We start from the raw sequence: 57,671 nt of genomic DNA on the forward strand, positions 1-57,671 counted from the left end.
CCATGCGCATCGCCGTCTTGGATATGCGCCTACCCGACCCGTCGTACATCATCACGAGGCGGGTTGCATGGCTGGAACCTCCGGAAGGTTCCTGCTGTAGGAATTCTACGGGCATACCTCTTTAATTATAGGAAAATATTGAATTTGTCGTAGATAAAGGGCGTGAAATTTCCTATGATTGGATTGAGTATATAAGAGGCTTGCCATGAAGGTTTATATAGCGCAGATGAACGTGGTTCCGGGAAAGCCGGAAGAAAATTTCAAGACGATGAAGGCCGCTGTCGCGCGCGCCAAGAAGGCGGGTGCGGAAATGGTCGTGTTCCCGGATTGTGCCGTTTCCGGGAATTACGAGGGGCTCGGCTCGAGGAATACGGAATGGTCGTTCCAGAAGGCTTGCTGCGATGCGGAAAATGCCTTGCAGAAACTCTCGAAGGGTATCGAAATTCTGGTGGGTTGCAGCGAGGAGTTCGACGTGTGCATGTACAACCACTACGTGAACGGCAATATGGACGGCTGGGAGCATGATTTCGAGGTGTATTCCGGCCTGCAGCAGTTTACGCTGGAAAAGGAAAGCGAGGTGGATGCCGTCTGCGGTGTGTTCGCGAAGGACAACAGGAAGCCCGTAATCTACGTGAACGCGGTGGGGACCGAAAATTCCGGAAAGAATATCTACGCACTCGACGGCGCAAGTCGCGTCTACGATGTGAGCGGGAAGGAAGTTTTCCGCATGGAGCAGTTCAAGGCGGGCGAGGCGCTCGTCGAAATCAGGAACGGCAAGGTGAAGGCTTTGCCGCTGAACGGCAAGCCCGCACCGAAGTCCGCGAAGGTGGCGGAACCGATTGCCCAGATTCACGATGCGCTCGTGTACATGATTCGCGAGAACCTTGCGCGGTTCCATATCGCACGCATGGTCATCGGTGCAAGTGGCGGTATCGACAGCGCGGTGTCTGCGGTGCTGTATGCGGAGGCGATTGGGCCCGAGAACGTGTACCTCGTGAACATGCCGACCCGCTTCAATTCCGACACGACGAAGAATGCGGCCCGCGACCTCGCAAAGAACCTGAAGACGCCCTACATGGTGGCCCCGATTTCGGACATGCTGAATGCGGTCTGCGATAGCCTTGGCAAGTGCGAGTTTGTCCGTAGCGATAGGAAAATCAAGGTGGAAGGCCTCAACTACGAGAACCTGCAGGCGCGTACGCGTTCGGCTTCGGTGCTTCTGACCGTTGCCTCCGTGCTTGGCGCCGGTGTCACCTGCAACGGCAACAAGAGCGAGGCCACTGCCGGCTACTGCACGCTTTACGGCGACAGCTGCGGCGTGATGTGCGCGCTCGGTGACCTGTGGAAGACGCAGGTGTACGAACTGGCCCGCTACATCAACCGCAAGAAAGAAATTATCCCGAAGGCCTCCATCGATATCCCGGCGAGTGCGGAACTCAGCGAGGCGATGAACGTGGACGAGGGCAAGGGCGACCCGATCAAGTATCCGTATCACGACAGGCTGTTCGCCTACTGGGTGGACCAGAACCATGGTCTCGAGGATACGGAGAAACTGCTCGAGAAGGGAACTCTCTGCAGGGAAATCGGGGCGGACCCGAAGTACTTCAAGAAACTTTTCAAGACGAAGGCCGATGCGCTCGAAGACATGCGTGCTTGGCACAGGCGATTCCGCGGCATTGCCGTGGCAAAACGCATCCAGTTCCCGCCCATCCTTTCGCTGAGCGGTATGGCGTTCGGTGGCGAGTACCGCGAGAGCCAGGGCGTGTAGGCCCGGATTTTTTGGAAAGTTCACGTTAGATAGGCAGGTAAGTTATGGTGAAGCGCTTGTTGGATGCTCTCGATTCAGTGCTGCTTGGCAAGCACGAAAGTGTTGAAATGCTCGTGATGGCGCTCCTTGCCGACGGTCACGTGCTTATCGAGGATGTTCCCGGTACGGGCAAGACGACGCTTGCGAAGGCGCTCGCCGTGGCCATAGGGGCGGACTTTGCCCGCATCCAGTTCACGCCCGACCTGCTGCCGGCCGACGTTACGGGGGGCGCCGTGTACAGGGCGAATACCGGAGATTTTGAAATCCGCAAGGGTCCCGTGTTCACGCAGGTGCTGTTGGCCGACGAGATTAACCGCGCATCCCCCCGCACGCAGAGTGCGCTCTTGGAAGCGATGGAAGAACGCCAGGTGAGTTTGGAGGGTGAGACCCACAGGCTGCCCGAACTCTTCTTTGTGCTTGCGACGGAAAACCCGGTGGAGTTCCACGGGGTTTTCCCGCTGCCCGAGGCGCAGATGGACCGCTTTATGGTGCGGCTCTCCATCGGGTACCCGACTCTCGAAACCGAAATGCAGATACTGCACGAACACCGCGAAGGCACGCCGCTTTCGCGCTTGGAACCGGTTACGAACGTGCAGGAGATTCTTGTGGCTCGCGAGAATGTGCGCAAGGTGCATATCGACGAGGCGCTCGAACGCTATGCGGTACAGCTCGTGCAGGCGACCCGCAGTGACGCGGGCGTGCGCCTTGCCGCAAGCCCCCGCGCCGGCCTCAACCTGGTGAAGATGGCGCGGGCTTCGGCCTATGTCGCGGGGCGCGACTTCGTGAATCCGGATGATATCCAGAAGGTATTCTACCCGGTCATGGAACACCGCGTGTTCCCGAAGGATGCGGGCGAGGGAGCGAGTCGCCGGATTCTTGAATCCATCGTACGCGAAGTGAAAATCCCGAAATAGAACCGCGGGGAACTATGCGCCGATTCTTGAGCTGGTTCCTGGGTGCAATACCCCGTGCGCCCAAGCGTGCGGGCCTCCTGATGCGCCTCTACTACGTGTGGGGGGAGTATTTCACGTACCCGGGCCGCGCCTGCGCCGCCCTGTTCCTCTTCTCGATTTTCGCGGGTGCATTCGCCGGCTTCTGGGCCGCCTGGGTGTTCTCGGGTTTCGTTTTCCTCTTCTTCCTCTCGCTGGTCCCGTCGCTCTTCCTCACGGCGAAAAAGACAAAGGTCTCGGGTACAATTTCCCGCATCGAGCACGCCACCGAGGGCGAAAACGCCTACGTCTCCGTGCACCTCCAGGCCGGAACCGCAATAGATTGCGTGTGGGCTTCGTGCTCCCGCATGGACCCGTCGCTCGCTGGCGAGAACTCTCCGGAAATCCGCGGGCTACCCGCGGGCGAGACGGGCGAACTGCGGGCCTGCATCCGCACCAGGTTCCGGGGGGCCTACCGCATCCCGAAGGTTTCGCTCACCGTTCCCGAAATCAAGGGCATGCTCTGCTTTCCGTTCAGGGTGGGCGAGGCGGAACTGCTTGTTTACCCGCGCCCGAAAAAGCTTGTCGCCTTCCCGTTTTTGACGGCGGGCCAGAGCGGGCTTGCATTCGTGCCGCTCCTGATGAGCAACTTTATGCGCGGGCTCGATTTTGCGGGCGTGCGCGAATACCGCGAGGGCGATTCCCTGCGCGACCTGTACTACAGGGCGTTCGCCCGTTACGGGAGGCCGTTCACCAAGGAGTTTGAGGGCGAACGCGGCGCGGGCGTGGTGCTCGTAATCGATACGCGGGCGCGGAACCTGCGCGAAAAGTCCCTGCTGGAACCGATGATCAGGCTTGCGGCGGGAATAGGGCTGTGGCTTGTTGACCGGGGGATTCTCGGGCGTCTCTTTGTGTGCGACGATGAAATTTCGATTGCGGGCACGCACGCGGAAAGCGCGCTGCTCGAAACGCTTGCGCGCATCCCCCGCGCGGAAATCTATTCGCGTGGAGATGCTCGCGATAAACGGTCGCGCGACCCGAAACAAACATCTCGGAGCCCGAGACAAACGAGTCGCGGAACGAAAAAATCTGCCCGCGAGCCGGAACTCTGGTCGCCCGCGGCGCGCCCGATGGGGCCCGTGCTCCGCGTGGGGCTCTTTGCGGCAGCCGACCCGCTTGTGAACAAGCAGGTCGTTGTTTGCGACAAGCCGGCTGAATCGCGCGACGACACCTTGTTGGTGCCCGCAGAAAACCTGGATGCGGGGGAGGTCTCGCTATGAGAAAGTTCTCCCTCCGCGAAAAGGCGAAGACTATCCTCCTCTGCGCAGCCTCGCTGAACCTGGGGCTCTCTTCGGAATTGCCCTGGCTCGGAATTGTCTTTGTCGCAGCCTTCATAATTCTCCTTTTTCGCTACGATGCGTCGCGCGTGCCGCCCTATCGCAAGTCTGTCGCCTACGGGCTAATCGTTCCCTTCGCCATCTGGTGGGTGCTTAGCCCCGAGATGGAATACGGGATGTCGCCGTGGCTCGTGTTCATCCCCGCGTATTACCTGCTTTCGCTAGCGTATTTGCAGAAGCGCAGTCTCGGGAACGGCGGCTACGATGTTTTCGTGCTGTTCAACGGTGTTGCCGTCTTGCTGCTCAGTTGTTTTCAGGCATCGCGCTATGGAGTCTTGCTTAATGTCTTTGCGTTGTTGCTCCTGCTGCATGCCTATGCACGTCCTGGAGTCAAGTGGTGGAAGCACGCGCTGTTCCTGTTGTTGTTCCTGGGGCTCTCGGCAGTTTCGTTCGGTGGGCTAAAATACTGGCAGTTGCACGGGCATAACCGCGCCGAAAGGATGGCGGACTACTACGCCAAGCGCCACCTGATGGGTTTTGACCCTGTGGTAAAGCTCGGGTCGTTCGAATCCAACTTTGCGGGCAAGTATAACCGCGAAGTCGTATTGCGCGTCTGGGACAGCCTTCCGCCTACCTACATGCGCGCTGCCGTGTACGAAAAATACGTGGGTGGCATCTGGAAACTTCCGGCACACCACGACCGCATGCTCTACGCTTCGCGCTACAAGGTGGATTACGCCGTTTTTGAAAAGGGAGATTCCGCAGCGTCTGCCGATAGTTCGCGCCCGGTGTGGGTGCAGTCCGCGCTCGACAATTTCGGGTTTGTTTTCGCCCCTTACGAAGCCGTTGCCGTTGCCGTGAAGAATGCGGATTCTGTGGAGTATTTCAAGTCGAATGTGTTCAAGCAGGGCGAAACCCGGCGGGGAGACTGGTTCTACTATATGCCGACGGATTCCGCCGACCCTAATTCCACACATAGCGGTTATGGAGATGTGCCCGATAGCGCCTACCTGCAGGTCTTTGCGCCCCTCGCAGGCTTCCTTGATACGGTTGCGATGGAAATGGGGCTCGATACGCTTGCCGAGTATCCGGGTCTTTTGAAGCCGGTAGCCTATTCCGACGCAATCCGTTCCTATTTCCTGAACCACTTTGCGTATTCCTTGAGGGTCGACGAATCCAGGGCCGTCGCCGAAGGCAAAATTGCCCCGCATTCCGACCCGCTGCGTATCTTCTGGGCGACCCGCTCGGGCTATTGCGAGTATTATGCAACGTTGTCTGTGCTCCTGTTGCGCCGTGCTGGAATCAAGGCTCGTTATGTGACGGGTTTTGCCCGCCCGGAAGTTGAGCCGGGGCGCCCGTATGCCATATTCCGCCGCAATTCGTCGCATGCATGGGTAGAAATGCGTAACATGGGAACCTGGGCAACGTTTGACCCGACGCCTCCTCTGTTCGTGGTGAAGATGGATCGCCCCTCCTGGTTTGACATGAGGTTTGAATCCATCCGTGCACGGAGTGCCCGCATATTCCATGTGCTGCGTGACGGGGAATGGAGGCTTGCGCTGAGTTCTTGGCAAGATACTGTTCAGAATATTCTTTCGAGTACGCTGTTTTACATTATCCTCGCGTGCATTGCCCTTGCCATCATCGCATTCCAGACGGTACGTACGCTTCGCCGTCGCAGGCCGAAAGCGGGTTACGCGCAGTCCGTACAGCACTGGGTTAAAGGGCTCGAGGCTGCGGAAAAGTCGCTTGCAAGAATCGGGCTTGTTCGCCATCCCGGCGAGACTGTCGGGGCGTTCCTTGCCCGCTGCGAAAGCGAAATGCCTGCGGGCGTAAGGGATTCGCGCGTATCCCGAAAGATGCAGGCACGTATACAGTCTGCGATTCAGTTCCTTCGGGAGTACGAGGAGCAGCGCTGGAGTGTATGAGACTAGGGAGGGGCTCGCACGGCGGCCCCTTCGGTGCAAAAAAGAAAAGTCCCGCTTGCGGCGGGGCTTCTCGTGTAATATCCGGTACCAGACTACTGCATCACGCGGACGAAGTTCTCAGTAGAGTTCGCCTTCGTGAGCGCGTCCGTCATGTCGTTCTCGTGGAACACAACCTTGTTCAAGTTGAGGTTGGTTACGCTGAGGGTCGGTGTAAGCGTGTAGGATTGTCCCGTAATCAGGCAATCGGAACGCCCGATTTTGATCTTGAGGCTTGCGCCGAGGATTTCCCAACTGCCGTAGGTCTTGGTTCCGCCACATCCGCTTGATGCCATTTCAGAAACGTTGCTCGTGGTGAACGTGAATTCAAACTTGCCGTCGTCGGTAATGACGAGCGTGCTCGGTGCTGTCCCGTAATTGTGCCATACCTGGGAGCCGTCCATGGTTTCGATGCCGTTTAGGTTCCAGGTGCCTACGAGGCAGTCCTCGTTCAGGCCTGCGGCGCAGAGTTCTTCAAGGGTCGGTTCGCTTTCGTCATCGCTACAGGCAGAAAGGAAGCAGAGGCTCGCTGCGGCGATGGCGGTCAGGAAAATTTTCTTCATAGTATTCCTCCGGGAATGTTTTTTAGGAATATATATAAATTTTGGGGCAAAAAGGGGCTGGTGTTGCTCTTTTATACAACGGAATTTGCTGTTTTGGACGTCAAGTGACCCCGATTTGTATTTATTTTAACTCCTGTAGGCTTGGGTTATGGGCCTATGTTGTTTATGGAGTAAAAAATGAATCTTAAGACTTTGGCGCTCGCAGCGTGCGCCGCTACGGCTGTATACGCTGCTCCGGACCCGAACTTCCACATCTATCTCGCGTTTGGCCAGTCCAACATGGAAGGTCAGGGCGATGTCGGGCAGCAGGACAAGACTGTCGATGAACGTTTCCAGGTTCTCTGGGCCGCCAATAACGGTTCCTGCTCGGGCAAGACCAAGGGCAAATGGTCTACTGCCGTGCCTCCGCTGGCGCACTGTCAGGGAGCGAAACTCGGCCCCACGGACTACTTTGGTCGTACCATGGTCGAAAAAACGGATTCCCAGATCAAGGTGGGTGTCATCGTGGTGGCTGTTGCAGGATGCAGTATCGACCTGTTTGACAAGAACAACTACGCAAATTATGCGAGGTCGCAGCAGAGCTGGATGACCCAGCGCATTAACGAATACGGAGGCAATCCCTATGGCCGCCTGATCGAGATGGGCAAGATAGCGCAGGAAGTCGGCGTCATCAAGGGCATCATCTTCCACCAGGGCGAAACGGATGCCGGTAACGGCCAGTGGCCCTCCAAGGTCAAGAGCGTCTACGACAACATCGTCAAGGATCTGGGGCTCGGTAACGATATCCCGTTCCTCGCGGGTGAGGTCTTGCGCAGCGGTAGCAGTGCCGGAGCGAACAACAACATCGCAAAACTCCCGCAGCAGTCCAAGAACTTCTACGTGGTCTCTTCCGAAGGTTTCAACCAGGCTCTGGGCGATGGTCAGAACGTGCACTTTACCGCACAGGAATACCGCGACTTCGGCAAGCGCTATGCCGAAAAGATGATCGAGGTGCTGGGCGACAAGGTCAAGCCTGTCGGGACTGCAGCCGAATCAAGCAGTAGTGAAGCTGTCGTTGAGAGTTCCTCGAGCGAGGCTGTAGTGGAATCGTCCAGCTCTAGCCGCCATCACGGCTGGCCGTCGTACTCCTCTTCTTATATCGGTACGGTCGATCCTACGGCAATCGATGTGCCGCAGGCCCAGTCGCGCTTTATCGGCAAGGCTGTCGTGAATGCGGGCAAGGTAACAATCCCGGTCGCGATGGAAAAGAGTCCGATTGTCGCTAAGGTGTTCAGCATGCAGGGCAAGGCCGTCCTCGACTTCAGTGACAGTTTTGCAGGCGGTTCGCTCGGGTTCAATACCGCAAGGCTCCCGCAGGGCAGCTACATGCTCTCCGTGCAGGTCGGTTCCGAACGCTCCGTGCAGAAGGTTCAGATAAAGTAATTAGAATACTGGAACGCGAACTCTAATCGCAAACAAGGAAAAGCCGGTTAGGAGGCAACCTTGGGTTTGGCTTGGAATGGAGTGATAGGGTAGTGTTCGAGTAGGTCCCGGGGCGCAAGCCTCGGGGCTTTTTATTTGTCGATTCCGGTTACGGTAAGCACTTTGCCTGCTACCTTGAATTTCACGTTCATTCCGGCGAACGCAATCCCATAGATGCGTTCGGGGTCGTCGTGGTAGTGGGGCCGCGGGTCCTGTTCCAGAACCTGGATGAGCGCATCCCGCTTGTCTTCGGGAATGTGCCCGAGAATCTCCGGTGCGATTTCGACCTGCAGGTTGTCGTAGCGCCTGCTTTCAGCAAAGCCGCCCGCCGCATTCGGGACAGAGTCCGCGTAGGGCAGGTAGGGCTTGATGTCTACGATGGGGGTGCCGTCCATAAGGTCGGCGCCGCTCACGACGATTTCCGGCCCGTCGTTCCCCTCAAGGCGGATTTCCTCAATCTTCACGCAGCTCATCGCAATCGGGTTCGGCCTGAAGCTACTGCGGGTGGCGAACACCCCGAGTCGCGTATTCCCGCCGAGGCGGGGCGGGCGCACTGTCGGCTTCCAGGTTTCGCGCATGTTCTCCGAAAAAATCCAGAGGAGCCACAGGTGGCTAAATCCCTCCAGCCCGCGGAGTGCGTCCGCATTCCTGAATTCAGGCTCGAACCGTATAACAGAATGCAGGGCGGGTGCAAGCCCGCTCTGCCTGGGTATCCCGAATTTTTCGGGAAAGTCGCTCTTGATGCGTGCGATTATCTTGAGGTTCAGGCTGTCCATGCCCGGAATGGCCTACGACTGCACCGTACCTTCGTCAAGCCCCATGACCGGCACGTACTTGACGGAACCGTCGGCGTGGATAATCACGGCGACGCCCGCGAGGAAGTTGAGCCAGCTCTTGTCTTCGTGGTGCTTCATTTCGAGCATCCTGTTTGTCGCGTAGACGACGAGCGGGTAGAGCATCTGGTCGTGCGAGATCACAACGCTGATGCGGCTCTGCGGGGCAACCTGCGCAAGGATGATTTCGTTCATGAACTGCGCGCCACGGGTGTCGAGGTCGTAGAAGCCGTCGTTATAGTTTATTGTCGGGTCGGTGTATTCGTTGTAGGCCCAGCGGGAAACGACATCGTACGTGGTTGCAACGCTAGCGTTGTATTCCTCAATTTTTGCGGCATCCTTTTCGAACCATCCGCCGTTCAGGTCGGCTAGAGCGGTGTGCGAAATGGTGGTTTGGCCACGGCCCTGGGCGATAGCCATGCAGGTCTGCAGGGTACGTTCGATTTCGGAATGCCAGAACTTGATTTCTTCGGTGCTGGCAATCTTCTTGCCGACTTCGCTAGCCTGGATGTATCCGAGGCCAGTCAAGAGACCGCCTTCTTCAGACTTGGTACGGTGGGCGTGACGGAGGATGAAAACGGCCTTGTCGGTCGGCTGGATTGCCGCGAAAACCTTCTGGATGCCGACGAAGCTCGTGTAGGCGGCCGCGTTCGGGTCGAACGGGGAGGTGTCGCTGTCGTCGAGGATGTTACCCGCAAATTCACCGTTGCAGGTGACCTTTACGCCCGAACCGAAGGTTACGGGTTCGGTGACGCAGCCCATGTCCGGAAGCGCGACCGCTTCGGTCGTGAATTCTACCGTCGGCGTGGTGCTTCCGCTAGATGTCGTGCCCGGGTCGACCGGTGCGATGCTGGAAGAAGAAAGTTCGATGCCGTCGGAAGACGTGCCGGGGAGAGTTCCCTCTGGCCCTGCCGAAGATGTGGGGTCGGTACCGTCGGAAGAACCTGGCTGCTCGATGCCGGAACTCGGGGTCGTGTTGTCGGGACCGCTGGAACTGTCGTCACCGCAGGCGGTGAGGGCGAGTGCAGCAAACAGGGAAATGGGGAGAACTGCTAATTTTTTCATAATTCTATATCTAATTTATTCTACCCCGATTTACAAGTAAAAATTTGGCAAAAGGTGCCCTAAAACGCCCTTTTGTGGCAATTTTCACTTCTTTTCGCCCGAATACGATGCGTCGGCGCGCTCGTTGCGGCGCTTGAGTTCCTGGTTCAGCGGCCAGTAGATGCACGCGAACAGGGCGTACCCGCACAGGAGCACTATCCAGTGGTTCAGGTGGAGGTATATTTCGAGGTAGCGCATCTCGATAAACATGATGGGGCCCGCGATGAGGAACAGCGGGAGCTGCCTGCACTGGTCGCCCAAGGAGTAGCGGCTCTCGTAGCTCACGATGGAGTTCATCATCGGAAAACTCGTGCAGAACCCGCCCATGAGGTGCTTGATGACCATGAGGCCCGAGACGACACCCGCGATGGCCGGGGCCTTGATGTACACGGGGAGCGGGGTCTTGTAGCGTACGCCGGACTTGTACTTCTGCTTTTGAAAGAAGATTACTCCTACGATGAAATCAAATGCGCATACCCCGAGGAACATGGCCTCGGTATCGGGGACGATAGGCATGAGGAAGGTGCCGAGGGCGACAAAGAAGGCGAGTCCGAGCGCGATGGAGGGAATAATCGGGATTTTGACCTTGTAGTGGAGGATTCGCACGATATGCACGTAGAGAAAGCACATAAACCCCGAAATGGCGTTTGCGGCCCCCATCGGGAGCCCGACGGCTATGTAGGCGAACCCGCAGGGGATGGGGATGGTGGCGGCTACGGCCTTGAGTTGCGGGTCCTTGGTGTAGGCGCTGAAAACGCCCAATGCGGTCACCATGAACACGAGCAGCCAGTCGTAGAACGCGAAATGGAGGTTGAGGCTTTCCAACATGGAGGGAAAATTTAAAAAAAATAGTCCTTTTCGGCTCTTTTGGGTATAGATTTCTTTATAAGGTCGTCGGATGCCGGCCAGGTCTAGTAAAAAAGAGGTCTCTATGCTTACTATTCCATGCTATTGGTATTTGGTTCCGGTTGCAGCGTTGATTGCGCTCGCCATGGCGTTATTCTTCTACCGCTTCATGAAGCGGCAACCCGACGGCACCCGCAAGATGAAGGCGATTGCGCATTTCGTGCGCGTGGGTGCATTTGCCTACCTGCGGCGGCAATACAAGACGGTCTCCATCGTATTTGCCGTGCTTTTCGTGGTATTCGTGGTGCTTGCCGTCATGGGCATCCAGAACCCGTTCGTACCGGTGGCCTTCCTTACGGGTGGCTTCTTCAGCGGGCTTTGTGGCTTTTTGGGCATGAAAACCGCGACATACGCGAGTTCCCGTACGGCGAATGGCGCCATCAGCAGCCTGAACCGCGGGCTTGTCATCGCGTTCCGGAGCGGTGCTGTGATGGGGCTCGTGGTGGTGGGTTTCGGCCTGCTCGATATTTCGGCCTGGTTCTTTGCGCTCAACTACATCTACGACAACAACGTGTGGAATTTCGGCGCCGATGTGGCCACAAAGCTCTCGCTCGGGGCCTGGAGTGCTGATATGGTGAATAACGCAGAATGGGCGCACGCGAAGATGGTGGAAATCACTACGACCATGCTTACCTTCGGGATGGGTGCCTCCCTGCAGGCGCTGTTCGCCCGCGTGGGTGGAGGCATTTACACGAAGGCGGCCGATGTCGGCGCCGACCTTGTGGGCAAGGTCGAGGCGGGCATCCCCGAGGATGACCCGCGCAACCCGGCGACCATTGCGGATAACGTCGGTGACAATGTGGGGGATGTCGCCGGGATGGGCGCCGACCTCTACGAATCTTACTGCGGGTCCATACTCTCGACGGCTGCCCTCGGGGCGGCCCTCCCGATGGGCGGCATGAAGCTCGTAATCGCCCCGATGGTGGTGGCGGCAATCGGGATTGTCCTTTCCCTCGTGGGGATTTTTGCGGTGCGCACGAAGGAAACCGCCGACACGAAGTCGCTGTTGCGTTCGCTCCTTACGGGGACGCTTGGCTCCTCGGTGCTTATCCTCGTGGCGCTCCTCGTGCTCGTGAAACTCGACTTCATATCGATGGGCATATTCGGCTCCGTGCTTTCGGGCCTTGCCGCGGGAATCCTTATCGGGCAGTTTACCGAGTACTACACTTCCGATGCGTACAAGCCCACGCGCGGCATTGCGGGCCAGGCGAAGCTCGGGGCTGCGACCACGATTATCGACGGCATTTCCGTCGGCATGTTCTCCACGGGGCTCCCGGTGGTAACGATTGTGGTGGGTATCATCTTCTCGTTTGGCTGCTCCGGCGGATTTGACAACATGGCGATGGGCCTCTATGGCGTGGGCTTTGCCGCGGTGGGTATGCTCAGCACGCTCGGCATTACGCTTGCGACCGATGCCTTCGGGCCGATTGCCGACAACGCGGGCGGCAACGCCGAGATGGCGGGCCTCGACCCCGAAGTGCGCGCCCGTACCGACGAACTCGATATGCTCGGGAACACTACCGCCGCGACGGGCAAGGGATTCGCGATTGGCTCTGCCGCCCTTACCGCGATGGCGCTGCTCGCTTCTTACGTAGAAGAAGTGAAGATTTGGCTCGGGCACCTCGCGACCTCTGCGGAGGGCGTGTGGAAGGTGGGCTCCGTCGCGTTTGCGAACGGCGCGAGCGACCTTGCGAATGCGCTTTCGGGAGTCGCTGGCGTCAAGTTCCTGGATGGCGGCACGCGTGCGATTGCCGAGAACGGCGACCTGCTCGGTATGGTCGCGAACAAGGTAAATTACGCGGACTTCATGCAGATATACAACCTGAACCTGATGAACCCCATGCTGCTCGGCGGACTGTTTATCGGCGCGATGATGACGTTCGTGTTCTGTGCGCTCACCATCAAGGCGGTGGGGCGTGCTGCAAGTGCTATGGTGGAGGAGGTACGCCGCCAGTTTCGCGAGATTCCGGGAATCATGGAGGGCACCGCCGAGCCGAACTACGCGCGCTGCGTGGATATCTCGACGACGGGTGCCCAGCACGAGATGATTGTGCCGTCTATCCTTGCGGTGGTCGTGCCCGTGCTGGTGGGCCTATTCATGGGTGTAGCGGGCGTGTTCGGGCTGTTGGCCGGCGGGCTTGCGAGCGGGTTTGCGCTTGCCACCATGCTTAATAACTCGGGTGGCGCCTGGGATAACGCGAAGAAGTTTGTCGAGAAGGGCAACTATGGTGGCAAGGGCTCCGATACGCACAAGGCTGCCGTGGTGGGCGATACCGTGGGCGACCCGTTCAAGGATACCGCGGGCCCCTCGCTCAACATCCTCATCAAGCTCATGACCATGGTGAGCGTCGTGTTTGCCGGCGTCATCGTCCGCTTTGGAGATATGTTCTTCTGATTGCCCATGACTTTAAATTCCTCTTTATTATATTTTTGAAATATAATAGGAGGAAATATGACAAATTTATGGTGTCATCCTGGACTGTTGTCATCCTCGCGAAGGCGAGGATCCATACATTTTGCATTTGCACTTTTCTTGGCGTTTTTCTTTGTCGCCTGTGGCGATGACGGCAGCGATTTCGCAACGAAGCCTTCCGGCGATTCGTCTTCTTCTGTTATGTCCAGCAGTTTGGCGAAATCTTCGTCTAGTATTATATTGCAGTCGAGCGATGGCGAGACAAACGTGTCCAGTAGCAGTGCTGAATCTAGTAGCAATAGGGGAGATGGCGAATTTCATTCATCAAGTTCAGAGCAGGCTCTGTCCGTCATGACGAACAGCAGTTCTGCGAAGTCGTCTGATCCTGAAGATAAAAGGGATCAGTGTAATGTTGAAACAGACGAGAACTGCTTTAAGGACGAACGTGACGGCCAAACTTACAGGACTGTGAAAATTGGTGACCAAGTATGGATGGCGGAGAACCTGAACTACGAAACGTCGAATAGCCAATGCTACAACGATTACACCAGCAACTGCGCCAAGTACGGTCGCCTTTATTTATGGAGTGACGCCATGGATAGTGCTGGTATATGGAGTACGAACGGCAAGGGGTGCGGATATGACAAGAGGTGCTCGCCGACTTATCCCGTGCGTGGCGTTTGCCCCACAGGTTGGCATCTACCCAGCAAAATAGAGTGGAAAACTTTGTGCACTGCAGTCGGCGATTCTTCCACTGCTGGAACAAAACTCAAGTCAACGTCTGGGTGGTTTAGCAATGGCAATGGCACGGATGATTTTGGGTTCTCGGCGCTGCCTGCTGGCAGGGGTGGCTCTGGGTATTACAGTGAGCGCTACTACGCGTTTTTCTGGAGTTCTACTGCGTACGATAGCAGAAATGCGTACCAAATGAGTTTGTACTACGACAACGACTATGCAGAGCTGCCTCACGTCCTTGTGTACTGCGCTTATTCTGTCCGTTGCGTGAAGGACTAATTCTATATTTGCCCGCGATGAAAATCCTGTTCACAGACCTTGACGGCACGCTCCTGACCGACGACAAGCGCATTTCGGAAACCGATATGCGCTCTATCCGCGCGATGATCGATGCGGGACACAAGTTCGTGATGACTACAGGTCGGCCGCTCACGAGCGTCAAGCAGTTGGCGGAACAGTACGGGTTCCTGGAACCGGGATTTTTCCTCGTGAGTTTCAACGGCGGGCTCATCTACGATTGCGGCGCAAAGAAGCCGATTCTCACGCGGTACATTCCCGTCGACGAGGTCAAGGCCATCATGGATGCCGCGCATGCCCGCGGGATGCACGCGCACACCTACTCGGGCGACCTTGTTGTTTCGGAATACGAGACGGAACAGCTCAAGACGTATTGCCGCCTGATGAAGATGGGTTACGTTGTCGTGAAGGACATCCGCGAGTATTACGGCGAGTTCGTCAATGTAGTGGTGAAGCCGCCCATCAAGGTGAATATCATTACGCCTTTCGAACATTCTGGCCTCGTGGATTTCCGCACCGAGATGCGCAAGACTACCGAGGGCAAGCTCTTTGACGTGTTCAGCAAGCCCGAGATGCTCGAGTTCTCGCACATGCAGAGCAACAAGGGAACTGCGGTACGCTTTATGGCCGACTTCTACAAGGTGCCGCTATCCGATACGATTGCGGTGGGAGACGAAGAGAACGATTGCCCGATGATAGAGGCGGCAGGTACCGGTGTCGCGATGGCGAACGCCTCGCAGGTGGCTAAAGACATTGCCGACTACGTGACGGTTAACGACAACAACCATTCGGGAATCACCGAGGTTATCGAGAAGTTCGTGCTTGGCTAGGGATAGATTTTCTATATTCTCCCTAGAGGTTTTACTATGAAATTCTTTGTGACAGGTGTGGGTGGCCAGCTGGGCCACGACGTGATGAATGAACTTGCGAAGCGTGGCCATACGGGCGTGGGCTCGGATATGGCTCCGGCCTATAGCGGAGTTGCCGACGGTTCTGCCGTGACGACGATGCCTTACGTGCAGCTCGACATTACGGATGCTGCGGCTGTTGAGAAGGCAATTTCGGAAGTGAACCCGGATGCGGTGATTCACTGTGCGGCATGGACGGCTGTGGACATGGCCGAGGACGACGCGAATGTCGCGAAGGTGCGTGCGGTAAACGCGGGCGGTACGCAGAACATCGCGAATGCCTGCAAGAAACTCGGCTGCAAGATGACCTACATCAGCACGGACTACGTGTTTGATGGCCAGGGAACGGAACCCTGGAAGCCCGACTGCAAGGATTACAAGCCTCTCAATGTTTACGGCCAGACAAAGCTCGAAGGCGAACTCGCCGTGAGCGGGACTCTCGAAAAGTACTTTATTGTGCGTATCGCCTGGGTGTTCGGCCTCAACGGCAAGAACTTCATCAAGACGATGCTCAACGTGGGTAAGACCCACGATACCGTGCGCGTGGTGAACGACCAGATTGGAACGCCCACCTACACGCTCGACCTTTCTCGCTTGCTCATCGACATGAACGAGACCGAAAAGTACGGCTATTACCATGCTACGAACGAGGGCGGGTTCATCAGCTGGTACGACTTTACCTGCGAAATCTACAGGCAGGCTGGCATGGCGACGAAGGTTGTTCCGGTAACTACAGCCGAATACGGCCTCAGCAAGGCGGCGCGCCCGTTCAACAGCAGGCTTGACAAGAGCAAACTTGTGGAAGCCGGATTCAAACCGCTCCCCACGTGGCAAGATGCCCTCGCTCGTTACCTGAAGGAAATTGAAGCGTAGGTTTGTTGTGTCATTCTTAGCGAAACGCCGCAGGCGTGAAGTCGAAGAATCTAGTGAGGAATTGTAAAATGGATAAGGAAACTTACCGCGAAGTGATGCCCGGGGAACTCCCGTGCGAAGTGCCGGAATGCGACGGCGTGATGGTTGTCGATCCCGACAACAGCTACAAGCTTACCTGCGACAAGTGCGGACACATTAAGGAATGACACTAATGTGTCATCCTGAGCGGAGTGCGTAGCACGTAGTCGAAGGATCTGGATCCTTGATAATGAGTAATGATAGAGTAGTCCTTTTTTCGTCATTCTCGCGGAGGCGAGAATCTGCTTGAATGGATAACTCATAGCTAGAATGTCTTACGAGAACTTGAAAATTGCTTACCCCGACCTTCCCGTCGTTGAACATCGGGAAGAGTTTTTCGATTTGCTCGAAAAACACCAGGTAGTGATTGTCAAGGCAGATACCGGTTCCGGCAAGTCGACGCAGTTGCCGAAGTTCCTTTTAGAGTGGTATGCTGCAGTTCGTCATTCTCGCGAAGGCGAGAATCTTAATGATGCTGTTCGAGAAGGGGATCCCCGCGAAGGCAGGGATGACAAGAGAGGTTTCAAAATCGGTGTGACAGAACCCCGCCGGCTTGCGGCGATTTCCATTGCAGACCGCCTGCGCGAAGAACTCAAGGACGAAACGCTCGTCTCTACGAAAATCCGTTTTTGGGAACAGGGCCAGAGCGACGCCCCCATCAAGGTGATGACGGACGGCATCTTGCTACAGGAATTCCGCCGCGACAGGCTCTTTAGGCAGTATTCGGCCATCGTGATTGACGAGGCGCATGAACGCTCGTTGAACATCGACATTCTGCTCGGCATTTTCAAGACGGTTTTGCAGGCTCGTCCGGAATTCAAATTGATTGTGGCCTCTGCGACGCTCGATGCCAAACTTTTTGAGGAATTCTACGACAACAGCTGCGTGCTCGAAGCCGAGGGACGAACGTTCCCCGTCGATGTGGAGTACTATTTCGGCGACGGTTCGACAGGCTCACCGACCTTAAGTAAGGTCACTGAGCGTAGCCGAAGTGAGCTTGCCGAAGGGCCGAGAAACCGCGACACTTGCGGCAAGGGCGATTCGGGCTTGCTCGACGAGGCGCGCGATGCGATTCTTGACTTGGAAACGCGCCACCGCGACCACCTGCTCTGTTTTTTACCGACGGAACGCGATATCCAGGACTTGGCGGGCGAACTTGCTCACGAACTGGATTCTGCGACGTTTGATATTCTCCCGCTTTACGGGCGCATGAGCCCCGATGAACAGCGCCGCATTTTTAAGCATACGGAAAAGACCCGCGTTGTGCTCGCGACGAACATCGCGGAAACATCGCTCACGATTCCGGGAATCGCCTACGTGGTCGATACGGGAACAGCGCGTATTTCGCGGTACAACGCGCAGTCGCGTATCCAGGGATTGCCTGTCGAGGACATCTCGAAAGCGTCTGCGCGGCAACGTACCGGGCGTGCGGGGCGCGTAAAGCCCGGTGTGTGCATCCGCCTCTATTCTCCCGAGGATTTCGAGAAGCGAGACGAGTTTACGGAGCCGGAAATCCGGCGGAGTAATCTCGCGAACGTTGTCCTGCAGTTGCGCAGCCTCGGGCTGGAACTCGAAAATTTCCCGTTTTTGCAGTCGCCACCGCATTCGGCGTTCCGTGGCGCGTACAAGACGCTTTTTGAACTCGGTGCGCTTACCGCCGATAATTCCAGCGGGCATGTAACCAAGCTCGGCCGCGAGATGACGCGCCTCCCGATGGACGTGGCACTCTCGGCGGTGCTCCTGCGGGCGCGCGATGCGGGCGTATTGCAGCCCGCATTGATTGTCTGCTCGGCGCTCTCCATCCAGGACCCGCGCGTGGTGCCGAGCGAAGAACCCGAACGCACCCGCATCCGCCAGCTGCACCGCAAGTTCGCGGGCCACAAGAGCGATTTCCTCACGTTCATCTGCATGTGGAACGCCTTCTGTGCCGAATGGGATGGCAAGACCTGGAACAAGTTGCGCAAGTTCTGCGACAAGAACAGCCTTCATTTTTTGCGGTGCCGTGAATGGATTGATCTGTACGAACAGTTTGGGCGCATCCTCGATGTGAAATTCGAGAATCGCGTGTGCCCGCTCGACAGTTTCCATCGCGACAATTTGCACATCGCCTTGCTTTCGGGATTCTTGGGTGGTATTGCCCTGCGCGACTTGGAAAACGGCTGTTACCGCCTGGTGAGCGGGCGCGAGACGCACGTGTTCCCGGGCAGTGACCTTTACGGCAAGAGTGCGGAATGGCTCTTTAGCGCCGAGGTGCGCGAGACAAGCCGCATATTCCTCAACAAGGCCGCCGAAATCAAGCCCGAATGGATTATGCAGGTGGCGGAACCTTTCTGCACGCGCCGCTGGTATGCGCCCACATGGAACCAGGAACGCGGTTTCGTGGAAGCGGTGGAAGAGGTGAGCTTCCGCGGGCTCGTGATTAGCCGCGGCCACCGCGTGGATTTCGCCCGCGTGAATCCCGACGAATGTGCCGAGATTTTCTGGCGCGAGGCCGTTGTGCTTGGCCAGATGGCGCGCCCCTTCGCGTTCATGACGCACAACGAGCGTGTGGTCGAGGATTTGCATGCGCTGGAAGCCCGCAAGCGCCAATTCGGGCTTGCCCCGAGCGAAGATGCTTTGGTTGATTACTACACGCGCATCGCGCATGAAGTCAATTCCATCAAGACATTGAAGGACTACATCCGCGAGCATACGGACCAGTTCCTGAAATTCGATGCGAAATACTGGCTGGAGCAGAATGAGTTCGGAGGTCAGAATTCGGAATTCGGAATTGAATTGAAAAAAATCGGTGTGAAAATACCACTAACGAAAACTCCGAAATCTGAAATCAGAATTCCGAATTCTCTCGGCGGTTCGCTGGAACAGTTCCGCATTGAAGGGCTAGATGGCTCCAACCGCATGGTGGTGGGCGAGATGGTGTTTGATGCGATGCGCGACTGCGACGGCATTACGCTGGACTTGCCTTACGACATGCTCCCGCAGGTGACGCCCGCGACACTCGCACTTTCAATTCACCAGTGGCGCGAATGGATGGCAGAATCTATCATCCGCGAGATGCCCAAGGCCGCAAAAAAGCTACTGGAAGGCAAGCGAACCTTTATTGACGATGCCTTCTGCGACAAACTTAAGGCGAACCCGCACAAGGCTCCGCTATTCAGCCTCTACGAGGTATTCTCCGAAATCAAGCAACTCAATTGCGACATCCCGACGGTCACGCCCGAGAAGGAAAACCACCTGCGCTTGCACATGAGAATCTTCAAGCATGGCTTTGCCGAAAAATTTCCTGTGAGCCGAAGCCGCCAAGCGGAAGCTGGCGGTGTAGGCGAGAGTGAGCGCTTGCCGGAGACAAAAAACTTGAATTTAGCGCGAACGGTCGCTATAGAACTCAATCCCGAGTGGGGGAGTTTCCGACTCTTTGCCGCGGTCCGCCCCGTTCTCGTGACTTTCGGTATCGACTTTGCGCTTGGCGACATGCGCTTTGGATGGCGCTTGGGCGAATCGGCACTCATGACCCCGGCAGAATCAGCCTTCTGGCAATCGTTCCGCAAACGCGTAGTGGTTCGGCAGGCTCACCAACCTGGCAAGGTCACTGAGCCAGCCGAAGTGACCGATGCTTCCTCCTCGCTCATTGTCGATCGCCTGAACATGCTCGAAACGGGCGGCCTGTATTCCGACGGGTTCCAGACCGCGCTCAAGTCGTGGGTGCTGAAATCGCTCACTGCGGATAAACTAGATGCAAACCGTTGCGTGCGCTTTTCGGGCCTCGAGTATTCCCGCGGCAAAAAGATTCGCGACTTCAGGAACCTTGCCGCAACTACCCGTAGTGAAGATGAAGTTGTCCGCCTTGCACTCGTGCGAGCCACGTATGAATCCGCCCTTCTCGGGGCCGAATCCTTTGTCAAGTTCTGGGACGTTCTTCGGGAATTTTCGGTTGCGATGCGCCAGGGAGACGACCACGCACGCGATTCCATTGCCGCACTCATGGCAAGCAACAAGTCCATCACGAACATAGTCACTCTCTATTCCCCTGACCGGAATAATACTTTGTTTGAAAGGCTCAACGTGCTCGCCGGCGCACTTGATGCCTGCGATTCAAAAACACTTGATGCCCGCAATTCATCTTCAATCGGAGAAAAAATAGACCTCTCCGTCAAGGACCTCCGCGAAAAGTTCCGTCCCTTCCTCAAGGCCCGCTTCATGAAGGACCATGAACTCAAAAATGCACGTGAAATCCTTTCGAAGATGGAACGCATGCTGCAGGACGACCCGGAATATCCGGAGCTCTACCTGCAGGCTTGCGCGATGCTCGAGGACTTCGAAATCCTCAAGTTCAAGCGCAAGGGCGACGATAGCGAGGATACCATCGAGGAGGACTCCCTTGCACGCCTTAAGAGCCGCTTTGGACGGATAAAGTAAGCCCCGCGCGCGCCATACCTTCAATAAACATCTGCTAACCCATCAATAAGCGGCTTTATTCCCGTTAATAAACATCTAGAAACCCGCAAACTCTAGAAACCAATGACTATTGACTAGGGACTAAATTTCTACATGGCGTCCTTTCAGGACGCATGTAGGGCGGCTCGGCTATGCCAACGCAATACTTGCGTTGTCGCAGCTCTCGCCTTTTTCTACATTTTCCCCCGTATGTTTACGGGAATTATTCAATCTACCGGCGAAATCGTCTCGATAGAGTCTCGAGGCGATGCGCTTTCGATGCGCCTCAGGTCGCCGGGATTTTTCAAGAATTGCAAACTGGGCGATAGCGTCGCTAACGACGGTGTGTGCCTTTCCATTGAATCTTGTACCGATGATGAAGCCGTTTTTTGCCTGATGCACCAGACTGTCGAAAATACCGCCTTCAAGCAGGCCGCAGTCGGTAAACTGGTCAATCTGGAACTTCCGTGCCGTGCCGATAGCTTTATGGGCGGGCACTTCGTGATGGGCCATGTGGACTGCGTTACCGAGGTCATCCAGGTGGTTCCGCGCGAAACGGGCGTGGAAGTCGACCTGAAGATGCCTGCGGACCTCAAGCGCTACATTATCCGCCGCGGTTCCATCTCCCTGAACGGCATCAGCCTTACGGTCGCCGAGAAGTTCGAGGATTCCATCCGCGTGTGCATCATACCGGAAACCCTTGCCCGCACGAACCTGCGTAACTGGGTTGCCGGGACCATTGTGAACGTGGAAGTCGACATGCTCGGCAAGTACATTGAAAATTATCTGAAGGAACGTGACCTTGCTTAATACGATTGAAGAGGCCATTGAAGATTTTAAGAACGGCAAGTTCTTGATTGTGGTCGACGACGAAGACCGCGAGAACGAGGGCGATTTCGTCATCGCCGCCGAAAAGATTACGCCCGAGAAGGTGAACTTCATGCTCCACGAGGGCCGTGGCGTGCTTTGCTGCCCGCTGCCTATCCAGCGCTGCCATGAACTGAATTTGACCCGCCAGACTGCGGAAAATACCTCGATTCTGGGTACGCCGTTCACCATCATGGTGGACAAGATTGAAGGCTGCACAACGGGTGTTTCTGCCCACGACCGTGCGGCGACGATTCTTGCCCTTTCGGACCCTGCTTCCAAGCCGAGCGATTTTGGCCGTCCGGGGCATATTTCGCCCCTCTACGCGCAGGAAGAAGGCGTGCTTCGCCGTGCAGGCCATACCGAAGCAGCCGTTGACCTCGCAAAACTTGCCGGACTAAGGCCCGCCGCCGCCCTCATTGAAATCATGAACGAGGACGGCACCATGGCCCGCATGCCGCAACTTCAGGAAGTGGCGAAGAAGTTCGGCTTCAAGATTATCTCCATCCGCGACCTGATCGACTACCGCCTCAAGAACGAGAAGCTGGTGCAGCGCGTGGCCGCCCCGCATGTGAGTACCAAGTACGGCGACTTTACCGCATACGCCTACAAGAGCAAGACCGACGGCGTGGAACACGTGGCGTGGGTCGCGGGTAACCCCGACTTCAGCAAGCCGGTTTACGTGCGCGTGCACAGCGAATGCCTTACGGGCGACATTTTCGGTAGCCTCCGCTGCGATTGCGGCGAACAGCTCGCCGCCGCCATGAAGTTCATCGGCGAGCACGGCGGCGTGTTCCTGTACATGCGCGGGCAGGAGGGTAGGGGTATTGGCCTCTGCAACAAGTTGCGTGCCTACGAACTGCAGGAAAAGGGCTTGGACACGGTCGAGGCGAATCTGCACCTCGGGTTCAAGTCGGACCTCCGCCAGTACGGTACGGGCGCGCAGATCCTTGCCGACCTCGGCGTGAAGGAAATGCGCCTCTTGACCAACAACCCGAGCAAGATTTCGGGCATTACCGCCTACGGGCTCAAGATTGTGGAGCGCGTTCCCATAGAAATCAAGCCGAACAAGGAAAACCTGTTCTACCTGCTCACCAAGCAGAAGAAGATGGGCCACCAGCTGCATATCGACGGCGCGGTGCCCGAAGAGAATTTGAAAGAGGAAAAATAAGATGGCTAAAGAAATCAAGAATTCCCTCAATGGCTCTGGCCTCAAGATTGCAATCGCGGTCGCCCGCTTCAACGAGGTGGTGACCGACAAGCTCCTGGAAGGGGCGCTCCGCCAGCTTGAACTGCTGGGTGTTGCCGACAAGGACGTGACTGTCGTGCGTGTTCCGGGCGCATTCGAACTCCCGGGCGTTTGCCGCAGGCTAGCCGATTCCAAGAAGTACAGTGCAGTGATGGCCATCGGCGCCGTGATTCGCGGCGAGACGAGCCACTACGACGTGGTGGTGAACGCTTCTACCGGCGGTGTCGCAAGCATCGCTGCCGAAGGCAAGCTCCCCGTGATTCTCGGAATCCTCACGACCGATACCGTTGACCAGGCGATGAACCGCGCTGGCCTCAAGGCGGGTAACCTCGGTGCAAACTGGGCATCCACCGCCGTCGAAATGGCGAATTTGTATAAGGTCATTTAATCATGCCGAAAATATCTTACAGACCCGCGCGCGTTTTTGCCATGCAGCTCCTGTATGCCATGGAAATTACGGGCCAGACTCCGGGGGAGGCGCTTCCGGGTATTCTTGAATCCCAGCCTCTTGCCGACGAACAGAAAAAGTACGGAATGAACCTTGTCGACCTGGTGCAGGCACACAGGGATGAACTCGACGAGGATATCAAGTCGGCATCGGCCCACTGGGAAATTGACCGTATGGCGAAACTCGACCGCATTGTGTCGCGCATCGCGATGGTCGAACTCCTGTACGTTCCCGATATCCCCATCAAGGTGGCTATTTCCGAAGCGGTGCAAATCGCGACCAAGTACAGCACGGATGGCTCGGGTGCCTTTGTGAACGGACTCCTTACCGGGTTCATGCAGAAACACAATATTGTCGCAACCACGCCGACTCAAAAATCTAAAGCGAATAAGGGAGTATAGTTCATGCTCAAGGAAAAATGGATGAAACACATATTTGCAGGTATTTCCTGCCTCGTCGCTCTTGTCGTGTATGCGCTGACCATGGCGCCCACGGTGAGCTTCTGGGACTGTGGCGAGTTTGTTGCCTGCGCTAACACCCTCGGCATCCCGCACCCTCCTGGAACGCCTTTCTTCGTGTTCTTCGCCCGTGCGGTCATCGTGCTGCTCCCGTTTGTCGAAGAAATCGCGAAGCGCGTGAACTACATCTCGGTGTTCAGTTCTGCGGCAACGGTCTATGTGACGGCCCTCTTTGCCTGGGATCTCCTTGCTGCCGTTCTCGATTCCGTGAAGACGGATGCAGACAAGCTTGGTCAGCCTATCTTCAGTAAGCTGTCCGACAAGATTAGCGGCAATGTCCGCACGATCGTTCTCGGCACAGCCGCTCTCGTGGCCGGTTTCCTCCTCACGTTCTCCGACACCTTCTGGTTCAATGCGGTCGAAGCCGAAGTCTACGGCGTCGCTATGTTTATCTTGATGCTCATCTCGTACCTGGGACTTGTGTGGTACAAGAAGCGCGACGAAGAGGGCAGCGACAAGATTCTGATTTTCATCTGCTACATCGCCTTCCTCGGCGTGGGCGCGCACCTCTACACGATGCTCACGGTTCCTGCCGTGTTCGTGCTCCTGCTCGTTGCCCAGCCCAAGAAAATCCCGGAACGTCTGCCCATCTGGATTACGGGAACGCTCCTCTGCTCCGTGATATACATGGTCTCGGCATTCATCGAGATTTCTTTTGTCTGCCTTGTCTTGCTTGCCATACTTGCATTTGCAAAGCCGTTCTCTGCGAACGTGAACCACGCCGTGCGACTCTCCCTCGCGTTTGCGTTCTTTGCCCTGATTGGCTATAGCACGCACCTCTACATTCCTATCCGTTCGGAACTGAACCCGATTATCGACGAGAACAATCCCGAAATCAACATCCGTGACGAGCAGGGCAACCTGCAGCTCGGTAACCTGTTCAAGAGCCAGAACTGGGAAGCGTTCAACAACTTCGTGGAGCGCAAGCAGTACGGTTCCGAAAGCATGCTTACCCGCGCGTTCTACCGCCGTTCCCAGGTGGCGCACCAGGTGCTCTCTTTCCCGAACATGAGCTACGGTGGTTACCAGATGGCGCAGTACCTGCCCTACAAGGTGGGTGGTGTGAACTACGCGAACGGGGTCTACACCTTCGACAAGGGCGATAACGTGCCCCTGAAGCGCTTCGGCTATGATTTCCCGACGCAGATGACCATGATGGGTGACCAGATTCCCAAGCAACTTTTCGTATTCCTTATCTTTAACGGTCTTCTGGTTCTTGTCTGCGTGTTCATCTACAAGCGCAACAAGCATCTGGGCATATTTACGTCGGTGCTTTACGGGCTCTGCTCGCTGGGGCTCCTGTTCTACATCAACTTCGCCGACGGTACCCGTATGGAGGGCCGCGAGCACGATTACTGGGTGTCCGTCATGACGCGTAACGTGGGCGACCTGAATTCCATGGGCGCACAGATTGGCTCCGTGCCCGATCCGAACGACTTGATTGACCTCCGCCAGAATATCGAACGTGCTAAACTGCGCGTAGAAACTATGCGCCAGCGCGGTGCATCTGCGGGCGACATTGCAAAGGTCGAGAAGGAAATTGACGTTTACGAGCATTCTCCGGCGTGGGTGAACTGGAAGAAAATCGAGAGCGGCTTTGCCCAGCGCGGTCTCCGTGCCCCGTTCCCGGAACCAGTCCACATGGAAGTGCGCGAACGTGACTACTTCTACACGCCTGCCTTCATCTTCATGAGCCTGATTTTTGGCGTGGGTGCAGGCATTCTCGTGTTTACCTGCGCGACAAGTTCCGCGGCTGCGTTTACGATGCCTCTTGCCGCAATTCTCGTGCTTGTTTCCTTTGCAGTCCCGTGCGCCTCCAACTACAAGGAACATGACCGTTCCGGCCTGTGGGTGCCTTGGGATTACGCGTACAACCTGCTCAACAGCTGCCGCCCGAATGCGATTCTCTTCACGAACGGCGACAACGATACCTTCCCGCTGTGGTTTGCACAGGAAGTTGCGGGCATCCGCAAGGACGTGCGCGTGGTGAACCTCTCGCTGGGCAATACTGACTGGTATATCAAGCAGATGCTCGATAACGAGCCGGTCCTGAAGCTCAGCTATACGCACAAGACCATCGATAGCGACATGGTGCTCGACAACAGTTCGTACAACAACCCGAACCATGCGACTTCTACCTGGGTCAAGAATGCCCAGCGCCTGATGCCCAAGCTCAAGGAACGCATCGACCAGATGGAAGGCCAGCAGCTTTCTGCTGCCGATTCCGCGAAACTCCTGCAGTTCAAGGTGCATTACCAGGTGTGGGATGCCTTTACCGAATGGGCCGCACGCACCCGCAGCTCGACGATGCTCACGCAGCACAAGCTCGTGATTGACCTTGCTCTCCAGAACATGGACAAGCCCATCGAGATTTCGACGACGGTCGGTACCTCCAACTTCATGGGCCTCGAGAAGTACATGGTGCAGGAAGGCCTCGTCTATAACCTGGTGAAGGGCGACCTTGAACCGAAGCGCAACGCGTTTGACGCGAAGTATGCAGCAGATCTCATCGATACCGTGTTTAAGTTCCGCGGCCTCGGCGATGGCACTGCCTACATCAACGACGAAACGAACCGCCTGCTTTCGAGCTACGTTTCCCTGTACCTGCAGATTTCGTTCGACGCCCGCGAAAAGATTGCGGCGCTCCGTGCGAGCCGTCCGTTTACCGCCGAAAAGAAGGCGCAGGCGGACAGCCTTACCAATGCTGCAATCAAGTACCTGGAACTCGGCCAGAAGCAGTTTAGCGACGAATGGCGCTGCTACTGGGCCGCTGCGTTTGTCTACGATATCGTGGGCGAAAAGCAGAAGGCGATGGATGTCCTTGAACTCGGGCTCAAGAACGTTCCTGAATACGACGAAGGTGGCCGTGCCCGCCTGATGATGAGCAAGGAACAGATCAAGAATAGCCCCGAAAAGCCGATGGTGGTCGAGGAGCCTGCCGCAGATACGGCACAGCCCAATTCCGCCAGCGCAGATTCCAATCCGGTGGTAGCCGCCGCCAACTAGCGTAGAGGTCGTGATGGATTTAAGCATGGTCATTCCGGTCAAGGAAGAAAGCGAAAACCTTCCGGAACTCATGAAAGAGATTGTCGCCGCGATGGAACCCACGGGTTTTACCTACGAGGTCATCGCCATCGACGACGGCAGCCGCGACAACACGTGGGAAGTCCTCGAAGGGCTCTCGAAGGAATACCCCTTCCTGAAGGGGTTCCGCTTCCAGTTCAACTGCGGCAAGGCCGACGCACTCGCCTTCGGTTTCTCGAAGGCGACGGGTCGCTACGTGGCAACCCTCGATGGCGACCTGCAGGACGACCCGCTCGAGATTCCCAAGATGATAAAGATTCTCGAGGAAGGTTACGACCTGGTTTCGGGCTGGAAGGTTCGCAGGCTCGATCCTTGGCACAAGACGCTCCCCTCCAAGCTGTTCAACCTGACCGTATCGATTGTCTGTGGCAAGCGCCTGCACGATTTCAACTGCGGCATCAAGGCTTATCGCAGTTCCGTGGTGCGCTATATCGAACTCTATGGCGATTACCACAGGTTTATCCCCGTGATGGCCAAGTGGCAGGGCTTCCGCATTACCGAGATGCCCGTCGCGCACCGCGCCCGCATTCATGGCGTGTCCAAGTACGGCATTTCGCGCCTCGTTTCCGGGTTCCTCGACCTGGTTTCGCTCATGTTCATGCGCAGTTTCTCGAACAAGCCGTTGCATTTCTTTGGCCTGATTGGCCTTGTCTTTATGCTTCTCGGGCTTGGCGTTTGTGGCTATTTCGGTTACGAATGGCTCCAGACGGGTGCGATGCACGTGCGTCCGCTCCTGCTTGCGGGCGGTTTCTCGCTTGTGATGAGCGTGCAGTTCTTTTCGCTCGGGCTTCTGGGCGAGATGCTGAACGGCAACCGGCGCAGAACGTACCCTGTGGCGGAAAATTTTGGAGTCAAAGATTTGTAGATTGTCGTTAGGAGTTGTATAGATTATGGATTTCCCGAAGAGTCTGGTTATTGTTCCCACGTATAACGAGAAGGAAAACATCCTCCTCATCATTTCGGCGATTCTCGAGCAGAACGCATGCCTCGAGGTGCTTGTCGTAGATGACGGCAGCCCCGACGGTACCGGCGACATGGTCGACGAACTCACGAAGGCTAACCCGCGCGTGCATCTGATTCGCCGCAAGGGCAAGATGGGCCTCGGCTCTGCCTACGTGACCGGTTTCAAGTGGGCGCTTGAACGCGATTATGAACGCGTGTTCGAGATGGATGCAGACTTTAGCCATGCCCCGACAGACCTCGTGCGCTTCTTGGAAGCAGCTGAGGATGCCGACCTGGTTCTCGGGAGTCGTTACCAGAATCATCGCATCAGCGTGGTGAACTGGGATTTGCGCCGTCTGATTCTTAGTTACGGTGCGAACGTCTATACCCGCATGGTGACGCGCCTCCCGGTGAGCGATGCCACCGGCGGTTTCAAGTGCTTCCGTCGCGAGGCCCTGCAGGCGCTGAACCTCGACAAGATGAAGAGCGACGGATACTGCTTCCAGATAGAGACAACCTTCAAGATTTGGAAGAAGGGCATGCGCGTGAAGGAAATCCCCATCGTATTTACCGACCGCACACGTGGAACCTCCAAGATGAGCGGCGGAATCATCTCCGAAGCCTTCTTCCTGGTACTTAAACTGAGGTTAGGGCTCGCATGATAAAAAAATGTGTAATGTGGAATGTGTAATTTTTTCATTCCTCACTTCACATTCCACACCTCACATTTCACATTCCGCATTTGTCTATGTATTCCTGTTCCATTATCATTGTTGCCTATAATTCCTGCGATTTTATTCCCGCATGCCTGAAGTCCGTTCGTGACGCGTGCGAGGGAATCGATGCGCAGGTTATTGTGCTTGATAATGGCTCGGTCGAGCCGATTCTGCCCGAAATCAGGCAGTTCTTCCCCGAAGTGGAATGGATTGATTCCAAGGAAAACCTCGGCTTTGGAAAGGGCTGCAACCTCGCCGAAAAGCGTGCGACCAAGCCGTACCTGTTCTTTATCAATCCCGATACGGTCGTCTCGCGCGATTCCTTTACCAAGGTGCTCGACTTCATGGAAGAACACCCTGAATCGGGTACTGTCGGCTGCCGCATTCTGAACGAGGATGGCTCGCTCCAGTGGGCGTGCCGCCGTTCGTTCCCGACGATTGTCTCCGCTGTTTCCAAGACGATTGGCCTTGCCGCCCTCTTCCCGAAGAACAAGACACTTGCAAGCTACAACATGACGTACGCCGACCCGGACGAAGTGACCGAGGTCGATGCCATCAGTGGCTCGTTCTTCTGCATGCGTCGCGACTTGTACGAAAAGCTGGGCGGTTTCGACGAAGACTTTTTCATGTACGGTGAGGATTTGGACCTGTGTTTCAGGGCGAAGGTTGCTGGCTGCAAGAACTACTACACGCCTTCGACAAATATTCTGCATTTCAAGGGCCAGAGCTGCCGTACCCGCCGCTGGGATTCCTATCTGGACTTCTACAAGGCGATGCTCATCTTTGTAAAGAAGCACAAGGACCTTTACTTTGTCCCGAATTTCCTCGTGTCGTTCGGTATCATGTTTGCTGCCTTCGTGGGCATGTTCTCGCGCCTGATTCCGAAGTTCTGGAAGATGTTCCTCGATTTGGGCGTGATTGCCTTGTGGGCGTTTACGTTCCTGAACTATGAAAGCGTCGTGTCGGATATATGCTTCCAAGATAGTTGCCTTGAAAGTGGGTGTGCTGGGACTAACACGATTATAAAACATCCCATTATGGATTTAGCACAGTTCGAAGACTGGTGGCTTGTAGGTATTGTCGCTGTTGTAAACCTTGTGTTCTTGATGTTCCGTGGTGAATACACAGAATCCAGCCTCAAGGGCGAAAAATTCTTGCGCTACCTTGTGCCTCTGAACCTGTTTGCTGTGGGCGGATATTCTGCGTTCCGCTATTTTACCCAAACTCCAATTATCGATGACGCTTCAACTTATTTGCCTTACGAATCTCATTGGATTACCTTGGTGGTTTGTTCCAGCCTCTTTATCCCGCTCGCTCTCCTTGCCTGGCGCCGTATCGCATTTTGGATAAACTATTTCTACCGCATCTTTGCCAAAAAACGTCACCGCTCCATCTTGCTCGGCGGTCGCGAAGATTCCCTGAACAACTGGTTCGACAGTTACAACGTCATCCCCGGCATCGAGATTCTCGGCTGCGTGAGCGGGGAGCCCGAAAAGCTCTCCGAAGAGAACCGCAAGCACCTGCTCGGGCCTCTTTCCGACATGGAAAGCATCTGCAACCGCACGGGCTGCCGCGAACTCCTGGTAGTGTCCAATTTCTCCGGTTATCGCGAGGATTTTGACATAAATTGGCTCGACAAGCTCGGCCTGAGGGTCTATTTGCTCATCGGAAACGGCAAAAACGGCAATTTTGCCCTCGTAGACCTCAAATATTTGCACTAAAAGCCCTCTCCGGTTATCCTTTTCTCGAAAATAGAGTTATTTTTATATCAACTATAAGTTGTTGATTATAAAGGCTTTATGTTCGATTACAAACTTTTGGATATTCTGTGCTGCCCCGAGACCCGGGGTAAACTCCGTATGGCAGACGATGCCCTTTTGGCGACCCTCAATCAGGCCAGTGCCGCGGGCACCCTGAAGAATGCCGCGGGCGAGAAAATTTCTGAGACTTTGACCGAGGCTCTCGTGAACGAGGCGGGCTCCCGTGCCTATATCGTTCGCGATGGCATACCTGTCCTTTTGGCAGACGAAGCGATTTTGCTTCCCTTGGAGGGATAAATGGCTGTTACTCTGGATTCCCTGAAAAAGACCGTTGGCAAGAAGAAAGTCAAGTCCATGGCGTTTGCCTGGCTTGCCGACTACGAGAACCAGGCGGGCGATTCTACGACCGCTCTTGCTCGTGTCGATGCCGGCTTGCAGCTCTACCCGGGCGACATTCCCGGTATGCTGGTCCGCTCCAAGCTGTTGTTCCAGTTGGGTGACTTCGAGGAATGCGTCAAGGAATGCGAGCGGATTCTCCAGAAGGAGCCGTTCTGCCTCTCTGCGCAGAAGCGCATGGGCGATGCTTACGAGAAGCTTGAAAACATAGACGAGCGTAGCCGCTGCTATCGCCGTGTCCACGACATGGACCCGCTCGATACGTTCTGGAAAGAGGAATACGAAGCCGTTCCTGAAACTGCGGTCGGTGCTGCCGCCGTTGCCGGTGCTGCCGCTGCGGGCGAGGCTGCCGCGGATAGTGAATTTGCAATGCCCGACATGGGCGAGTTTACGATGGAAGGCGCTGCCGAATCTGCCGAACCGGCGGTGGAGGCCTCTGCTGATGCGACTGCAGGCGAAGAACCTGCCGCGAAGGAAGAGGATTCCCTGTTCTCCAAGTCGCTCGACATGGATATCGAGTCTCCTGCGACGGAAACTGCCGAAGAACCGGAACAGCCGAAGGCCAGCGCGTCCCCGTTCTCTGCTTCTGATGACGAAGATCCGTTTGCGGCCCTGAGTTCGCTTGGTAACGATGATTCCCTTGCGGACGAATCCTCGATTGAAACTCTCCAGCAGTCGCTTGAATCGGCGCTGGGCGATGCCGCGACCGATATTACACTGGACCAGGACATCCCGGAAGCCGAAGAGATTTCGGGCAACGACGTGGGTTCTGCGTTTGCCGACCTGTTCGGTGAAGAAGACGACATGGATTCGTTTGGCGAAACAACTGAATCGAAGCCCGCTTCGCCTTTTGCCCAGATGGACCTGCCCACGAGCCTCGACGACGAACCTGCCGCTCCCGAGGATTCTGCGAAGAACGTGTTTGGCGAGGAAGCCGTTGAAGATAAGCCGCAGAGCATTGACGATGCGTTTGGCGATATCTTTGGTGAAGACGAACTGCCCGAGGAACTGCCGAGCAATACTGCAGCCCCGAAGGCTGAACCTGCCGAAGAACAGAAGCCTGAGGAAGAATCGTTCTCTGGTGGTATGTTCGAGAAGTCTGCCGCGGCCGATATGGGCCTGGGTACAGAAGAAGATGACCTTAAGCTCGAGGAGCCCGAACCGGAACCCGCGAAGGAAGCGGACAAGCCGCAGAGCCTGGACAGCGCTTTTGCCGATATCTTCGGTGAAGACGAGCTGCCCGAGGAATTGCCGCCGGCACAGCCTGCTGGTGAATCCGATGTTTCCGCCGACCTTGAACTCCCGGCTGATAGTTCGACAAGCGCACTAACCGAAGATGCGGACCTGGAACTGCCCGCGCTCGATGATTCTACAAGCGCTCTGACCGACGAATTGGAAATGCCGTCGGAAGAGAAACCCGCTGACGACAAGCCTGCAGAATCGCTCGATACCTTCGATATCGCGAACTGGAGCCCGGATGCAAAGCCTGCGGATGATGCAAGTCTCGAACTGCCTGCCGAAGAAGAAACTCCTGCGGAAGAGCCTGCATTAGAACTGCCCGCGGAAGAGTCCGCGCTTGAAATGCCTGCCGAGGAAGCTCCGGCAGAACCTGCTGTTGAAGAAACCCCTGCTGAAGAACCTGCGCTGGATATTCCTGCAGAAGAGCCTTCGCTTGAACTGCCCGCGGAGGAAACTCCGGCAGAAGAGGTTGCAGACCTTGAACTGCCCGCTGAAGAACCCGCACAGGGAAAGCCTGCAGATGAATCTGCTGATGTCGGCTTCAGTGTGGACAAGGCCTTCGATGCGCTGTTCGCCGATGACGACGAACTCCCGGAAGAAAAGCCTGCCGAAACCGCGAGTGCCGAACCGAAAGTTTCGGACAACGTAACTGAGACAACTGAGCCTGTCGAAGATGCTGCCGAATCTGATTCCGATAGGGCGGAGCTCGACAAGGAAATGGATTCCGCATTCTCGTCTCTGTTTGCCGAAGATGACGACCTGCCTGTGGAAGAATCGAAGCCGGAAGCCGCTGCCGCTCCGGAAGCGACCCAGGAAGATACGGGCGCCGCGCTCGAGGAAGCCCCTCTTGCCGATGCAGCTCTCGAATCCGATTTGGACAAGTCGTTCAGCAGCCTGTTTGGCGAAGACGATGCGCTTGATGAAGCGGACCTGAAGCCTGCAGAAACGCCTGCTGCAGATGCTACTGCAGAACCCGCTGCTGCGGAAGAACTGCCCGAAGTATCAGCAACGCAAGGCAATGCCGGTATCGAAAGCAGTCTTGAATCGGAATTCTCCGGTGCGTTCAAGCAGCTCTTCAATACCGACGATGATTCCCTCGACGAGAAGGCCGACCTCCCGAGCAACAAGGGTGTAGACTTCCTTATGTCGGGAGATTCCGATGATGAAGTTTCTGCGGGCCTCGTTGCAGACCCGACGGCTCCGCTTGATAAGCAGTCTTCGGATTTGGACGATGGCATGAAAACGCCGACGCTTGGCGAGATTTATTTTGAACAGGGTCACTATGACAGGGCACTTGAAATTTATAAGGAACTTGCCGAAAAAGACCCCGAAAACGAGGCTATAGCCAACCGCCTGGCCGAAGTCCAGAAGGCCTACGATTCCAAGTTCGGAGGCGAACAGAATGGCTGATTTGAGAATCGAGCAGTTGCTCCGTGCGATGGTCGAGAACAAGGCTTCTGACTTGCACATCCGTACGGGCGTTCCTCCGATTTACCGTATTAACGGTGCACTGACGAAGTTGTTCGAAACGCGTGTGGATGCCGGCATGATGGATTCCTTCATGGACGATATCATGAATCGCGACCAGAAAAACCGTTTCGAGACTAACAAGGAATGCGACTTTGCCGTGGGCGCCCGCGACATGGGCCGTTTCCGTGTGAACGTTTTCCGCCAGCGCGGCACGATTGCCATGGTGATTCGTCATATCAAGGCGAAGATTCCTGCTTTCGAGGAACTTCACCTGCCCGAAGTTATCCGTGACCTTGCGCTTACTCGCCGTGGCCTTGTGCTTGTGACGGGTACGACGGGTTCGGGTAAGTCGACGACGCTTGCTTCCATGCTGGATTACATCAACCAGACGGAAGCGGTGAACATCATTACCGTCGAAGACCCGATTGAATACCTTTACCGCGACAACAAGTCCATCATTTCGCAGCGCGAGATTGGCGTGGATACGCTTTCGTACGCGAATGCCCTGCGCGCCGCCCTCCGTCAGGACCCGGACGTGCTGCTGGTGGGCGAAGTCCGTGACCTCGAGACGATGCAGATTGCGCTGACTGCGGCCGATACGGGCCACATGGTGTTTGCGACCATCCATACGACGAATGCGACCGAAACGATTCAGCGTGTGCTTTCGATGTACCCGCCGCACCAGCACGACGAAATCCGTATTCTCCTTTCTGAAGTGCTTGCGGGTATTATTTCGCTGCGCTTGTTGCCGACTGCCGATGGCAAGGGCCGCGTGCCCGCCGCCGAGGTACTTGTGAATACTGCTGCCATCAAGGAATACATCCGCGACAAGGACAAGCTTTCGCTGGTGGAACACGCCATTGCCGAAGGCCACATGCAGTATCATAGCCAGACGTTCGACCAGGCTCTGCTCGAACTTTACAAGACGGAGCAGATTTCGCTCGAGACGGCAATGAATGCCGCCACGAACAAGGATGACTTCGATCTCAAGATTCGCGGTATTTCTGGTACGTCCGACCGCGGCTGGATGTAGTTTTCTTTCCCTGCATTTTTTAAGGCTCTTGAAGTATGTTTGCTTCAAGAGCCGTTTTGTTTCAATGCGGGCATTTTTCGTATACGAAGGGGTTGTGGTCGCCTTGTACTTTGAAGATGCGGCGGTCGCGTTCGCATTCCTTTTCGGTGACGGGGTACATCTTGTCCCAGGCTTCGAAGAGTTTGCGGTCTTGCTTCGATAGTTTTACGCCGTAGGTCTTTTCCATGTAGAAGCTTGCGCGGGCGATGATTCCGCGGGCCTCTTCGCGGGGTTGCGCCTTCTTTTCCTTGAAATCTACGATGGTCTTGCAGCCGCCGTACATGGGCTCGGGATTGTTGGTCCACTGGCTGTACATGAAGTTGTTGCGGTCTCCGTTCACCTCGCCGATGGCGGGGTAGAGGTTGTGCATGTCGCCTTCCATCAGCTTGAACGTCGTGTCGTTTGCGCTGCAGTTCTTGCGTCCACCGTCTTTCCAGCAGGGCAGAAAGTGCCCCATGTTGTGCGCGGTCACCATGTGTTCCCACTCGATGCGCTCGGCTCGCTTGTAGCTTTTGCGGTTCGGGTTTTCGCGCGGCTTGAAGTCGCAACTGCTGAAGTCGACGTTCTTCTTGTCGTCGTATTTGCAGCCGCAGTAGAGAGTCTCCTGCAGTTCGCCGTAATAGACGCGCCTCATCTGCTTGCTTGCGTCGCGGTAGTTGTAATGCCGGGGTGCGGCAGTCGGGTCAACGCGCGCAAATACAATAGACGAAAGCGCCGCCAGAACCAGGATAGGGCCTAATAATTTCATAATAAAAACCGTAGTGTGATATCTTGAATATAGATTTTTCTTGCCTGTAATCAATATAAAAGAGGTCACTAGTCATCGGTCAATGGTCGTTGGCTTTTTTTAATCGCGGCTACGCCGCCAAATTTAAAACTAATGACTAAGGACTAATGACCAACAACTAATAACTAACAACCAATAACTATATTTGGCGCATGCAATCTGCAGGCATGGAATATCTGGAATCGCGCCTGATGTTCGGGATGGTCCCCGGGCTCGAATCGACGCGTGCGCTATGCGACGCTCTCGGCAATCCCGAAAAAAAGTTCAGGTCGATTCACGTGGTCGGCACGAACGGGAAGGGCTCCACCAGTTATTACCTCGCGGGCGTATTGCAGGCGCACGGGCTCAAGACGGGCCTGTACGTGAGCCCGCACCTGGTAAGCCTGCGGGAGCGTATCCGGATAGACGACGTTCCCATTCCGGCAGAAGATTTGGACCGGTTGCTTTTAAAAGTGAAGGCCGCCGCAGATTCCGTGTCGGCGGGGCGCGTGGCCGCGGGCGCATCTCCGGTCGAACCCACGTTTTTTGAAGTCCTGACGCTGGTCGCCTTCCTCTACTATGCGGAGCAAAAGATAGATGTCGCCGTTCTCGAGGCGGGTATGGGCGGCAGGCTCGATAGCACCGCTGTTGCGGGTGGCGAGATTGCGGTCGTGACGAGCATCGGGCTCGAGCACACCGAGGTTTTGGGGCCTACGGAATCGGCGATTCTCCGTGAGAAGATGGGGGTGCTGGGCGTGCCGGGCGAAGGCCGTGGCGACACGCGCGAAGTCGCACGCGGGAAGACGTTTATCGTTGGCGGTATTTCGGGAGCCTTGCTTGAGGAAGCGCGCGAGTATGCGGCTGCTCTCGGGTGCAAGTGCGTTGTGCCCGAAATTCGTGGCGACATCGTGCTCCCGAATCTCGGGCGCCATTACGTCGAGAATGCGAGTTTATCGCTGGCGGCCGCCGCGCAGTTTATAGACGGCGCGCATCTTGCAGCCGCGCAGTTTATAAAGGTAACGCCTGCGTTAAACGGCGCGCATCTTGCTGGCGCAATAAACGCTGCTCAGATGATAAACGCCGCGCAGTTTATATCGGATTCTGCGCAGGCTATAAACGGTGCGCAGTTTACATACAGCGACGCCCTCGCGCTCAAGACTCTCGCGACCCGCTCGTGGGCTGGCCGCATGCAACTGCTTGCAGGCCCGGACGGCAGGACCCGCGTTATATTGGACGGGGCCCACAACTCGCACGCGGTTCGCCGCCTGGTGGAAACCTTGCGCACGTATTACCCGGGGAAAAAGTTCCACTGCCTGTTTGGCGCCCTCAAGGATAAGGATGTGGGGGAGATGCTCAAGCTTATGGCGCCTCACGTTGCCTGCTGGCATATTACAAGGACGCCGTACCCGCGCTTCCGTGAACTTGCTGACCTGCGTGGCGAAATGCAGGCGCTTGGCCTGCCTGTTGCAAGCGAGGGCGAACTTTCCCGCGAATACCTTGATGAGGTGCGGGCCGCTAGCGATTCAGATAAACTAAATGAAGCCCCGCTCCTGATAACGGGTAGTCTTTACATGATTGGTGCGAGCATCCAGTTGCTCCGCGATGAATTTACGGAACTCGCATTCTTCCGCGGACTCGAACCCACGACAAACGAACACCGCTGACCGGCGCGAGTCCGGCGCAGTTCTTACACGAATACACTGTTATTACACAAATACGCAGTCCATGCGAATGCCTTATTGTACTACGGAATCTACCGTCCCGTCACGGAACTTTGTCCGTAAGGTGTCTCCGGACTTCAGTTGTGCCGCGTTGCGGATAAACTTGCCGCTGGAATCAAGAGTGAGCGTGTAGCCCTTCGCGAGTGCCGTCTCGGGGTCTGCGCTCTTGACACGCAGTTCCGTCAGCTTGAACTGCGATTGGGCGAGGTCGAGAATCTTGCGCGTACCTTGCCGCAGGCCTTCCACGTTGCGGTCGAGCCTTGCGGTCTCTTCGCGGAGCATAAACCGCGTATCCCTTTCGAGCGAAGTGAACATCCTCACGATTTTTGTCTTTTCGCCCTGGATTTGCAGGGTTACGTCTTGTTGCAGGCGCGCTGCCGCAGAACTTAGCCGCTGGCGGTTTTCGGTAAGCATGTCGCGTGCAGAACTTGCGATGCTCCGCGCGGTTTCTACAAGGTCGGTCCAGCTTTCCTGCGCGCGTTCCACAAGGCGCTTGGCGCAGTCGGTCGGGGTAATGCACGATAGGTATGCCACCTCGTCGAGCAGGCTCTTGTCGATTTCGTGCCCGATGCCCGTGAATACCGGAATAGGGTAGTTTGCCACGGCACGGCAGAGCGCCTCGCTGTCGAAGTAGTTCAGGTCGGTCTTTGCGCCGCCCCCGCGCACGATGCAAACCACGTCGATTTCTTCGTCCTTGCGGAGCGCATCGAGTGCGGCAATTACGCTCGATTCCGTGTCGTTCCCCTGCATCTTCGCGTACGCTGTCACGACGGTGAATTTGAACGGCGATGCCGAAAGCCTTGTGGTAAAGTCCTTGTAGGCCGCAGTGCTTTCGCCGGTAATGAGCCCTACGCGTAACGGCATTTGCGCAAGTTCTGTCTGCTTGTTCTTTTCGAGCAGCCCTTCGCTCGCAAGTCGCTTCAATATGGCCATGCGCGTGAGAGCGAGTTCACCGAGCGTGTAGACCGGGTCGATGTCGAGAATCTTCGCCTGCAGCTTGCCACTCGGGATATAGACGTCGGCCTTGATCTGGAAACAGACCTTGAGCTGTTCCCTGATGGTGAACGGCGTTGCGGAGTTTTCCGTTTTTGCGCGGAGTATTGCGTACTGCCCTGCGAAGCAGGTGAGGTCGACCGTCGCGATGGGCTTCACGTTGCCTTCCTCGAAGTCCGCAATGCTGATGTAGACGACCTTGCCCTTGTCCGTGAGGCGTGTGATGACCCCGTGCACCCAGACCGCCGGTGTATCGGCGAGTTTGTTCTTGATGGAGGTCATGTACTGCATGACGGAGAATGTGCGCACGGGCTGTTCCATTGTGGGTAAAGAATAGTAAATTTTTGAGCGCAGGAAAATCCTGTAAATAAATTGAAACGCTGGTTTGCCGTTTTTTATTGCAAACGAAAAAAAGAATTTATTTGTCTGGCAAGGCGTCCTTTGCTATATTATTTTTTGATTGGTTTTGATAAAGGAGCATTTATGAAAATAAAATTTTTTGTAGCAGGCCTTGCCGTGGCATCGCTTGCTGTACTTTCTGGCTGCGCCGGTGGTGCCGCCCAGGCGAACCGCTCGGTAACCCTGGCCTGTGAAGCCAAGACCATCGCTGAAGAGGCGAGTGCCGATTCCCTCCAGATGCTTTCGGCAAATACGAAACTTGATTCCGCGAAGGCCCTCGAAGCCGCGGGTAAGAACGAGGAGGCTGTTGCCCTTGCAGACCAGAGCGCCCTCGAGTACAGGCTTGCGATTGCGACTGCCGAACGCGATGCCGCCAAGAAGGAAGACGAACGCGTCGAGGCGGAACTCCGCAGCGAGGTGGAACGGAAGCTCATCTACCAGAGCATTCTTGACCAGGAAACCAAGAAGGCGGAGGCGAAGTAATGAAGACTAGGAATTTGTTTGTTATCTCTGCGCTTGCCGCATCTGTTTGCTTTGCTGCCGAGGCCCCTGCTGCCGCTGCGGCCGAAACTCCGGCCCCTGCCGAACAGGTGAAGGCTGCCGAAGCGCCTGCTGCTGAACAACCGGCCGAACCTGCCGCCGAGCCGACCGTTGCCGAAAAGTGCCTTGCCGCTGTGGAAAATGCGGGAAAGGCAATCCCGTCGAATGCCGTTACGGCGAAGTTTACCTACGGCGAGGCGCTTGCCAACGCGGGTGAACTTTCTTACGCCCTCGAGAAGGACCCGGAATCTGCGACGGTCCAGACGCTTACGGCGAATTGCGATACCTACGTGAAGCTGATTGCCGCGCAGGCCGAAACGCAGGCCCTCCGCAACCGTACTGCCGAAAACTGGGAAAAGCGCGCCGCGACGGCCCGCTCCATCGAGGCTATCCAGGAACAGATCAACCAAGCCCGTAGCGGCAAGATGAACGACCTCGAGGCCGAAAAGGCCAAGTTGCAGGACCAGGGCGCGCGCCTCCAGGCCGAAATGCAGCAGAACCAGGAAAAGTTCCAAGCCGAGGCCGCCGCACAGCAGGCCGCCCTCAAGGCGGCGAGCAAGCGCGAGGCCGACCTGCAGAAACAGCAGGCCGATTTGCAGAAGCAGCTCGAGGCCGAGAAGAAGGCCCTTGCCGAGGAACGCGCGAAGGCCGAGGCTCGCCAGGCCGAAGCCATGAACAAGCTGAACGAACTCCAGTCCAAGCTCATCCAGGTGACGAAGGACGCCCGCGGCATTATCCTTTCCATGTCTGACATCCTGTTCGACGTGAACAAGGCTTCCCTCAAGGCCGACCTCAAGACGAGCCTCGCGAAGGTTGCGGGAATCCTCTCCGTGTACCAGCAGTTCAATGTCTCCATCGAAGGTAACACGGATAACACGGGTTCTGCCGAGCATAACATGAAGCTCTCGCAGCAGCGTGCCGACAACGTGAAGAACTTCCTCGTGGAACAGGGCATTGACGCTGGCCGCCTTACTGCCAAGGGGCTCGGGATGACCATGCCCATTGCCGACAACAAGACGAAGGAAGGCCGCCAGAAGAACCGCCGTGTGGACCTCGTCATTCAGGATAAGGCCCTGCAGCAGATCGCTGAACCTGCGGCTGAACCCGCTGCTCCTGCCGAAGGTGCCGCTCCGGAGGCTAAGTAACCGATGGCAAAGACTGTGACCGCCATGGAGGCGAGGCAGAACTTCGGCAACCTGCTGAACCAGGTCTCGCTCTCGCAAGAAGAAATCGTGATTGAACGTGCGGGCAAGCCGCTTGCGCGCCTCGTGAACGTTTCTTCTGCGCGTTCCGGCGGTGAACTGGACTTTCGTGACATAGGCAAGCTCCCGAACGGAATCTGGGAGGAACGCTAGATCGCGGGCGTCTTGAAACGGGCCCTTGCCAATCCTCCTGAATCTTTGTATATTCTATGGCATGAGAAAGATCCTTAACCTTCGACTTCTACTTGGTATCGCGCACGGAGCGAGGTTTTAGGCTATTTCGTTTTGAATAGGAATTAACTTAAAGGGCCCGCTTCCGTGATGAAGCGGGTTCTTTTTTATGGCAAAATGCTATTTTTGAACACGGAAAAGAACTTTGCGGCGCATGGAAGCCGGCAAGGAGATGAAAAATGAGCAATGTAAGTGCCGATATGGCGAACAGACAACCCTTCTTTTACGATGTCACCCTGCGTGACGGCAACCAGGCGCTCCCGAAGCCCTGGAACAACGCCCAGAAAAAGGACGTTTACCTGCAGCTCTTGAAGCTCGGCGTGCAGGGGGCCGAAGTCGGCTTCCCGGCTTCGAGCGAGATGGACTTTGAATCGTGCAAGGAACTGGCGCAACTCACCGCGAAGATGGCCGAAGAAGGCGACGAGGTGGCAAAGCGCGTGGTTGTCTCGGGCTTGGCCCGCTGTGTGGAAAGCGATATCCAGCGTTGCTGGGAGGCTGTGCAGTTTGCGCCACACCCGCGTATCCATACCTTCCTCGCCACAAGCCCGCTCTCGATGGAGCACGTGCTGCACCTGACCCCCGAACAGGTCAAGGAAAAGGCGGTTCATTGCGTGAAGTTTGCCAAGTCGCTCGTGGGCGACAAGGGCGACGTGGAATTCAGCGCCGAGCACTTCGGTGACTGCCTCGAGAACATGGATTTCGTGATTGACGTGCTGAAGGCAGTGGTCGAAGCCGGTGCGACGACCATCAATCTGCCGAACACGGTGGAACGCTACCGTCCGTTCCTGTATGTGAACCAGATCAAGCAGGTGTACGAGGCGCTCCCGAAGGACGTCACGATTTCGGTGCACTGCCATAATGACCTTGGCATGGCGACGGCCGCCACCGTCGAAAGCTTCTTCGTGGGGGCAACCCAGCTGGAAGTCGCGCTGAACGGCTTGGGCGAACGCTGCGGCAACACGAATTTCTACGAAGTTGCGGTCGCGCTGCACAACTCCGGCGTACAGACCGGCCTGCACATGGAACGCATCTACGAGACGGCCATCCTGATTTCCCAGTGGTCGGGTATCAGTATTTACAGCCGCGCCCCGCTGATTGGCGCCGAAGCGATTGTGCATCGTAGCGGCATCCACCAGGATGGCGCCTCCAAGACGAAGGACATGAAGAAGGGCGCCTACCGCCCGATCGACTACTCCATCATCGGCCGCCACCAGAACGACGCCCTGAGCTTCACGAGCCAGAGCGGCCGCACCGCCGTGTACGAGATTATCACGAAGTTCGGTTACAAGATGACACTCGCCGAAGCGGCCGAACTGCAGCCGATCCTGAAGGCCTACAGCGAAAAGGAAGGTGAGCTCAGCGCCGAGCGCGTGCTGGACGTGTTCCGCGAGCAGCGCGTGAACGTGAACGGCCGCCTGGTGTTCAACAACATCGAGGTTATCCCCGACGAGAACCGCTTCATTTTCCACTTCAAGAAGGATGGTGAACCGCTGGTGAGGTCCATTACGGCAGAAGGCCCGATTGAGGCCGCCCTCATGCTCATGCGCGAAATCGGCATGCCGGTCGAACTCGTCAAATACCGCCAGCTCGTCGTTCCCGAGAAGGACAAGCTGTGGGCGGGCCGCGGGCTTAGCCGCATGCTCCTGAAGGCGGGCGATGTCGAGGTCGAAGGCCGCGGCGTCTCTAGCGATACGCTCAAGGCCAACATGCGTGCCCTCTTCGGCGGTGTGAACCTGCTGTATAAGAAGTAATTCGGAGGCCCCATGCTCGAACAACTCAAGCGCCCTTTCAAGCGACACTACGAAAAGTACCGTTCCAGATTGGACGGCTTTGTAGGCCCGGTCAAGGAATCGGCGTCTAAGTTGTTCGCGATGCTCCCGAAGGGGGAGGCCTTCGCGGGTTCCGAGGACCTGGGCCAGGAATCCGACGGCTCCACCTCGGGCGGCAAACCCGGCCTGTTAGCCAAGCTCAAGGATTTCAAGAAATCCATCAAGGGCCTTTCCGATTTCCAGAAGCTCATCCTGTTGACCATTGCGGTCGTGCTCCCTGCGGGCATCCTGATTGCGGTTGCATTAGCGAGCATTATCAAAAAGAACAAGAAATGAAAAAGCTTATTGCGTTTTTGTTTTTGATTCTTGGCTTGAATAGTTCCGCTTTTGCCCTGTCGACAACGGATTTTGGTTTGACGCCGTTCTTGGTCTATGGAAATCATTTTTCTCTAGGCGTTGAAACTAATCGGTGGTGGATGTTGTTGGATCCTGGTTGGTCTCCAGAAAATAACGGGAACACCCTGCCGAGCCGGATGCTTTTTGCTGGATATGGTTTCCGCCTTTATTACGATTATTCCGAGGATAACGAAGACGGGGAAGAACATCATGGCGTGTATTTTTCGCCTATGGCTTCTATTGACTATATCGTGTTCGGACTTTCTGTCGGCCCTGACATAGGAGTGCTTGGGAAAAAATTTGATTATGGAGTATCGGCGCGAGTTTGGTTTTTGCTTGTGGGTGCTGAAGTTGCTTATACTGTGGAAAAGTCTACTCGTTTAGGTTTCTATTTATATTTCCCGGTTCATTTCCCTGCAAGCTATTACTTTTAGTTGGATTGGATATGCTTTCTTCCCGCTTGCCTAAAGACCTTTCTCCGTCGCCGTTCTTTGCCGAACTGGAACGTGCGAAGGCTGAAGTGTTCGCGGAATGTGCCGTCACGGATGGTCGTGTCGGAAATGCCGGCGGACTCCCGTTTATCGACATGACGGTTTCTTCGCCTGTGAAGGCGGGATTGCCGATTGACTTGGATGCAGCGGTTGATGAAGGCCGCGAATCTTTCGGTTGCTGGAATCCCGATGCGGCGGGTTGGAAGTCTGCGCGCGAGGCTGTGGTAGAATATTACCGCGAACGCGGCGGCAACTTTACGGCGGGGCAAATCCTTTTGACCGCAAGTACGAGCGAAGCGTATTCGGTTCTGTTCAAGACATTCTGCGATCCGGGCGATGTAATCCTCACGCCGATGCCGGGCTATCCGCTGCTTGATACGCTAGCGCAGTTGGAACATTTGGAATGTGCACCGTACTTTTTAAAATTGCAACGGGAGAAGAAAAAAAAGATCCCCGCCTTGGTTCGACTTCGCTCACCACAGGTCGCGGGGATGACATCGGGCGCGGATTTTCGATTCATACTCGATACCGACAGCCTGCTGGCAGCTCCTGAGAAAGCGAAAATCCTGCTGCTGGTCTCGCCGCACAACCCGACGGGGCACTGCGTTTCCCGCGAGGAATGGAATGCGGCGGTTCTTTTTTGCGAAGAGAACGACATGATTCTCGTGGTCGACGAAGTTTTCGGCGATTACGGTTTTTCGCCGGAGGTTCGCCGCAGTTGGGAATATGTGTTTGGCGGAAAGAGAGATTCCCGCCTTGGTTCGGCGACGCTCACCACAGGTCGCGGGGATGACTGTGGGCGAGAGTCTCTTTGGGATGCGGGCGGCGGCGACTTCGTCAACCTCCCAGAAGACGGTCCGAAGTGCCCGATTTTCTGGCTGAACGGCTTAAGCAAGGCCGTGGGTTCCCCGCAGCTCAAGCTCGGCTGGATGGCTTTCTACGCGCCCCGCGAACGCTTTGAAGAATTCCGCGCGGCACTCGAATTCGTGGAAGATGCCTACCTGAGCGTGTCCGCCCCGGCACAGGCTCTCGGCACCGCACTATTGCCCGCGGCCGCCGCTTACGAATCGCGTGTCAAGGAACGCCTTTTGCAGAACTGGCAGACCCTCCGCGAAGCTTTCCCGTCCAAGTACTGCCCCGAGGTTCTCGGCGGCTGGTATGCGGTTGTGCGCCTGGGGGAGGACGACGAGGAACTCACGCTCCGTTTACTCCGCGAAAAGCACGTGCTGGTGCAGCCCGGCTTCTTCTTCGACTTCGACGAGGACGGCTGGGTGGTAATCTCGCTCCTGCAGGAACCCGTGCAGTTCAAGGAAGCGATTGGCAGGATTAGGGAAGAAGATCCCCACCTTGGTGGTCATGCGCACTAGGCAACAAGTTGCCAAGTGCTGTCTGCCCGCTCAAGCCGGGGATGACAGCGGGGATAGTCGCCGCGAATGACGGCGGAAACATTTTTGTATATTACATGCGGAAATTGAACAGGTTCTAACGTGGAAAAGAAAAAGATTTTGCTCATCAACTGGCGCGATATAAAGAACCCGGAAGCGGGCGGCGCCGAACTGTACTTTCACGAGATTTTCAAGCGCATCAATGCCCGCAACTACGAGGTGACCGTCCTTTCGCATAGCGTGAAGGGCCTGCCCGACGAAGAGGTGGTCGACGGCATGCGCACCATCCGCACGGGCAACAAGTTCCTGTTCAACTACACGGCGCACCGCTACGCCCGCAAGCACCAGCACGAATACGACCTCATCGTGGAAGACCTGAACAAGATTCCGTTCTTCACGCCGTGCAACACGAAGGTCAAGCGCCTCCACATGGTGATGCACTTTTTCCGCAAGTCGATTTTCCGCGAAACGTTCTTCCCGATGGCGCTTTATGTGTACCTGATGGAACGTGCTGTAGCGCTCTTCTACAAGGGCGAGAACTTCCTCGCGATTTCGCAGAGCACCGCCGACGAGATTGTCGACATGGGCATCAAGGCCAAGTGGATCGAGGTGGTGGAGCCGGGCATCGATACGGAGTATTTCCACCCGACCGAAAAGAAGGCCGACCCTCCGGTAATATCTTACGTGGGCCGCCTCATGAAGTACAAGAACGCGCAGTTTGTCATCAATGCCATGCCGCGCCTCCGCGAGCTGGTGCCGGGTATCGTACTCGAAGTTGCCGGTGGTGGGGACTACCGCGGCGAACTCGAAAAGCTGGTCGATAAGCTTGGCGTGCGCGATTCCGTGAAGTTCCTCGGGCGCGTTTCCGAAGACGAAAAGCGCGACCTCCTGAGCCGCTCCTCCTTGTTCATCAACCCCTCCTTCAAGGAAGGCTGGGGCATCAACAACATCGAGGCGAACCTCTGCGGCACGATTTCGATGAGCAACAACGTCGCTGGCCTCAAGGATTCCGTGGTGGATGGCGTGACCGGCCTCCTGTACGAGAACGACGATCCCGAGGGGTTCTGCGAGAAGGCTGCGGCCGTTCTGCACGACAAGGACCGCCTCTCCGAGCTCGAACGGAACGCCCGCGAGCGCGCCCTGACTATGAGTTGGGACGCCATGGCCGAAAAAATGGAAAAAGTTATCGAAAAAGCGCTGAATTAGCGTTTTTTGACACAAATTTTTTTTAAATTTCCGCCCGTGATTGCCCCCTGCGGTTTATCGCTGCGGCGAAAACCGCCCTGCTCCAGATTCCTGAGCCGGACTAGATCCGCTGGATAGGAGCCTTCCTGGCCGTCAAGCTTCCATAGAAGCGCTATTAAGATGGCCCTAAACAACACACACTCGCAATCACCCCTACGGCGGGTCTTTTCCAGCCTTCCGTTGTGGCTTAACCCTTACTTATGAGGTGCCCAGATGGAAAACTACATCGCAATTGCTCTGTCGCTCGTCGCAGTGATTTTGAGCATCGTTATCCTGTCTAAGGTTAACAAGATTCTCGACAATCTCCATACTCCGATTGTTAAAAAGCTCACCCCGGACATGAACTTGAAGCCGAATTCCCGCCGCCCCGTCGGTGCCCAGGAAATGGCTCAGCGCGGTGACCGTAACAACAATAAGGATCATGGCAAGGATCGTCAGAATAACAAGGACGCTCGTGGTGACAAGCAGGCCCAGCCTGCCCAGAACCGTGACCGCAACGAACAGCGCCCCGACCGTGGCCCGCGCCGTGACCGCCGTGAAGGCCGTCCCGACCGTCCGCGCCGCGAATTCAACAAGCCGGCCGAAGCTACTGCTCCTGCCGCCGCCGAACAGGCCCCCGCAGTCGAAGCCGCTGCCCCTGCAGCTGCTGAAGCCCGCCGCCCGCTCGCTCCGCGTATCCCGGTTGAAACTCCGGCTGCCCCCGCAGTCGAAGCCGCTCCGGTTGCCGCTCCCGCCGCTGCTGAAGTTGCCCCGGTCGAAACGACTTTCGACCCGAGCAAGGTCCGCTATGGCCGCCGCAACGTGATCAAGAAGGCTCCCGAACTCGCTGACGAAGCCTAATCTCGCGGAAAATTGCGAACTTAAAAATCCCTCGGCTTTGCCGGGGGATTTTTAGTTTGTTTGCACCGAAGGCGGGTTTGCCCACCCTAGTCTCTAAAATTTTTCGTCGTACCGGTCGTCATAGCCGTCATCGTAACCGTCTTCGTAATCGTCCTGGTCGGGAAATCCAGATTCAAGTTCAGTGAAGCTGGGTTCCTCGATGGCAACGACTTCGACTTCGAATGTGAGGTCCTTGCCCGCGAAGGGGTGGTTCCCGTCAACGAGCACGGAGTCGCGGTAGATTTCCTTGACCGTGTATATGCCGTCGCTCTCGTCGCTGTCGAGGTTCAGGTCTTCGACGAACTCGTCCGCCGTCTCGGGCAACTGGAATTCGCGGATGTCGTTGTCCATGAACATCTCGAGTTCCATCCCGAGCCAGAGTTCGCCCACGTCTTGCAGTTCTGCCTTGGGGACTTTCAGGATAAGGTCCTTGCGGTACGGGCCGTAACCGAGGTTTGCCGGGATGTCGACGCTGAACCTCTCGCCGAGCTTGCGCCCCGCGAGTGCCGTCTCGAGCCCCGGGATTATGTTGTTGTAGCCGTGGATATAGACAAACGGGTGTGTCGCGGGAATTTCTTCCAGTATGCGTCCGCCCTTTTCGAGCAGCACGTAGGCGATGCTTACCTTGGTCTTGTCTTCGATTACTTCCATACGCGCGCAAATATATTAAATTTTCCGCATGCTTTACGGTATTTGTTCTGATATTCATTCCAATGCGACGGCGTTCGAGGCCGTGCTCCAGTCCATGAATGACAACGGCGTTGAAAGGCGAGTCTGCCTGGGCGACCTTGTGGGCTACGGCGCAGACCCCGACGAGTGCGTGAAACTTGCCCGCGACAATATGGACCTTTGCCTCATCGGTAACCACGACAGCGTGGCCATCAAGTACGAGTCGAGCGTAGGGTTCAACCCGTATGCGAAGCAGGCCATCGAATGGACGCAGTCGCACATGTGCAAGGAATCAATCGAGTACCTTAAGGCGCTCCCTTACATCAAGGAAGAAAACGATATTACCTTTGTGCATGCATCCCCGCTTTCCCCTGCGGACTGGGTGTACGTGACCGACCTCGAAGAGGCTCTCGACGCCTTTGACCATTTTCACGGAACGTACTGCTTTATCGGGCATACGCACAGCCCGGTGATTGTGGCGAGCCGCCCGATGGCTATCCCCAAGATTCTGGACGAGTACGAGTACACCATCGCGAATACCGAACGCCTGCTGGTGAATGTGGGCAGCGTGGGCCAGCCGCGCGACCGTGATTGCCGTGCTAGCTGGTGCCTGCTCGATACCGAGACGAAGTGTGTGCGCATTATACGCGTGGAATACGACGTGTTCCAGACGCAGGAACGCATGCGCAAGGCGGGTATGCCGGAGTTCCTCATCGAACGCCTGAGCGTAGGCAGATAGATTAGAAGGGTCAATAGTCATTGGTCAATGGTCATTGGCTTTTTTATAATCGCGGCATAGCCGCCAGACTTAAAACTAATGACTAATAACTAATGACTAATAACTAGTATGAAATGGGTTCTCGCTGTTTTTGGTAAGGCCGGCTCGCCGTTTATCGCGGACGAGGTGGAAAAGTACGTGAAGCGCCTGCGTGGTGGCATGTTCCCGCTCGAGGTCGTGGAACTCAAGGAATCCAAACTCGATGACCGCGTACAGTCGCTTGCGCAGGAAGCGGCCCTCTTCGAGAAGAAGTTCCCCAAGTCGGAATACCGTCGCGTTATTTTGTCTGAAGAAGGCAAACTCATGGATACGGTGAAGCTTTCCGATACCTTGCGCGACCGCTTTCCGGGGAATATCGTGTTTCTTATCGGCTCAGCCTACGGCATTGACGAGAATCTGAAAAAGACCGCGGACTTGCTCTTGTCGCTTTCGCCACTCACGTTCACGCACGACCATGCCCGCGTGATTATGGCGGAGCAGCTGTACCGCGTGCAGATGGTGATGCAGAACCACCCCTATCATCATAGATGACAAGACCGCTCGTTCGCGAGAGCTTTTTTATAAAAATAATGACGGGACTATTGCTTTTTTGGGCAGTTTTATTTATATTTGTAGTGAACAAAGGTGCAACTAAACAAAAAAGCAAGTATGGATGTCCGCGAAAAACTGAATATTCTCTCCGCTGCCGCCAAGTACGATGTCTCGTGCACGTCGAGCGGCTCTAGGCGTTCTGCGCCCCCGAGGGGGCTGGGCGATGCTTGCCCGGCGGGTATTTGCCACACGTGGTCTTCCGATGGCCGTTGCATTTCGCTTTTGAAGGTCCTGCTTTCGAATGCCTGCAAGTACGACTGCGCCTACTGCGCGAACCGCCGGAGCAACGATATCCCGCGGGCGACGTTCACCCCGAAGGAAGTCATAGACCTCACGCTGGAATTCTACCGCCGTAACTATATCGAGGGGCTCTTCCTGAGTTCTGCGGTGGTGGGCTCGCCCGACTATACGATGGAACTGCTGGTGAAGGTCGCGAAGGAACTGCGTACCGTGCACCGTTTCGGGGGTTACATCCACCTGAAGAGTATTCCGGGCGCCTCCGAGAAGTTGCTTCATGAGGCGGGCCTCTATGCAGACCGCACGAGCGTGAACATCGAGGTGCCTTCGGAGAGGTCGCTCACTTACCTCGCTCCCGACAAGAACTACGCTTCGGTGTACGCTCCCATGAACTACTTTGCCGAACGCAAGATCGAGTACGGCGGCGCGCGGGGGAGGTACACCCCGAACTTTTTGCCTGCGGGGCAGAGCACGCAGATGATTGTGGGCGCCTCGGGCGAAACGGATTTCCAGATTCTCACGCTTTCGGCGGGTTTTTACAAGCAGCAGCGCTTGAAGCGTGTGTACTTTTCGGGCTACGTTCCCGTAAACGCCGACAAGCGCCTGCCCGCGATTACCACCAAGCCGCCGCTCCTGCGCGAGCACCGGCTTTACCAGGCCGACTGGCTCATGCGTTTTTACAACTTCGAGTACAACGAGATTCTCGACGAGCAGAACCCGAACCTGGACCTGAATCTGGACCCGAAGGCGGGCTGGGCGCTACGGCACCTGGAACTGTTCCCGATAGATATCCAGACTGCCGATTACGAGATGCTGTTGCGGGTTCCCGGAATCGGCGTGAAGTCTGCCCGGCTGATTGTTTCGGGACGGCGGTACTGCAAGATACGGCTCGAGAACCTGAAGAAGATGGGCGTGGTCTTGAAGCGCGCGAAGTACTTCATCTACCATCCCGATATTCCCGCGTCGCTCCGGCGGCTTTACCCTGAGATGATTCGCCCGCTGTTGCTCCCGCGTCCGAAATCCGGCCAGCTCGACCTGTTCGACAGCAATCCGATTGCGCTGCCTTCGCCTGCGGTTGCGCCGACGCCTTCGATAAACTTCCCGCAGCCCTCGGCACTCTCCGCGTAGTCGCCCGCGACAAACACTGCCTACTGCCAACTAAGTTCTGCCAACTAAAAACATCCCGCATCCCGAAATATACATTACACATCCTGCATCATCAATTATCCATCATCCATTATCAATTGTTTTTATGACTCTCTCCATTTCATACGATTCATCATTTGACGGTTTCCTTTCCGCCATATTCGAAATTTATTCCCAGCGGCTCGATGTCGAAAACTTCGTCCCGGATCGCGATACCGATGCCCCCGTTGATTTGTTTCAGCAGAATTTTCGCGTGGAGACGAACGAGGATTCCGCGATGCGCCTGCGCCGCGCCATAGTGAACAACGCAAGCGAAGAAGTGCTTACCCTGCTAGAAACTGCGTTCCTCTCGGAAGAGCGCGGGATAGAAATGAAAATCTTTGCCTACCTCCGCAAACTGTTTTCGGGCGATGACCCGAACTACGGCAAGAACCCCGCATCGCTAGAGATGCTCCCGCTGTACAAGATTGCGGGTTCCGTGCGCCATGAGGCGGGCAACATGCTCGGGATGGTCCGCTTTTCGAAGGGGCCGGGCAATTTCTACATATCAAAGATAGAACCGAAGTACGATATCCTCCTCATGATGGAGCCGCATTTCCGCAACAGGTTTGCCTTCGAGAAGTGGATTATATATGATTCTAAGCGCAAGTATGCGCTGCTGCACGACAAGGTGGGGGAGAGCAAAGTGGTAACGCTCCCCGACGAGGAATCGTTCGTGAAGGCAATCCAGTCCGATGGCTTTACCCAGCTGTGGCAAGACTACTACAAGTCCATCGCCATCAAGGAGCGCGAAAACCCGAAACTGCTCCGGCGTTGCCTGCCGGTGCGTTACTGGAAGAACCTGCCCGAACGCCAGGCCGCCAGCACTCCCGCGCTCTAGAACCGCACTCTAATCCCCAATAAAAAAGAGCCCGCCCAACCGGCGAGCTCCGCAAAATTCAAACCTTCGAATGAGCGGTCTCCGTGAGCAACAAAGCCCTCGGGTGTTAACCGAGGGCGGTTGCGAGAGAGCACGAGTGACCGGAGGTTTTATCCTCGAGACGTCGAGAGCTCGGTCTCTTAGTTTATTCTGCCGACAAGGTTGCCGGAGAGCATCCAGTCCTTCGTGCTGCCGAAGCTGTGGAAGCCGGCAGAGAGGCTGAAGCGGTCGGTGAAGGCCTTCTCGACGTAGACTGCACCGAGAACGTCCTTCACGTGCTTGGCTGCGAAGCCCTGGTATTCCTTGTGCTCGTCGCGGTCACCCACGTATTCGGCTTCGAGGATGATTCGGTCGATAACCGGGAGCGAAATCGAGACACCGCCCGTGATGGGCATGACCATGTCGTCATCGGCACTCAGGTTCATGAGAGCCACTTCGCCGAAGATGTTGAACAGGTTCGTGACCACGGGGACGTTTGCCTTGAGGGATACATTGTGCTTGATTTCGGCGTCGGAGTCGTAGACAACGTCGAAGATGTTGCTGCGGTAGCCGAGCTGGATCTTCATGTTGTTGAGGGCTTCGAGGTTATGGAAGTTGAACACGGCGCGGAGGTCACCCTTGTTGAGGTTGACGGACTTGCTGATGAGAGAAATATTCAGATCCATCGTCTCGGACGGGGTGAAGCCGAACTGCAGCTGGTTTTCGGAAGCCTGCGTAGACATGAAACCGGTCAGGTAACCGTCGATGTAGCCACCGAAGTAGTCACCGTTCTTGTCGGTGTTGTCCCAACGACCGACCTTGAAGTTGAACATGTCGGTTTCCTGGAATGCCCAGGCTTCGTCGAGGCTGAAGTAGTCGTCGGTGCCCTTTTCGGTACCTTCGCGGAGGGCTTCCTTCTTGGCCTTCTTGTCGAGGGATTCCTTCTTGGCCTTCTTGTCGAGGGATTCGTCGGACATGCGGAGATCGCCGGGGTAGAACGCTATGGCAATCTTGCCCTTGAAGTCTTCGCCTTCGGCGAGCACGGCAAAGTTGGCTTCGCCGTTCCAAGTTTCAAGGTTGTCGCTCATTTCGTCGTCTTCGGTGGTCCAGAAGACCTTGCCGGCTTCCAATTCGAAGTCAGCATTGATGTCGAACGCGAGCTTCGGGGTCTCGAGCACGGCGTTCTGGATCATTTTCTTCCTCTTGCGGCGTTTTTTCTTCTTGGCGGGCTTCTGCTCGTCGGCGGCTGCGACCTTTTCTTCGGCAGTCGCGGGTTCGGTGAAGCCTGCGTCTGCGGCCGGTGCTTCTTCAGCCGGAGCGGCGGTTGCTGAGCTTGCCGAATCAGTCGAAGCGTCAGCGGCGGCTTGTTCTGCAGGAGCTGCTTCTGCTGCGGGGGCGGCTTCGGTAGCGGGTGCAGCCTGTTCGGCGGCAGGTGCTGCTTCGGCAGGAGCGGCCGGGGCGGCCTGTTCGGCTGCGGGGGCAGCGGCTTCAGCGGCAGGTGCTGCCTGTTCAGCTGCGGGGGCTGCCTTGTCGGCTGTAGCCTTGTCTAGTTCCTTTTGTGCAACGTCTGCCTTTGCGGCAGTTGCTGCTGCATCAGGGGCGGCAAATACGGCCGCTGCCATAATGCAAGAAGCGAGGATCATCTTTTTCATCTCGGAATTCTCCTTTGGTAATTAATATGTCAAAAGTTTAGCAAATTAACGAACAAATGGGAGAATTCCCCCCAAAAATGGGATAAATTACTACAACTTTTTGAAAAAAAGTTAATTTTTCGTGCCATGAGGATTAATTTGAAAAGAATTTTCTGCTTTATTGCCGTTTTGTTCGTAACGTTCGCGCTCGCACAAGAAACCCTTCCCGTTTACAAGAAAGTAAAAAACGATGTGGACGAGTCCGCTCCCGTAGGCCAGCTTTCCAAGTCCGACTGGATAAAGGAACTGCCCATCCCCAAGGACAAGGTGCAGAAGGTCAGCTGGGTCAAGGAGACCGTCGAGGTGACCGACAGGAAGGGCCGTCCGGTAAAGGACAAGAAGGGCCGAGTCAAGACGAAGACCAAGAAGAAGAAGGTGGTGACCTGGGTTGAACAGGAACCGAAGGAACCGCCGACATACGTGCCTATCGACTGCAAACTCGGTACCGTCTGGGTGCGCCGTGCGGAACTGGCCCGATTCCAGCAGGAAGCGCTTGACTTGAGTGGCGAGTACGCCTCTGCGACGGGTAGCGTTTATCTGAAAAAGTCGCCGAACAACCCCAAGCGGTTCGATGTGACCATCCAGAACGGGCCCGAGGGCAACCGCGCCGAAATCGAGATGGGCAACTTGGAAATTCGCGAATCCAACGGCAACGCGCGTCTGGCTTACCAGGAAGATGGCTGTACGGTAGACATTGCGGTGACGGGCCGCAAGGTGAAGGTCGCTCAGCGCGGCTGCAACGAGTACAATGCGGGCCAGTACAAGCTTGAGGGCGACTACGGAACCTACAAGGGCAACACGCGCAAGGTCGCGAGTTTCAACATGCCCGAGGTGCAGCTCAAGTTCAAGGAGTTCTTCTGGTGCGGTAGCGGTTTTGACAGCTGCGAAGAGATGAAGGACGAAAACGGCCCGGTGTTCATTACCTGGAGCAAGGGCGGCAAGGGCTTTATCGAACGCAAGGCGGGCGAGACTGTGCATACCTACCGCCCGTTCGAACACGTGATCCCGCACAAGCGCGAATTCTACAAGGGCGAAAAGCCCATCGCCATCAAGACCAAGCGCACCGACATGAGCGGCGAGTGGATGATCTGGTACTACTACCCGAAGGCCGAACGCTTCAAGATGGTGCGTGCCGGCATGCGTTACGATATCGCCTACATGGAAATTTACGAGTGATAAGGGATATCGGACAGAGCCGCGTTCTTTTTCTGGATTCCGGCCCGCTGGTCCGGCTATTGCAGATGCACCCGGATTTTTACCCGGCAGTGTCGGGCGTGCTCGACATGGTGTACGAGAAGAACGTGCAGGTTCTTGTTTCTCCTGTTACCTTGTTTGAAATTAGCCAGAAAGCGTTCGGTGCAAATGAGGGTGTGCTTGCCCGCCAGTACCGCGAGTTCTTCGAGCATTCGAGGAACGTGAAGGTGTGTCCCGTGGATTCCGAAATCTCCGTGAAGGCTGCCGAACTCTATGCTGCGGCATCCCTCACGAACCACAAGATTACCGAAGCGGAGTCGCTTCGCCTTGCAACGGCGTTTGTGAACGGTGCCGACTGCATTCTCACGGAATGCGCGAACTTCCGCACCCTCACGGATGCGCTTGTTGTTACGCTGGACGAAGTGTAGTCCTATTCCAGGCTACTTGCTATTCCGCTTGGCCTCTTCGTATTCCTTTTTCTTCTGCTCGTATTCCTGCTTCTGTCGCTCATACTCCTGCTTCTGCCGCTCGTAATCGGCGATGATGGCCTTCATTTTTTCGGCGTAGGGCAGGTAGTAGGGGAGTTCGTCGATGACTTCCAACTGCCCCTTCTTGTTGAATCCGAGCATGTAGGTGTTGTTCACTATGAAGAGCGGTTCCACCATCTTGAACGGGCTGAACCACACGATGGTCGCCATTTCTTCGGTGCTTATGGCTCGGATGGAAATTTCGCCAACGGCATTTGCTTCTTCGCTGCCCTCGGGAGCCGTGTAGAAGGCGGGGTGGCGGATTTCTTTACGGACGCCCTCCCAGGCGTGCCTTGCGGACTTGTCGGTCTTGGGGATTGCGTACTTGAACTTGAACTTTTCCGGGCCCGCCTCGACGGTGTAGGTGTTCTTGCGCTTGTTGAAGTTCTCGTTCTGGCCTGTGCTAGAAATCTTTTCCCAGGTTCCCGGCATCAGGAACAGGTAGTCTGCGATGGGGAGATTGCCCTCTTCGACGGAAAGGTCTTCTTTTAGTTTGTTGTAAGTCGCGATAACCAGCGAGTCGCTTGCACGCACGTACTGCATGTTGTCGGGGAGCTTCTGGTACTTGATTTCTTCGGGACGGTTGTTCTGCGCTTCGCCGGTGTATTCGCCGCCGGGGATTTCCTTGTGGTCCGAAAGTTCTCTCGGCATGGAGGCGCAACCGACAAACAGGCTCGTGGCCCCGATGATGGCAAGAATCTTTAAAGTTTTCATGGCTGAACTCCTGGAAAATATTTGTTTGCGTTTTTAAAATAATCTTTTTTTTACGAAGAGGGTAACGTAATGTCAGTATTCTTCTTGTTTCCTACATCCCGGCCCCGTTTTTTTCCGCGTTTCTAGGTTCTAAGTTCTAAGTTTTAAGTTCTAAAATACTATCTTTTTCCCGTAAAATTACGGAGTTTTTATGCCTAACTATTGTCCTGTTATCGGTCTTGAAATCCATTGTCAGCTCGCGACTAAAACCAAGATGTTCTGCGGCTGCGAAATCGAAGTGAATACGACCCCGAACAAGCACGTTTGCCCTGTTTGCCTCGGTATGCCGGGTGCCATGCCCGTGCCGAACAAGAAGGCTGTGGAATACGCGATTCGCCTGGGCCTTGCGCTCAACTGCGAAATTGATTTGAACGCGATGTGGACCCGCAAGAACTACTTCTACCCGGACCTGCCGAAGGGCTACCAGATTACCCAGACGGGCGGACTTCCGGTGTACGACCACCCGATTTGCAAGAACGGCTGGCTCGAAATCGTGAAGGAAGACGGCACCAAGAAGCGCGTGGGCATTACCCGTATTCACATGGAAGAAGACGCCGGTAAGCTCATCCACGACATGAGCCCGACCGAATCCCACTTCGACGCGAACCGCTGCGGCACTCCGCTCTGCGAAATTGTGACCGAACCGGATATCCGTAGCCCCGAAGAAGCGGTGCTCGTGCTGAAGAAGATCAAGCAGACGCTGGAATACACCCGTGTTTCCAACGCCAACATGGAAAACGGCAACATGCGCTGCGACGGCAATATCTCGCTCCGTGCTAGCGAAGACGCTCCGTTCGGTATCCGCGCCGAAATCAAGAACTTGAACAGCTTCACGAACCTTGAGAAGGCCCTGTACTGCGAAATGAACCTGCAGGCCTCGACCCTTGATGCCGGTAAGGAAGTGGAACAGTGCACCAAGCGTTACGACCCCAATGCGGACAAGACTATCGTCATCCGCTCTAAGGAAGACGCCCACGACTACAAGTATTTCCCGGAACCGGACATGGTGCGCCTCGTGACTGATCCGGCCTTTGTGGAAGAAATCCGCCGCACGCTTCCGGAACTGCCGGATGCCCGCCGCAAGCGCTTCATGGACGACTTCGGTGTTTCCGAATACGATGCCATGGTGCTTACCGAAGACCGCGACGTGAGCGAATGGTATGACACCGCCGCGAAGAACTGCAAGAATGGCAAGGTCTTGGCCAACTGGGTGATTACCGAGCTCCTTGCCAAGGTGAAGGAACTGGAAGGCGGCCTCAGCGCCCTCAAGATCAAGCCCGAAGACCTCTGCAAGCTCGTGAACCTGATTGCCGACAACACTATCAACGGTAAGATTGCAAAGACGGTCTTTGCCGAGATGTTCGAAACCGGCAAGGATCCTGAAGCCATCGTGAAGGAAAAGGGGCTTGTGCAGGTGACCGACACTGGTGCCATCGAAGAAGTGGTCCGTGCCGTGTGTGCCGAAAATGCCGCCCAGTTTGCCGAATTCAAGGCCGGCAAGGTCGCGCTCAAGGGCTTCCTCGTGGGTATGACCATGCGCAAGTCCGGCGGCAAGGCCAACCCGGGCCTCGTGAACCAGATCCTCGACAAACTCGCGAAGGAATAATGGATAATTCGGAGTTCGGATTTCGGAATTCGGAATTGATAACAAGGTCGCTGAGCTCGCCAAAGCGCCTTGTTTTTGCTGTTCTCCTTGCCCTGTTCCTTGCGGTTCCCGCGGCTGCCGCTGAAGTCACAAACAAGTGCGATAGCCTGCGCGTGAGTACGCTGAACATGACCGAAGAGCAAATTGCCGAAATTTGCGGCATTGACTCCACGAAACTTGCCGAGGGCCCGACCCTCCAGGAACTCAACGAAGAAGACCCGAAGTACATCAAGCGCGATTACGACCACAAGCAGCAGGTTGTCGTGGGGAGCGTCATTATGCTCTGCGTTGCTGTCGCGATGGTGCTCATGAACAACTACAACCCGAAACGGTAGCACTTATACTACATACAAATTAATAGCCGCAGCCATTGTGCCGAGCCTCCTTGTTTTTTGAGGGGGCTTTCCTTTGTATTATACATGATGTATAGTATTTTGAATTTTGCTTTTGATTTTTTATGAAAAACGCTATATTTTTGCATAAAACGTTAATTTTGTATAGTATTTTCTATTGATTTTCGGAAAATAAAAACGTATATTAATAGACATGAAACCGATACTTGAATATAAGGACTACCGCCTGTACATTCAGGACTACTACGACGAGCGCAAACGCTTGGGTGCGTTCTCGTGGCGTGAGTTCTGCAAGAGCGCCGGTTTTACATCGCCGAATTTTTTGCAGTTGGTGTGCAAGGGCGAAAGCAAGCTGGGCAAACCGAAAATCGAGAAAGTCGCAAACGCGATGGGGCTTGTCGGTTACGAAAAGGACTATTTCCGTGAGATGGTTGCGTTCGGGAATGCGAAAAAAGATTCCGTGAAGAAGGCCGCCTTGCTCGAAATGCAGAAGATTGCGCTGGAGCACAAGGTGCGCGTTGTTGACGGCGACGCATTCCAGTACTATGAATCTTGGAAATACCCTGTGCTACGCGAACTTATCCCGATGATGCCGGGCGCGAATCCCCGTGATATAGCGGATGCCTGCAAGGAGCACGTGTCCGCCGAAGACGTTCGCGACGTGCTGGATTTCTTGGTCAAGGCCGGGTTCCTGAAGAAGGAGGGGAACAAGGCCTATTCGCAGACGGAACAGACCGTCATCGGCTCGAAGGAGGCGCTGCCGCTCGCA

The 57,671-nt window shown here is 55.9% G+C and carries 50 protein-coding genes (1 of these 50 running past the window's edge); 41 read left to right on the top strand and 9 right to left on the bottom strand.

Features of this window, described 5'->3' with window-relative positions; genetic code table 11:
• The first annotated feature begins 205 nt into the window (after window positions 1-205).
• From nadE to BUB22_RS03775, 4 genes are read left to right on the top strand one after another with little or no spacing between them, the layout of a single operon-like run.
• Entirely contained in the window at window positions 206-1,768 is a 1,563-nt protein-coding gene (gene nadE / locus BUB22_RS03760; protein WP_073113997.1) for an NAD(+) synthase, read from the top strand.
• Between the two features lie 44 nt (window positions 1,769-1,812).
• Window positions 1,813-2,721, top strand: a complete 909-nt coding sequence (locus BUB22_RS03765; protein WP_073113998.1) for an AAA family ATPase — start codon at window positions 1,813-1,815, stop codon at window positions 2,719-2,721.
• Window positions 2,722-2,735: 14 nt separating this feature from the next.
• Window positions 2,736-4,016: a DUF58 domain-containing protein gene (locus BUB22_RS03770; protein ID WP_083535367.1), complete on the top strand. Its 1,281-nt coding sequence runs from the start codon at window positions 2,736-2,738 to the stop codon at window positions 4,014-4,016.
• On the top strand, window positions 4,013-6,001 hold the full coding sequence (locus tag BUB22_RS03775) for a transglutaminase-like domain-containing protein (RefSeq protein WP_073114000.1): 1,989 nt from the start codon (window positions 4,013-4,015) through the stop codon (window positions 5,999-6,001). The genes BUB22_RS03770 and BUB22_RS03775 overlap by 4 nt, the downstream gene beginning before the upstream one ends.
• Before the next feature lie 92 nt (window positions 6,002-6,093).
• On the opposite strand, the gene BUB22_RS03780 is transcribed toward BUB22_RS03775, so the two are convergent.
• Complete coding sequence (locus BUB22_RS03780; protein ID WP_072811446.1) at window positions 6,094-6,600, bottom strand: lipocalin-like domain-containing protein; 507 nt, start codon at window positions 6,598-6,600, stop codon at window positions 6,094-6,096.
• A 177-nt stretch (window positions 6,601-6,777) separates the two neighbouring features.
• Here BUB22_RS03780 and BUB22_RS03785 point away from each other — a divergent pair, with 177 nt between their 5' ends.
• Window positions 6,778-8,022 carry a sialate O-acetylesterase gene (locus tag BUB22_RS03785; RefSeq protein WP_073114001.1) on the top strand — a complete coding sequence of 415 codons (1,245 nt, stop codon included), beginning with the start codon at window positions 6,778-6,780 and terminating at the stop codon, window positions 8,020-8,022.
• Window positions 8,023-8,153: 131 nt separating this feature from the next.
• Here the strand turns inward: BUB22_RS03785 and tsaA are convergent, their stop codons facing one another.
• The 3 genes from tsaA to BUB22_RS03800 all read right to left on the bottom strand — a co-directional run bounded on the left by tsaA (window position 8,154) and on the right by BUB22_RS03800 (window position 10,826).
• A complete protein-coding gene (gene tsaA, locus BUB22_RS03790; protein ID WP_073114002.1) occupies window positions 8,154-8,837 on the bottom strand; it encodes a tRNA (N6-threonylcarbamoyladenosine(37)-N6)-methyltransferase TrmO in 684 nt (227 codons plus the stop codon).
• 12 nt (window positions 8,838-8,849) lie between these two features.
• Complete coding sequence (locus tag BUB22_RS03795) at window positions 8,850-9,959, bottom strand: histidine phosphatase family protein (RefSeq protein WP_073114003.1); 1,110 nt, start codon at window positions 9,957-9,959, stop codon at window positions 8,850-8,852.
• Window positions 9,960-10,043: 84 nt separating this feature from the next.
• Window positions 10,044-10,826 carry a hypothetical protein gene (locus BUB22_RS03800; RefSeq protein ID WP_072811436.1) on the bottom strand — a complete coding sequence of 261 codons (783 nt, stop codon included), beginning with the start codon at window positions 10,824-10,826 and terminating at the stop codon, window positions 10,044-10,046.
• Window positions 10,827-10,929: 103 nt separating this feature from the next.
• Between BUB22_RS03800 and BUB22_RS03805 the strand changes: the two genes are divergently transcribed.
• From BUB22_RS03805 to BUB22_RS03880, 17 genes are all read left to right on the top strand, one after another.
• Complete coding sequence (locus BUB22_RS03805) at window positions 10,930-13,299, top strand: sodium-translocating pyrophosphatase (RefSeq protein WP_073114004.1); 2,370 nt, start codon at window positions 10,930-10,932, stop codon at window positions 13,297-13,299.
• A 138-nt stretch (window positions 13,300-13,437) separates the two neighbouring features.
• A complete protein-coding gene (locus tag BUB22_RS03810; protein ID WP_254794622.1) occupies window positions 13,438-14,331 on the top strand; it encodes a fibrobacter succinogenes major paralogous domain-containing protein in 894 nt (297 codons plus the stop codon).
• A gap of 17 nt (window positions 14,332-14,348) precedes the next feature.
• The gene (locus BUB22_RS03815; protein ID WP_073114005.1) at window positions 14,349-15,179 is read left to right on the top strand and encodes a Cof-type HAD-IIB family hydrolase; all 831 of its coding nucleotides are present in this window, start codon (window positions 14,349-14,351) and stop codon (window positions 15,177-15,179) included.
• A 36-nt stretch (window positions 15,180-15,215) separates the two neighbouring features.
• The gene (rfbD, locus tag BUB22_RS03820; protein WP_073114006.1) at window positions 15,216-16,130 is read left to right on the top strand and encodes a dTDP-4-dehydrorhamnose reductase; all 915 of its coding nucleotides are present in this window, start codon (window positions 15,216-15,218) and stop codon (window positions 16,128-16,130) included.
• Between the two features lie 68 nt (window positions 16,131-16,198).
• The gene (locus tag BUB22_RS16595; RefSeq protein ID WP_175547229.1) at window positions 16,199-16,336 is read left to right on the top strand and encodes a hypothetical protein; all 138 of its coding nucleotides are present in this window, start codon (window positions 16,199-16,201) and stop codon (window positions 16,334-16,336) included.
• A gap of 142 nt (window positions 16,337-16,478) precedes the next feature.
• Entirely contained in the window at window positions 16,479-20,624 is a 4,146-nt protein-coding gene (locus tag BUB22_RS03825; protein WP_073114007.1) for a DUF3418 domain-containing protein, read from the top strand.
• Between the two features lie 228 nt (window positions 20,625-20,852).
• On the top strand, window positions 20,853-21,452 hold the full coding sequence (locus BUB22_RS03830) for a riboflavin synthase (RefSeq protein ID WP_072811528.1): 600 nt from the start codon (window positions 20,853-20,855) through the stop codon (window positions 21,450-21,452).
• The gene (locus tag BUB22_RS03835) at window positions 21,439-22,680 is read left to right on the top strand and encodes a bifunctional 3,4-dihydroxy-2-butanone-4-phosphate synthase/GTP cyclohydrolase II (RefSeq protein WP_073114008.1); all 1,242 of its coding nucleotides are present in this window, start codon (window positions 21,439-21,441) and stop codon (window positions 22,678-22,680) included. Before BUB22_RS03830 ends, BUB22_RS03835 begins: the two co-directional genes overlap by 14 nt.
• A 1-nt stretch (window position 22,681) precedes the next feature.
• Window positions 22,682-23,146 (top strand): 6,7-dimethyl-8-ribityllumazine synthase, encoded by a 465-nt coding sequence (gene ribH / locus BUB22_RS03840; RefSeq protein ID WP_072811412.1) that lies wholly within the window; start codon window positions 22,682-22,684, stop codon window positions 23,144-23,146.
• Window positions 23,147-23,148: 2 nt separating this feature from the next.
• Entirely contained in the window at window positions 23,149-23,607 is a 459-nt protein-coding gene (gene nusB / locus BUB22_RS03845) for a transcription antitermination factor NusB (RefSeq protein ID WP_072811361.1), read from the top strand.
• A 21-nt stretch (window positions 23,608-23,628) separates the two neighbouring features.
• Window positions 23,629-26,730, top strand: a complete 3,102-nt coding sequence (locus BUB22_RS03850; RefSeq protein WP_254794623.1) for a glycosyltransferase family 117 protein — start codon at window positions 23,629-23,631, stop codon at window positions 26,728-26,730.
• Window positions 26,731-26,743: 13 nt separating this feature from the next.
• Window positions 26,744-27,673 carry a glycosyltransferase family 2 protein gene (locus BUB22_RS03855; RefSeq protein WP_072811357.1) on the top strand — a complete coding sequence of 310 codons (930 nt, stop codon included), beginning with the start codon at window positions 26,744-26,746 and terminating at the stop codon, window positions 27,671-27,673.
• 25 nt (window positions 27,674-27,698) lie between these two features.
• The gene (locus BUB22_RS03860; protein ID WP_072811355.1) at window positions 27,699-28,412 is read left to right on the top strand and encodes a polyprenol monophosphomannose synthase; all 714 of its coding nucleotides are present in this window, start codon (window positions 27,699-27,701) and stop codon (window positions 28,410-28,412) included.
• A gap of 86 nt (window positions 28,413-28,498) precedes the next feature.
• Window positions 28,499-30,187 carry a glycosyltransferase family 2 protein gene (locus tag BUB22_RS03865; protein ID WP_072811353.1) on the top strand — a complete coding sequence of 563 codons (1,689 nt, stop codon included), beginning with the start codon at window positions 28,499-28,501 and terminating at the stop codon, window positions 30,185-30,187.
• Window positions 30,188-30,265: 78 nt separating this feature from the next.
• On the top strand, window positions 30,266-30,523 hold the full coding sequence (locus BUB22_RS03870; protein ID WP_073114010.1) for a Trm112 family protein: 258 nt from the start codon (window positions 30,266-30,268) through the stop codon (window positions 30,521-30,523).
• Window positions 30,524-33,271 carry a tetratricopeptide repeat protein gene (locus tag BUB22_RS03875; protein WP_073114011.1) on the top strand — a complete coding sequence of 916 codons (2,748 nt, stop codon included), beginning with the start codon at window positions 30,524-30,526 and terminating at the stop codon, window positions 33,269-33,271.
• Window positions 33,264-34,364: a type IV pilus twitching motility protein PilT gene (locus BUB22_RS03880; RefSeq protein WP_073114012.1), complete on the top strand. Its 1,101-nt coding sequence runs from the start codon at window positions 33,264-33,266 to the stop codon at window positions 34,362-34,364. Before BUB22_RS03875 ends, BUB22_RS03880 begins: the two co-directional genes overlap by 8 nt.
• Before the next feature lie 61 nt (window positions 34,365-34,425).
• Here BUB22_RS03880 and BUB22_RS03885 read toward each other — a convergent pair whose 3' ends face one another.
• The gene (locus tag BUB22_RS03885; protein WP_072811344.1) at window positions 34,426-35,151 is read right to left on the bottom strand and encodes an endonuclease; all 726 of its coding nucleotides are present in this window, start codon (window positions 35,149-35,151) and stop codon (window positions 34,426-34,428) included.
• A 191-nt stretch (window positions 35,152-35,342) separates the two neighbouring features.
• Here BUB22_RS03885 and BUB22_RS17025 point away from each other — a divergent pair, with 191 nt between their 5' ends.
• Complete coding sequence (locus BUB22_RS17025) at window positions 35,343-36,833, top strand: bifunctional folylpolyglutamate synthase/dihydrofolate synthase (RefSeq protein WP_073114013.1); 1,491 nt, start codon at window positions 35,343-35,345, stop codon at window positions 36,831-36,833.
• Between the two features lie 72 nt (window positions 36,834-36,905).
• Here BUB22_RS17025 and xseA read toward each other — a convergent pair whose 3' ends face one another.
• A complete protein-coding gene (xseA, locus tag BUB22_RS03895) occupies window positions 36,906-38,204 on the bottom strand; it encodes an exodeoxyribonuclease VII large subunit (protein WP_073114014.1) in 1,299 nt (432 codons plus the stop codon).
• Between the two features lie 162 nt (window positions 38,205-38,366).
• Between xseA and BUB22_RS03900 the strand changes: the two genes are divergently transcribed.
• From BUB22_RS03900 to BUB22_RS03940, 9 genes are all read left to right on the top strand, one after another.
• Window positions 38,367-38,765: a hypothetical protein gene (locus tag BUB22_RS03900; RefSeq protein WP_072811337.1), complete on the top strand. Its 399-nt coding sequence runs from the start codon at window positions 38,367-38,369 to the stop codon at window positions 38,763-38,765.
• Window positions 38,765-39,967 (top strand): OmpA family protein, encoded by a 1,203-nt coding sequence (locus BUB22_RS17030; protein ID WP_073114015.1) that lies wholly within the window; start codon window positions 38,765-38,767, stop codon window positions 39,965-39,967. The genes BUB22_RS03900 and BUB22_RS17030 overlap by 1 nt, the downstream gene beginning before the upstream one ends.
• 3 nt (window positions 39,968-39,970) lie before the next feature.
• Window positions 39,971-40,177 carry a type II toxin-antitoxin system Phd/YefM family antitoxin gene (locus BUB22_RS03910; protein WP_072811333.1) on the top strand — a complete coding sequence of 69 codons (207 nt, stop codon included), beginning with the start codon at window positions 39,971-39,973 and terminating at the stop codon, window positions 40,175-40,177.
• Window positions 40,178-40,434: 257 nt separating this feature from the next.
• On the top strand, window positions 40,435-42,006 hold the full coding sequence (leuA2, locus tag BUB22_RS03915) for a 2-isopropylmalate synthase LeuA2 (protein ID WP_254794625.1): 1,572 nt from the start codon (window positions 40,435-40,437) through the stop codon (window positions 42,004-42,006).
• Window positions 42,007-42,018: 12 nt separating this feature from the next.
• Window positions 42,019-42,360, top strand: coding sequence for a hypothetical protein (locus tag BUB22_RS03920; RefSeq protein ID WP_073114017.1), 342 nt, complete (start codon window positions 42,019-42,021; stop codon window positions 42,358-42,360).
• On the top strand, window positions 42,357-42,854 hold the full coding sequence (locus tag BUB22_RS03925) for a hypothetical protein (protein WP_073114018.1): 498 nt from the start codon (window positions 42,357-42,359) through the stop codon (window positions 42,852-42,854). Before BUB22_RS03920 ends, BUB22_RS03925 begins: the two co-directional genes overlap by 4 nt.
• An 11-nt stretch (window positions 42,855-42,865) precedes the next feature.
• A complete protein-coding gene (locus BUB22_RS03930) occupies window positions 42,866-44,278 on the top strand; it encodes a pyridoxal phosphate-dependent aminotransferase (protein WP_073114019.1) in 1,413 nt (470 codons plus the stop codon).
• 120 nt (window positions 44,279-44,398) lie between these two features.
• Entirely contained in the window at window positions 44,399-45,502 is a 1,104-nt protein-coding gene (locus BUB22_RS03935) for a glycosyltransferase family 4 protein (RefSeq protein WP_073114020.1), read from the top strand.
• A 252-nt stretch (window positions 45,503-45,754) separates the two neighbouring features.
• On the top strand, window positions 45,755-46,381 hold the full coding sequence (locus BUB22_RS03940; protein WP_072811321.1) for a hypothetical protein: 627 nt from the start codon (window positions 45,755-45,757) through the stop codon (window positions 46,379-46,381).
• Window positions 46,382-46,474: 93 nt separating this feature from the next.
• On the opposite strand, the gene BUB22_RS03945 is transcribed toward BUB22_RS03940, so the two are convergent.
• Window positions 46,475-47,071, bottom strand: a complete 597-nt coding sequence (locus BUB22_RS03945) for an FKBP-type peptidyl-prolyl cis-trans isomerase (protein ID WP_073114021.1) — start codon at window positions 47,069-47,071, stop codon at window positions 46,475-46,477.
• A 28-nt stretch (window positions 47,072-47,099) separates the two neighbouring features.
• Between BUB22_RS03945 and BUB22_RS03950 the strand changes: the two genes are divergently transcribed.
• The 4 genes from BUB22_RS03950 (at window position 47,100) to BUB22_RS03965 (ending at window position 50,721) form a co-directional block, all read left to right on the top strand.
• Window positions 47,100-47,828 carry a metallophosphoesterase family protein gene (locus tag BUB22_RS03950; protein ID WP_073114022.1) on the top strand — a complete coding sequence of 243 codons (729 nt, stop codon included), beginning with the start codon at window positions 47,100-47,102 and terminating at the stop codon, window positions 47,826-47,828.
• A 108-nt stretch (window positions 47,829-47,936) separates the two neighbouring features.
• Window positions 47,937-48,398, top strand: coding sequence for a 23S rRNA (pseudouridine(1915)-N(3))-methyltransferase RlmH (locus BUB22_RS03955; protein ID WP_072811314.1), 462 nt, complete (start codon window positions 47,937-47,939; stop codon window positions 48,396-48,398).
• A gap of 117 nt (window positions 48,399-48,515) precedes the next feature.
• On the top strand, window positions 48,516-49,823 hold the full coding sequence (locus tag BUB22_RS03960) for a putative DNA modification/repair radical SAM protein (protein ID WP_073114023.1): 1,308 nt from the start codon (window positions 48,516-48,518) through the stop codon (window positions 49,821-49,823).
• A gap of 124 nt (window positions 49,824-49,947) precedes the next feature.
• Window positions 49,948-50,721 carry a TIGR03915 family putative DNA repair protein gene (locus BUB22_RS03965; protein WP_073114024.1) on the top strand — a complete coding sequence of 258 codons (774 nt, stop codon included), beginning with the start codon at window positions 49,948-49,950 and terminating at the stop codon, window positions 50,719-50,721.
• A 179-nt stretch (window positions 50,722-50,900) separates the two neighbouring features.
• Here BUB22_RS03965 and BUB22_RS16600 read toward each other — a convergent pair whose 3' ends face one another.
• Complete coding sequence (locus BUB22_RS16600) at window positions 50,901-52,391, bottom strand: hypothetical protein (protein ID WP_175547230.1); 1,491 nt, start codon at window positions 52,389-52,391, stop codon at window positions 50,901-50,903.
• A gap of 138 nt (window positions 52,392-52,529) precedes the next feature.
• On the opposite strand from BUB22_RS16600, the gene BUB22_RS03975 reads away from it, so the two are divergent.
• Window positions 52,530-53,606 (top strand): hypothetical protein, encoded by a 1,077-nt coding sequence (locus BUB22_RS03975; protein WP_072811304.1) that lies wholly within the window; start codon window positions 52,530-52,532, stop codon window positions 53,604-53,606.
• Window positions 53,603-54,052, top strand: a complete 450-nt coding sequence (locus tag BUB22_RS03980) for a type II toxin-antitoxin system VapC family toxin (RefSeq protein WP_073114026.1) — start codon at window positions 53,603-53,605, stop codon at window positions 54,050-54,052. The genes BUB22_RS03975 and BUB22_RS03980 overlap by 4 nt, the downstream gene beginning before the upstream one ends.
• A gap of 12 nt (window positions 54,053-54,064) precedes the next feature.
• On the opposite strand, the gene BUB22_RS03985 is transcribed toward BUB22_RS03980, so the two are convergent.
• Window positions 54,065-54,865, bottom strand: a complete 801-nt coding sequence (locus tag BUB22_RS03985; RefSeq protein ID WP_073114027.1) for a hypothetical protein — start codon at window positions 54,863-54,865, stop codon at window positions 54,065-54,067.
• A 190-nt stretch (window positions 54,866-55,055) separates the two neighbouring features.
• Here BUB22_RS03985 and gatB point away from each other — a divergent pair, with 190 nt between their 5' ends.
• The 3 genes from gatB to BUB22_RS04000 all read left to right on the top strand — a co-directional run.
• A complete protein-coding gene (gatB, locus tag BUB22_RS03990) occupies window positions 55,056-56,510 on the top strand; it encodes an Asp-tRNA(Asn)/Glu-tRNA(Gln) amidotransferase subunit GatB (RefSeq protein WP_073114028.1) in 1,455 nt (484 codons plus the stop codon).
• Complete coding sequence (locus BUB22_RS03995; protein WP_073114029.1) at window positions 56,510-56,884, top strand: hypothetical protein; 375 nt, start codon at window positions 56,510-56,512, stop codon at window positions 56,882-56,884. The genes gatB and BUB22_RS03995 overlap by 1 nt, the downstream gene beginning before the upstream one ends.
• A 211-nt stretch (window positions 56,885-57,095) precedes the next feature.
• Window positions 57,096-57,671, top strand: partial view of a TIGR02147 family protein gene (locus tag BUB22_RS04000; RefSeq protein ID WP_073114030.1) — the 5' portion only. Its footprint extends 258 nt past the window's final position; 576 of the gene's 834 nt are visible here — the first part of the coding sequence; it begins with the start codon at window positions 57,096-57,098; its stop codon lies off the right edge, out of view.

The organism is Fibrobacter sp. UWCM (assembly GCF_900129735.1).
GTDB lineage: Bacteria > Fibrobacterota > Fibrobacteria > Fibrobacterales > Fibrobacteraceae > Fibrobacter.

What these genes read in the sequence shown, in the direction of transcription:
- BUB22_RS03825 (WP_073114007.1), top strand. Translation starts at nt 16,479, where the DNA reads ATGTCTTACGAGAACTTGAAAATTGCTTACCCCGACCTTCCCGTCGTT.
- BUB22_RS03855 (WP_072811357.1), top strand. Translation starts at nt 26,744, where the DNA reads ATGGATTTAAGCATGGTCATTCCGGTCAAGGAAGAAAGCGAAAACCTT.
- BUB22_RS03940 (WP_072811321.1), top strand. Translation starts at nt 45,755, where the DNA reads ATGGAAAACTACATCGCAATTGCTCTGTCGCTCGTCGCAGTGATTTTG.
- nadE (WP_073113997.1), top strand. Translation starts at nt 206, where the DNA reads ATGAAGGTTTATATAGCGCAGATGAACGTGGTTCCGGGAAAGCCGGAA.
- BUB22_RS03815 (WP_073114005.1), top strand. Translation starts at nt 14,349, where the DNA reads ATGAAAATCCTGTTCACAGACCTTGACGGCACGCTCCTGACCGACGAC.
- BUB22_RS03900 (WP_072811337.1), top strand. Translation starts at nt 38,367, where the DNA reads ATGAAAATAAAATTTTTTGTAGCAGGCCTTGCCGTGGCATCGCTTGCT.
- leuA2 (WP_254794625.1), top strand. Translation starts at nt 40,435, where the DNA reads ATGAGCAATGTAAGTGCCGATATGGCGAACAGACAACCCTTCTTTTAC.
- BUB22_RS03830 (WP_072811528.1), top strand. Translation starts at nt 20,853, where the DNA reads ATGTTTACGGGAATTATTCAATCTACCGGCGAAATCGTCTCGATAGAG.
- xseA (WP_073114014.1), bottom strand. Translation starts at nt 38,204, where the DNA reads ATGGAACAGCCCGTGCGCACATTCTCCGTCATGCAGTACATGACCTCC.
- BUB22_RS03930 (WP_073114019.1), top strand. Translation starts at nt 42,866, where the DNA reads ATGCTTTCTTCCCGCTTGCCTAAAGACCTTTCTCCGTCGCCGTTCTTT.
- BUB22_RS16595 (WP_175547229.1), top strand. Translation starts at nt 16,199, where the DNA reads ATGGATAAGGAAACTTACCGCGAAGTGATGCCCGGGGAACTCCCGTGC.
- BUB22_RS03910 (WP_072811333.1), top strand. Translation starts at nt 39,971, where the DNA reads ATGGCAAAGACTGTGACCGCCATGGAGGCGAGGCAGAACTTCGGCAAC.
- BUB22_RS03950 (WP_073114022.1), top strand. Translation starts at nt 47,100, where the DNA reads ATGCTTTACGGTATTTGTTCTGATATTCATTCCAATGCGACGGCGTTC.
- BUB22_RS03875 (WP_073114011.1), top strand. Translation starts at nt 30,524, where the DNA reads ATGGCTGTTACTCTGGATTCCCTGAAAAAGACCGTTGGCAAGAAGAAA.
- ribH (WP_072811412.1), top strand. Translation starts at nt 22,682, where the DNA reads ATGGCTAAAGAAATCAAGAATTCCCTCAATGGCTCTGGCCTCAAGATT.
- BUB22_RS17025 (WP_073114013.1), top strand. Translation starts at nt 35,343, where the DNA reads ATGCAATCTGCAGGCATGGAATATCTGGAATCGCGCCTGATGTTCGGG.
- BUB22_RS03805 (WP_073114004.1), top strand. Translation starts at nt 10,930, where the DNA reads ATGCTTACTATTCCATGCTATTGGTATTTGGTTCCGGTTGCAGCGTTG.
- BUB22_RS03770 (WP_083535367.1), top strand. Translation starts at nt 2,736, where the DNA reads ATGCGCCGATTCTTGAGCTGGTTCCTGGGTGCAATACCCCGTGCGCCC.
- BUB22_RS03925 (WP_073114018.1), top strand. Translation starts at nt 42,357, where the DNA reads ATGAAAAAGCTTATTGCGTTTTTGTTTTTGATTCTTGGCTTGAATAGT.
- nusB (WP_072811361.1), top strand. Translation starts at nt 23,149, where the DNA reads ATGCCGAAAATATCTTACAGACCCGCGCGCGTTTTTGCCATGCAGCTC.
- BUB22_RS16600 (WP_175547230.1), bottom strand. Translation starts at nt 52,391, where the DNA reads ATGAAAAAGATGATCCTCGCTTCTTGCATTATGGCAGCGGCCGTATTT.
- BUB22_RS03860 (WP_072811355.1), top strand. Translation starts at nt 27,699, where the DNA reads ATGGATTTCCCGAAGAGTCTGGTTATTGTTCCCACGTATAACGAGAAG.
- rfbD (WP_073114006.1), top strand. Translation starts at nt 15,216, where the DNA reads ATGAAATTCTTTGTGACAGGTGTGGGTGGCCAGCTGGGCCACGACGTG.
- BUB22_RS03960 (WP_073114023.1), top strand. Translation starts at nt 48,516, where the DNA reads ATGGATGTCCGCGAAAAACTGAATATTCTCTCCGCTGCCGCCAAGTAC.
- gatB (WP_073114028.1), top strand. Translation starts at nt 55,056, where the DNA reads ATGCCTAACTATTGTCCTGTTATCGGTCTTGAAATCCATTGTCAGCTC.
- BUB22_RS17030 (WP_073114015.1), top strand. Translation starts at nt 38,765, where the DNA reads ATGAAGACTAGGAATTTGTTTGTTATCTCTGCGCTTGCCGCATCTGTT.
- BUB22_RS03985 (WP_073114027.1), bottom strand. Translation starts at nt 54,865, where the DNA reads ATGAAAACTTTAAAGATTCTTGCCATCATCGGGGCCACGAGCCTGTTT.
- BUB22_RS03865 (WP_072811353.1), top strand. Translation starts at nt 28,499, where the DNA reads ATGTATTCCTGTTCCATTATCATTGTTGCCTATAATTCCTGCGATTTT.
- BUB22_RS03795 (WP_073114003.1), bottom strand. Translation starts at nt 9,959, where the DNA reads ATGAAAAAATTAGCAGTTCTCCCCATTTCCCTGTTTGCTGCACTCGCC.
- BUB22_RS03945 (WP_073114021.1), bottom strand. Translation starts at nt 47,071, where the DNA reads ATGGAAGTAATCGAAGACAAGACCAAGGTAAGCATCGCCTACGTGCTG.
- BUB22_RS03800 (WP_072811436.1), bottom strand. Translation starts at nt 10,826, where the DNA reads ATGTTGGAAAGCCTCAACCTCCATTTCGCGTTCTACGACTGGCTGCTC.
- BUB22_RS03775 (WP_073114000.1), top strand. Translation starts at nt 4,013, where the DNA reads ATGAGAAAGTTCTCCCTCCGCGAAAAGGCGAAGACTATCCTCCTCTGC.
- BUB22_RS03870 (WP_073114010.1), top strand. Translation starts at nt 30,266, where the DNA reads ATGTTCGATTACAAACTTTTGGATATTCTGTGCTGCCCCGAGACCCGG.
- BUB22_RS03995 (WP_073114029.1), top strand. Translation starts at nt 56,510, where the DNA reads ATGGATAATTCGGAGTTCGGATTTCGGAATTCGGAATTGATAACAAGG.
- tsaA (WP_073114002.1), bottom strand. Translation starts at nt 8,837, where the DNA reads ATGGACAGCCTGAACCTCAAGATAATCGCACGCATCAAGAGCGACTTT.
- BUB22_RS03965 (WP_073114024.1), top strand. Translation starts at nt 49,948, where the DNA reads ATGACTCTCTCCATTTCATACGATTCATCATTTGACGGTTTCCTTTCC.
- BUB22_RS03955 (WP_072811314.1), top strand. Translation starts at nt 47,937, where the DNA reads ATGAAATGGGTTCTCGCTGTTTTTGGTAAGGCCGGCTCGCCGTTTATC.
- BUB22_RS03885 (WP_072811344.1), bottom strand. Translation starts at nt 35,151, where the DNA reads ATGAAATTATTAGGCCCTATCCTGGTTCTGGCGGCGCTTTCGTCTATT.
- BUB22_RS03785 (WP_073114001.1), top strand. Translation starts at nt 6,778, where the DNA reads ATGAATCTTAAGACTTTGGCGCTCGCAGCGTGCGCCGCTACGGCTGTA.
- BUB22_RS03780 (WP_072811446.1), bottom strand. Translation starts at nt 6,600, where the DNA reads ATGAAGAAAATTTTCCTGACCGCCATCGCCGCAGCGAGCCTCTGCTTC.
- BUB22_RS03765 (WP_073113998.1), top strand. Translation starts at nt 1,813, where the DNA reads ATGGTGAAGCGCTTGTTGGATGCTCTCGATTCAGTGCTGCTTGGCAAG.
- BUB22_RS03880 (WP_073114012.1), top strand. Translation starts at nt 33,264, where the DNA reads ATGGCTGATTTGAGAATCGAGCAGTTGCTCCGTGCGATGGTCGAGAAC.
- BUB22_RS03920 (WP_073114017.1), top strand. Translation starts at nt 42,019, where the DNA reads ATGCTCGAACAACTCAAGCGCCCTTTCAAGCGACACTACGAAAAGTAC.
- BUB22_RS03850 (WP_254794623.1), top strand. Translation starts at nt 23,629, where the DNA reads ATGAAACACATATTTGCAGGTATTTCCTGCCTCGTCGCTCTTGTCGTG.